This is a genomic window from Microbacterium sp. 10M-3C3, from assembly GCF_003931875.1.
GTDB lineage: Bacteria > Actinomycetota > Actinomycetes > Actinomycetales > Microbacteriaceae > Microbacterium.
On record NZ_CP034245.1, the window covers coordinates 1,989,960 to 2,043,859 of the forward strand.

Below are 53,900 nucleotides of genomic sequence, written 5' to 3' on the forward strand. Positions count from 1 at the left end.
CGACGATCATCGTGCTGACGTGCCTCATCCCCGGTCTGTCGGACAACGGGAACGCGTGGTGGATCGCGGCGATCTACTACCTCGTCTACATGCAGATCGAGGCGTACATCATCTCGCCGCGCATCATGAACCGCGCGGTGTCGATCCCCGGCGCGGTGGTGGTCATCGCCGCCCTCGCGGGCGGCTCCCTCCTGGGCCTGCTCGGCGCGCTCGTGGCGATCCCGGTGGCCGCGAGCATCCTCATCATCTACCGTCAGGTGCTGATCCCGCGGCAGAACGAACGCTGACGGCGGGGGCTAGGCGGCCGGGTCGCCGAGCGGCCCGTCCCACTCGGTGGGAAGCGGGAGCGCCCCCGGGTTCACGACCCGCACGATCTCCTCGAGCACGCGGCGGGTCTGCGTCTCCCCGACCCACAGGTGCTTGCCGCCGTCGACGGGGATGAGCGTCGCCTCGGGGACGGCGGCGAAGCGCTCCGCAGCTTCGGCGGGCCTCAGATAGTCGTCGAACTCGGGGACGAGCACGACCAACGGCCGCGGGTCGCCGGCCCATGCCGCGACCTCCGCGTCAGTCGCCCGGTGCAGCGGCGGGGAGAGCAGGATCGCACCGGCGATGTCGTGGTCACGGCCGTACTTCAGCGCCAGCTCCGTGCCGAACGACCAGCCCACGAGCCACGGCCGCGGCAGCGCCCGCTCGGTCACGAACCGCATCGCGGCGTCGACGTCGTGACGCTCCGCGACGCCCCCGTCGAAGGCGCCCTGGCTGGTCCCGCGCGGCGAGGTGGTGCCGCGCGTGTTGAAGCGCAGCACCGCGAGGTCGGCGAGCTGAGGCAGCCGTGCCGCCGCCTTGCGAAGGATGTGGGAGTCCATGAAGCCGCCGGCGGTGGGCAGCGGATGCAGCGTCACGAGTGTCGCGACCGGGTCGCCGTGCGGCGGCAGGGCGAGCTCGCCGACGAGGGTCAGCCCGTCGCTCGTGCGCAGCTCGATCTCCTCGCGCCGAGCGGGCAGGGCGAGCGGTCCGCGGATCTCCATCAGCCGATCCTCCAGCAGTGCGTGTGCCAATGTCTGCGCGCCGCGAGGTCCGCGGCATCTCCGAGCACGCCGTCGGCGCGCCACGTCACGACGTGCGCCGTACCCGGGTCGATGGCGAGCCCGCAGCCGGGGCAGACGTACGCCTTCTGCGCGGCTGCGGCCGACACGGGCTGCACGTACCACTCCCGGCCGCCGCGCATCTCGGTGCGCTTCCAGCCCGCGAGCAGCCGCTCGAGGCCGTCGTCGGGCGGCTCCGGCCGGCGCCGGTTCGCGCGCGGCACGGGATCAGTACCAGCCGCGCGACTGCGAGTGGCCCCACGCGCCGCACGGGTCGCCGTAGCGCCCGCTGATGTAGCCGAGCCCCCACGTGATCTGCGTCGCCGGGTTCGTCTCCCAGTCCGGTGCGACGCTGCCCATCTTGCTGCCGGGAAGGGCCTGCGGAATGCCGTACGCGCCGCTGGAGGCGTTGTACGCGTTCACGCGCCAGCCCGACTCCTTGTTCCACAGCGCCTGCAGGCACGCGAACTGGTCGTCTCCCCAGCCTCGGGCGCGCACCATGTCGTACGCGATGGCCTGCGCCGTGCCGGGGTCGGGCGAGACGAACGGCGGACGCCAGCCGCCTCCCGAGCCGTTGCCGGCGGCGGCCGTCTTGGCGACGGGCGTCGGGGTGGGTTTGGGGGTGACGTAGACCGAGTAGCCGCCGCGGTCGAGCGCGGGGGCGGGAACGCCCGGCTGCGTGACGAGCGCGTAGGTCTGGACGTCGGCGAGGGCGCTCTCGTACAGCGACACTTTCGCCGCATCCGCTTCGGCCAGCGCCGCCCCGGTCGGGCCCACGTAGGCGGCGACGAACCCGACCGCCGCGAAGGCCGCGAACACCGCGAGCACGCCGCGTCGACGCGACCAGCGCGCCGTTCGGCGGGGCGGGGCGGGGGGAACGACGTCCACCGCAGCGGCGCCCGTCCGGCGGACGACCCGTCGGGAGGCGGTTCGTGTCATCTCGGTGCCGGGAGTCACAATGCGCTCGATTCTAGCGGGGGCGTCCGGCGCCCACCAGCCGCGGCCGCGTCGTGTCCGTCCTCGTCGCGCGTGGTCATCCGACGGCGAGCATCACCTCGACGACGGCGTCGAGCACCGCGTCGACCTGCGTCTCGCGGTAGCCGCCGCGCTGCATCCGGAAGGCGACTCCGCGCACCTGCTCGACGCTGATCGGCTCGCCGTCGGCGAGGTAGCGGGCGATCTTGTCCGACACGAGGTCGACCTCGTCGACGCGATAGCCCCAGTGCAGCACCCCGACGCGGTCGAAGCGCCGCCCGCGGGGGCGCGCGAGCCGGTCGAGCACGACCTGCGCGGTCTCGCGAGACTCGGCCACCCACGCCCGCGCCCCGCGCCGGCTCATGGCCGCCTCGCGCTCGCGCGCGGCGAACGCGTCCTCGATGCGCCCGAGCGCCGCGTCCACGTCGGCGACGCTGTAGCCGTGACGCACGAGCGGGAAGGCGGCACGGCGCACCTCGGCGGAGCGCAGCGCCTCCGGGTCGTCGGACTCGAACGCCTCCCGCGCGCGGGCGAGGAACGCGTCGACGGCCCGCTTCTCATAGCCCTTCTGCCGGCGCGGCGCGTCGGGGAACGGCGCGGGCGCGCCGGCCTCCTGCACCGCGTGCGGCTCGCCCTTGTTCTCAGGGGGCAGGGCGTCGTCCGCCGACACGTCGGGATCGAGATGCGTGGTCATGTCGTCACCAGAGGGGTCAGGAGCCAGTACAGGGCGAGGGCGGCGGTGGCCGAGGGCAGGATCGAGTCGAGGCGGTCGAGCACACCGCCGTGACCGGGCAGCCACGAGCTCATGTCCTTGATGCCGAGGTCGCGCTTGATCATGGATTCGCCGAGGTCGCCCGCCGTCGCGGTGCCGAGCACGAGCGCGCCGAAGACGAGCCCCGCCCACCACGGCAGCTGCAGCATGAACACGGCGAGCACGACGCCGGCAGCCAGGGCGACGACGGTGGCGCCGGCGAAGCCCTCCCACGTCTTCTTGGGGCTGATGCGCGGCGCCATCGGGTGACGGCCGTTGCGCCCCAAGGTGAGACCCGACACGTACGCGCCGGTGTCGGCGACGACCGTCACGATGAGGAATGCGAGCACCCACCACTCGCCGCGCGGCGCCGCCAGCAGCACCATCGCGAGACTTCCGAGGAACGGCACGTACAGCTGCACGAACGCGGAGATGAGCACGTCGGACAGCACGGCGCCGTACGTGCGACCGTCGCGGGCGAACATCTGGCCGAGCAGGCGCCACACCACCACGACCGCGACGGCGACCAGCAGCGCGACCCAGTGCAGCCACAGCGGCGAGAAGTACCCCGACACCAGCAGCAGCGCACCGGCGCCCAGCTGGGGAGCGAGGTCGATGCGACGGCCCGCCGCCTGCAGCGCGCGGATGAACTCGAACGCCCCGAGCGAGCACGCCGCGAGGGCGAAGACCAGGAACAGCCACTTGAAGAACAGCAGCGACGCGAGCACGACCGCGCCGATCGCGAGCCCGATCAGGATCGCGAGGATCAGGTTCCGACCGGTGCGCTGCGCGATCCGGGCGTTCGCCTCCTCGAACTCCGCGCGGGCGTGCGCGACCTGGCTCTCGAACTCCACCCGGGCAGCGCGCATGTGCGTCTGGAAGGCGGCACCTGCGTCTGCCGCGCTCTGCGCCCGCCGCGCGCGCGATGCCTCACGCCGCGTCACGGGGGCGTCCGTGGGCGGCGGTCCGACGGGGTCGGCGGGGTCGGTCATCGACGATCAGACCTCGAGGAGCTCGGCCTCTTTGCGCTTGAGCGCCTCGTCGATGGCGTCGACGTGCGCCTTCGTGAGGGCGTCGAGCTCCTTCTCGGCGCGCACGAGGTCGTCCTCGCCCACGTCCGACTTCAGCGCGTCGAGCTCGTCCTTGGACTTGCGCCGGATGCCGCGGACGTGCACCTTCGCATCCTCGCCCTTCGAGCGCACGAGCTTGACGAACTCCTTGCGGCGATCGGCGGTGAGCTCGGGCATCGTGACGCGCACGATGTTGCCGTCGTTCGTGGGGTTGGCGCCGAGGTTCGGCATGTCGCGGATCGCCTGCTCGATGGCCTTGAGCGCCGACTTGTCGTAGGGCGTGACGATGAGCGTGCGCGCCTCGGGGTTGTTGAGGGAGGCCAGCTGGTTCAGCGGCGTGGGCGAGCCGTAGTAGTCGACGAGCAGCTTCTGGAAGAGCTGCGGGTTCGCGCGACCGGTGCGGACGGTGGCGAAGTCGTCCTTCGCCGCCTCCACCGCGCGATCCATGCGGGCTTCGGCGTCGGTGAGAACATCTTCGATCACGGGTACTCCATTCGTCAGGCTCGACGTCCCAGTCTAGACATCCGGGCGCTCGGGCACCGGGCGCGCCGTGCCGTCACACCGTGACGAGCGTGCCGATCGACTCGCCCAGGAGCGCCTGCGTGACGTTGCCCGCGGGCTCCATGCCGAACACGCGCATGTCCATGCCGTTGTCCATGCACAGGCTGAACGCGGTCGAGTCGACCACCTTCAGACCGCGCTGCAGCGCGTCCATGTAGGTGATGCGGTCGATGCGCGTCGCATCCGGATCCTTGCGCGGATCGGCCGTGTAGACGCCGTCCACGCCGTTCTTGGCGACCAGCACCTCGGTCGCGCCGATCTCCAGCGCGCGCTGGGCGGCCACGGTGTCGGTGGAGAAGTACGGCAGGCCGGCGCCGGCGCCGAAGATCACGACACGGCCCTTCTCCATGTGCCGGACAGCACGCCGCGGAATGTAGGGCTCGGCCACCTGCGTCATCGAGATGGCGGACTGCACGCGCGTGGCCGCGCCCGCCTGCTCGAGGAAGTCCTGCAGGGCGAGGGCGTTCATGACGGTGCCGAGCATGCCCATGTAGTCGGCGCGCCCACGGTCCATACCGCGCTGGCTGAGCTCGGCGCCGCGGAAGAAGTTGCCGCCGCCGACGACCACGGCGATCTCGACGCGGTCGACCGCCGCGGCGATCTCGCGCGCCATCTGGCTGACGACATCGGGGTTCACCCCCAGCTGACCACCGCCGAATGCTTCACCGGAGAGCTTCAGGAGGACGCGGCGGCGTCTGGTCGCTTCATCGATCACGTGGGGTTCCCTCTCGTCGCATCTCAACCTATCGCCCTGCCGGGCAGGCGAAAGGCCCGGGATGCGACGCACCCCGGGCCTTCCGGCACGCTGACCCGTGGGGTCAGGCGCCGACCTTGAACCGCGCGAAGTCGGTGATCGTGATGCCGGCGTCCTTGGCGACCTGCGCGACGGACAGCTTGTTGTCCTTCGCGTAGTCCTGGTCCAGCAGCGCGACCTGCTTGAAGAACGCGTTCACGCGTCCCTCGACGATCTTCGGCAGCGCCGCCTCGGGCTTGCCCTCGTTGCGGGAGATCTCGGTGACGATCTCGCGCTCCTTCTCGACGTCGGCCTCGGGCACGTCGTCACGGGAGAGGTAGCTGGGGTTCGCGAACGAGATGTGCTGCGCGATGCTGCGCGCCGTCTCCGCGTCGTCGCCCGAGTAGGCCACGACGACGCCGATCTGCGGCGGCAGGTCCTTGCTCGTCTTGTGCAGGTAGATCTCGAAGTGATCGCCGGAGAGGGTGCGCACGCGGCGGAGCTCCACCTTCTCGCCGATGATGGCGGCCTCGTCGGAGATCAGCTGCTCGACGGTCTGGTCGCCGGCGGGCGCCGCGAGGGCGGCCTCGACCGAGTCGGCCGCGACGGCCGCGGCGGCGTCGACGACCTTGTCCGCGAGGGCGATGAAGCGCTCGTTCTTGGCGACGAAGTCGGTCTCGCACGCCAGCTCGAGCAGCGTGACCTTGCCGCCCTGCTCGCGCGCGACGACCAGGCCCTCGCTCGTCGAGCGGTCGGCGCGCTTGGCGTTGCCCTTCGCACCCTTCAGGCGCAAAATCTCGACGGCCTTCTCGACGTCGCCGTCGGCCTCCTCGAGCGCCTTCTTGGTGTCGACCATGCCGGTGCCCAGCTGCTCGCGCAGAGCCTTGATGTCGGCGATCGTGAAGTTTGCCATGGGTACTGGCTCCTTGTCGTAGGGGGTTCTCGTGCTGCGTCGGCGAGGCCGTCCGGAGACGACCCCGCCGACGTTAGGTGTTGCGGGTGGCGCGCGGGTTACGCGACGCGGGACTTACTTGGCGTCGGCGGCCTCGGCGGCGGCGACCTCGTCGGCCGTCTCGCCGGAGGCGGCGGCCACGGCCTCGTCGTGCGCGGCGGCGCCGGCCTCATCGGCGGCGGAGGCGGTGGCCGCCTCGCCCTCGATGGCCTGCTCGTCGGCGACGATCTCGGACGCCTCGGCACGGGCCTCGGCCTCGTCGGCGACCTTCGCGGTCTCGGCGGAGCCCTGCGTCGGCGAGCTCTGCTCGAGCAGCTCGCGCTCCCACTCGGCCAGCGGCTCGGCGGCCTCGGCCTCACCGGCGGGCTGGTGGCGCTGGATGAGACCCTCGGCGGCGGCGTCGGCGATGATGCGCGTGAGCAGGCTCACCGAGCGGATCGCGTCGTCGTTGCCGGGGATCGGGTACTGGAACTCGTCGGGGTCGGCGTTGGTGTCGAGGATGCCGATCACGGGGATGCCGAGCTTCTTCGCCTCGTCGACGGCGAGGTGCTCGCGCTTGGCGTCGACGACCCAGATCGCCGACGGCGTCTTCTGCAGGTTGCGGATGCCGCCGAGCGACTTGTGCAGCTTGTCGAGCTCGCGCTTCTTGAGCAGGAGCTCCTTCTTGGTGAAGCCGCTGTCGGCGGGGTTGTCGTAGTCGAGCTCCTCGAGCTCCTTCATGCGGGCGAGGCGCTTGGACACCGTCTGGAAGTTGGTCAGCAGACCGCCGAGCCAGCGCTGGTTGACGTACGGCTGGCCGACGCGGGTCGCCTGCTCGGCGAGAACCTCCTGGGCCTGCTTCTTGGTGCCGACGAAGAGGATCGTGCCGCCGTGGGCGACGGTCTCCTTGACGAACTCGTACGCCTTGTCGATGTACGACAGCGACTGCTGCAGGTCGATGATGTGGATGCCGCTGCGCTCCGTGAGGATGAAGCGCTTGACCTTCGGGTTCCACCGACGGGTCTGGTGTCCGAAGTGGACGCCGCTGTCGAGCAGCTGGCGGATGGTGACGACGGCCATGGCCGTTCTCCTGTTCTGGGCGCGCGGGCGCCGGTTGCGGTTTTCTTACGCCGGCCTCGATGACCGGCGAGCCTGGTGCCCGGCGCGCACCCGCCCTCGCTGTCGAGGGACCGGTGGGTGCGGATGCCGCGCGTGGCTCCGGAGAGCACGCGCTGTGGGCACGCGGAGTCACCCCGATGAACGGGATGCCCCACCAGCATATCAGCCGCTCCTCCCCATCGGGCGCGGGGCGAACACCCTCCACGGCCCGGTCGGCGCACCCGCCCTCGCGCCCGGGAGCGCGGCACGCTGACCGTGTGCGCCTCCTCGCCCTGGTGTCCCTCAACATCGTGTCTCTCAACGTCGTGTCCCTCGGCCTCGGCCCGGCCGCCGCATCCGCGCCGCCGTGGACGTGGCCCGTCGATCCCGTCCAGGTCGTCGTGCCCTACGTCGCCCCCGCCCACGCGTACGGCGCCGGGCATCGCGGGATCGACGTCGCGGCCGACGGCGACGTGCACGCCCCAGCCGACGGGGTGGTCGCGTTCAGCGGCCGCGTGGTCGACCGCGACGTGCTCACGATCGACGTGGGCGACGGTGTCGTGGTGACGTTCGAGCCCGTGACGTCGGCGCTTCCCGCTGGCACGCCCGTCCGCGCGGGCGATCTCGTGGCCGGCGTCGGCTCGGGCGGACACAGCGCGCCGGGGACGCTGCACATCGGGGTCCGGGAGTCGGGCGCCTACGTCAATCCGCTGCGGTACCTCGACGGCGTGCCGCGCGCGATCCTGCTGCCGTGCTGCTGACCTGCTGCCGTGCTGCTGATCAGCCGACGGTATTGCGCGCGCCGCCGTCGTCGACGCGGTCCACCTGCGCGCGCACGGTGTTGTCGTTGCCGCGCAGCGTCACCGCATCGATACCGCCGGTCGCCGTGACCGTGTTGCGATCGCCCTCGACGGCCACCGATGACAGGGAGCGCGCGTCGACGCGGACGTCGTTGCCCTGCACGGTCAGCTCCGACACGCTCTCGGCGGTCAGGGTGACGCGGTCGCCCCGCACGGCGACGCGCACGAGCGACGCGCGCGTCGCGTCGACGGCGAGCGCGCTTCCCTGGATCGTCACGTCGGGGCAGTCGCCCACGAGCTGCGTCCCCGTGGATGTGACGCTGATCGCGACGCCGCCGCAGTCGACCTCGCCCGAGGCCGGCGGGGCGGAGGGCGCGGGGCTCGCCGCGGGCGCCGCGGACGTGGTCGGCCCCGGCGCGGGCGCCTGGCTCGACGCGCCGCCGGCCGGGCCGTCCGTGGGCAGGCGTGTGATCCGCGGCTGCGCGAATCCCGCGCAGCCCGCGAGCGAGAGCACCGCGAGCACGGTCACCGCGGACGCCGCGACGCGCGAGCGAGAGGTCATGCGCTCACGCTAGCGGGCTCACGCGCGGGGATGCGCGAGACGGTAGGCCTCCCGCATCCGCTCGCTCGATACGTGCGTGTAGATCTGCGTCGTGCCGAGGCTCGCGTGACCGAGCATCTCCTGCACGGCGCGGAGGTCGGCGCCGCCGTCCAGCAGGTGCGTCGCGGCCGAGTGCCGCAGGCTGTGGGGACCCACCGCCGCCGACCCGACCGCCGGCCCCACCGCGCGCGCGACGAGGTCGTAGACGGAGCGGGCGCCGAGGCGGCGGCCGCGCGCGCCGACGAACAGCGCTGCGCCGGCACCGTCGCCGCGCGACGCGAGCGCGGGCCGCGCGCGCACGAGGTACGTCTCGAGCGCCCGCGCGGCGGCGCCGCCGTACGGCACCACGCGCTCCTTCGCCCCCTTCCCGAGGACCCGCACGGTGCGGCGGTCGCGATCGAGGTCGTCGACGTCGAGCCCGCACAGCTCCGACACGCGCAGGGCGGCGCCGTAGAGCAGCTCGAGAACGGCCGCGTCGCGCGCGTCGTCCGGCCCGCCGGTCTCGGCACGCGCCACGTACCCCTCGAGCACATCGCGCAGCGCCGGTGCTGAGGCGACGCGCGGCAAGGTGCGCCCGCGCTTGGGGGTCACGAGCCGCAGCGACGGATCGGCGTCGACGAGTCCTTCCTCACTCGCCCAGCGGAAGAAACCGCGGACGGCCGCCGTACGCCGCGCGAGCGTGCTGCGGGCAAGGCCCGCCTGGGCGCCCGCCCACGCCCATTCGCGCAGGTGCTCGACGTCCACGTCGGTGAGCGGCCGATCTCCGACGGTGGCCACGAGGTCTCGCAGATCGGACGCGTAGCCGCGCACCGTCGCCGGCGAGAGCCGCCGCACGTCGGCGGCGTGACGCACGTACACGTCGATCGCGGCGCTGAGCATGCCCCCAGGATGCCGCGCTCCGCTCCAGGAGAGCGGCGCGCTCCCGGCGCGTCACGGGGTCGGAGCGACCCCCGGTTCTCGCTCGAGCTCGTGCGCGGCGCGGACGGCGACCCGGCGCAGCCAGCGGTGCCCGGCATCGCGTTCGTGGATGGGATGCCACCACAGCGCCTCGACCAGCATGCCGAGCGCGAAGGGGGGATCGATCACGGACACCTCCCCGGAGCGCGCCGCGAGAGCGGCGACCCGGGCGGGCACGAGACCGATGCGGTCACTCCCCGCCACCAGGTGCGGCACAGCGAGGAAGTTCTCGGTGCTGACGGTAGCTCGCGGGTCGACGCCCCCCTGCCGCAGGCGATGCAGCGCCGAGAGCACCGGCATGCGTGCGTGATACGGCATGACCCATGGTCGCTCCACGGCCTCCTCGAGCGTCAGCGGCCCGACGGGCCGGGACGCGTCGACGAGGCAGACCCAGCGGTCGCGATAGAGATCGAGGCTCGGCGCGTCGGCGATGAGGCCTTGCGGAAGCCCGACCAGGTCGACACCGCGCAGCCAATCGATCCCGGGCTGCACGAGTCGCGCCGTGCTGTGCTCGAAACGCAGCCTCACGCCCGGTGCCTCCGCGGCGATGATCCGCAGCATCGCCGCGCCGAGCACCGGGAGCTGGGAATCCGAGGCCACCATCACGAATTCGCGCTGGACGTGACCCGGGTCGAACACAGAGTGGGTGTCGAACACCCGCTCGGTCCATGACAGTGCCTGCCGCGTGGATTCGAGGAGCTCCTCGCCCAACGGCGAGAGACGATACGTCCTGCCGTCCCGGACGAGCAGCGCATCGGCGTAGTGTGCGCGAAGCCGATTGAGCGCGGTACTCAGCGTCGGCTGGCTGAGCCCCAGTCGCTGGGCGGCGCGCGTGACGCTGCGCTCCTCGAGAAGCGCGTTGAGCGAGACCAGCAGGTTCAGGTCCACGCGCACGCAACACTCCCGGTCTTCCTCGCATCATTGGCGATTCCGATACTCACCATAGTCAGGTTCGACTTCCACGATATTCGCGGGCACGAGACGATCGGTGCGCCGGCGGTACGTCCGGCACGGTGGAGACCTCGAAGGAGTCGACGATGTCGTCGATGCGTGTACTGGTCGCCGGTGGCGGCATCGGAGGACTGTGCGTCGCGCAGGGATTGAAGAAGGCCGGCATCGACTGCGAGGTGTACGAAGCCGCTCCGGGACTCGTCCAGGGCGGCTACCGCCTTCACATGAACGTCCTCGGCGGCGACGCGCTGCGCGACTGTCTGCCCGACGGGCTCTACGAGCTGTACCTGCAGACCTCCCGCCGGACTCCTCGCCGCGAGGTGTCGGTGATGGTCGACGCGCAGGCGAACGAGATCTGGGCGCGCCCGCACGTCGGACCGCCGAATGACTCGCCGCGCCCGCACACGGCCGTCAATCGGCGCACGCTCCGCCAGATCCTCGCCACCGGGCTCGACGATCAGCTGCACTTCGGCCGGTCCGCCGTGGGCTTCGAGACGGATGACGACGGCGTCACACTGCTCCTGGACGACGGCTCACGCGTCCGCGGCGACGTCGTGATCGGTGCGGATGGCATCCACTCGCGCATCCGGCGGCAACTCCTCCCGGATGTCCGCGAGGTCGACACCGGTATGCGCGGGATGTGGTCGATCGCTCCCCTCACCGATGAACTCGCCGCGCAGCTGCCCGACGTGTTCTACGACGGGTTCGTGATCGTGAACCTCGGGGACGGCACGATCCTCGCCCTCGGCGTCTACGACCCGCGTCGGCCCGTCGCCGAGGCTGTGGCGGAGCTTGCTCCGGGCGCGCACATCGACGATGTCGCGCCGTACGTGATGGTCACCTACGGCAATGACATGGGTGCGGCGCCCGGGGACGACCTGCCCGATTTCGCGCACGACTCTCCCGCGGTCCTGCACGATGCCCTGCGTCGCGCGGCTCGTGGGGGTCACCCCGGACTCGTCGCGCTCGTGGACGGCGTCGACGAGTCCACCATCGCCCCGAGCGCTGTGCGTCACCTCGAGGTCGCCGACCCGTGGGCGCCGTCTCGCGTGACGCTGCTCGGGGATGCGATCCATGCCATGCCACCCACCTTCGGCGCCGGCGCCAACTCCGCGCTGCGCGACGCCGCCGCGCTCACGAAGGCGCTGCAGGACGTCGTGTCGGACGGGCGCGACCTGCTCGAGGCCATCGGCGACTACGAGCGGCAGATGCGCGAGGAGGTCTTCCCGATCATGCGCGCCTCGGCCGACCCCGACGCCGTCCACGCCGACACTCTCCCGGAAGAGGCTCGCCGATGACCACGCAACCGCGGGCCGCCCACGCCGCCGCACGTACCGAAGACGTCGAGTTCGCCGCCGGAGGAGTCCTCCTTCGCGGGAAGCTCTTCCTGCCGGCCGGCACCGTCGAGCCGCCTCCCGTCGTCATCGTGCAGGGCGGACTGGGCGGACCGGCCGAATCCAACTGGCCGATGGCCCCCGCCTTCACCGCGCACGGCCTCGCGATCCTCGCGTACGACCACCGCTCGACGGGGTACAGCGACGGCGAACCCCGCCAGGAGTTCGACCCGTGGCAGCAGTGCCGCGACCTGCGCGACGTCATCACGCACCTCACCCTGCGGGACGATGTCGACGCGACGCGTCTGGGGCTGTGGGGGGTGAGCATCGGGGGCGCCAATTCGATGTTCACGGCGGCGATGGATCGCCGCGTCGGCGCCGTGGTGAGCATCATCCCGCCGGTGAGTGGCTGGAGCGCGCGCCGCCTGCAACCGCCGGAGACCCTGACCGCCCTGGAAGCGCTGATCCCCGTCGACCGCCAGAACCGCCTGCGGGGCGAGCCGGCCGCGACGATCCGTCTGCACGGACGGCCCGAGCCGGGGCGCCCGGTGATGTTCAGCGACGCGGAAGGGCTCGAGTTCGTCGAGAAGGCCATCCACGGTCTGCCCAGTTTCCGCAACGAGATCACCGTGTCGACGCTCGATCGCATCTTCGAGATGGAGGTGACCGCCTATGCCGAGCGCATCCACGCACCGCTTCTCATGGTGCTCGCCTCGCACGACACGGTCGCGCCGGTGGAGGAAGCCCGCGAGATGTTCGCCCGCATCCCTGAGCCCAAACAGCTCATCGAGTATGCCGGGCAGCACTACGAGATCCTCTCGCAGCACCTCCCCGACATCATCGAGCGCACCTCACGGTGGCTCTCCGTGACTCTTGCCCGCTGAGCGGAGCACGTCCCCCGGGCGTGCGGCCGGCGCGCTGCGCCCGCGACAGCTCGTCGTCCTGGCATTGCTGGCAGCGCTGTCGCCGCTGGCCACCGTCATGTACCTGCCGGCACTCCCGTGGATGGCACATGACCTCGGCGCCGACCCGCACGGCGTGCAGCTCACCGCCACGACGTTCCTCGTAGGCCTGCGATCGGCCAGCTCATCTTCGGGCCGCTGTCCGATCGGATCGGTCGCCGAACGATCCTCATCGCGTCGACCGCCGTGTGCGCGGTCGCATCCGCGGCGTGCGTCGTGGCACCCGATCTGCCGGTTCTCGTCGGTGGGCGACTCGTGCAGGGGTTCGCCGGCGCCGGCGGCATCGTCCTCGGACGAGCCATCATCGCCGATACGTCGGACGAGCGCACGGCGGCACGGGCGTTCTCCGTGCTCATGACGGTGGGGGCCCTCGCGCCGGTGCTCGCGCCCGTGCTCGGCGGCGTCGTCGCGGTCGCCGGCGGGTGGCGGGGCGTCTTCGCGGTCCTCACGGTCGTCGCCGTCGCGATGTGCGTCGGGGCCGTCGTCCTCCTCCCGGAGAGCCTGCCGCCGGCTCGACGTGACAGCGCGGCATGGTCCACGACGCTGCGCAGGGCGGGGCGCGCCCTGAGCAGACGCCGCTTCATCGGCTCCACCGCGGTCGTGGTCTTCTCGTACGGGGCGCTCATCGCCGACGTCTCCGGATCCTCGTTCGTGCTTCAGGAGCAGTACGCGCTCACGCCGGCGGGCTACGCACTCGCCTTCGCTGCGAACGCGGCGGGCCTCACCCTCGCATCGGTCGCCAACGCGCGGCTGCTCCGGCGCGCCGAGCCGCGGCGCCTCCTGGTTCTGGGGCTCGGCGTGCAGACCGTCGCCGCCGCCGTCCTCGTCGGGTGCGCGCTCGTCGGCGTGCTCTCGACACCGCTTCTCCTCCTGCTGCTGTGGGTCGGCGTGACCGCTGTCGGGTTCGTCGTGGGAAACGCGACCGCGGCCGCCCTCGCCGAGGCGCCGCGAGAACGCGGCACGGCCTCCGCGGTCGTCGGTGCCGCGCAGTTCGCGCTGGCTGCCGCGATCGCGCCGATCGCCGGCACCGGCAGCGCCGTCGCGATGACGTCGACCATGACGGTCTGCGCGGCCGTCGCCGTACTCACCCTCGCGCTCACCGTGCGCGCCGGCCGTGTCGCCCCGGAGCCGTCGCTCACGAGCGACACGTGAGAGGGATCTGTGCGGGTCACGATCTCGAGCGGGGGCGCGAGGCCGCGCGGCGCCATCCGCCATCGGCCGGGAGAAGGTGACCGGCGAGCACCGCGAGCCCGATCCGCGCCTCCGCCTCTCGCACCGAGAGGCCGCTCAGCCGCGCGAGCTCGGCCGCGTCGCGTGAGGTCCGCGCGCTGGCCGCGTCCAGCAACCGCGACAGGTCGCGGTCGGGGACCGGCTCCCGACTCGGGTCCCGCGCCTCGAACCCCAAGAGCTCGAGGGCGTCGTGCACGCGCGTGATGCACGTCGCATCGAACTCGCGCAGGAGCCGGTGGCACCCGGCGGAAGCGGCGGAGGTGACCGGTCCGGGCACCGCGCCGAGGGGACGCCCGAGCGTCGCGGCGTGGGCCGCGGTGTTGAGGGAGCCGCTGCGCATGCCCGCCTCCACCACCACGGTCGCATCCGACAGCGCGGCGATCAGGCGGTTGCGCGCGAGGAAGCGCCACTTGCTCGGCGCCGTGCCGCACGGCGTCTCCGCCACCACGGCGCCCTGCGCGGTGATGCGGCGGAGCAGGTCGGTGTGCCCCGCCGGATACGGCCGGTCGACGCCGCCGGCCAGGAGCGCGACCGTGACGCCGCCGCTCGCGAGCGCACCCCGATGCGCGGCGCCGTCGATGCCGTAGGCCGCCCCCGAGACGATGACCACGCCGGCGGCGGCGGCCCCGGCGGCCAGCTCGGTCGCCACGTGCTCGCCGTACCCGGTCGACGCACGGGCTCCGACGACCGCAAGCGCGGGTGCGGGGTCGGCGATGCCGCGCTCCCCCACGACCCACAGCGCGTGGGGCGCGTGCTCGCCCAGGTCGGCGAGCCGGCGCGGCCACGCCGCGTCCTCGGGCACGAGGAGGCGTGCGCGCACCCGCCGCGCGCGGTCGAGCGCGTCCTCGAGCGCGCGATCCAGCGTCGCGAGCCGCGGCGCCCAGCGCTCGCGTCCCGCGTCGAGCCCGTCGAACTCGGCCCTCCGCGCCACGCCGGGTCCTTCCGTGGCCACCGCGAGCGCCGCGCCGGCGCCCATCGCCGCGACGAGGCGTCCGGCGACCGCGTCGCCCGGCTCGGTGATGATGCTCCAGGCTGCGCGTGCGAGCGCGTCCTGGTCGCCGTCGGCGCGGAGGCCCCGCAGCATCCGGCGAGGGTCGGCCGCGCCCAGCGGTGACGCGCTCATGCCGTCACTCCACGCTTGAGGAACAGCGCGCGTCCGATGTCGTCGACCTCCAGCGCGGCGCGGCCCGCGAGATCGGCCAGGGTCCACGCCACGCGCAGCACACGGTCATAGCCGCGCAGCGTGAGCGCGCCGCGCTGCAGCGCGGCATCCAACGGCCGGCGCAGCGCCGGCGGCGGGACGGCGGGGCCCTGACGCAGCCACGTGCCGGGTACGTCGGCGTTGCGCCGCCAGGGCGTATCGCGCAGCCGGTGCATCGTCCGCTCTCGCGCTGCTCGCACGCGCTCGCGCGCCGCCGCCGAGTCGACCACGCCCTCCTCGACGCTCGTGCGGTGGGCGATCGACACGCGGCGCAGCGACAGCTCGATGTCGATGCGGTCCAGGAGCGGCCCGGACAGCCGCGAGAGGTAGCGCCGGATCGCGACCGGCGCGCACGTGCAGTCGCCGCCGGGCACGCCGTACTGCCCGCACGGGCACGGGTTCGTGGCGAGCACGAGCTGGAACCGCGCGGGATAGCGGGCATGCGCCCCGGCGCGGTGGATCGCGATGCTGCCGCTCTCGAGCGGCTGGCGAAGCGCGTCGAGGGCGGATGCGGCGAATTCGCCCGCCTCGTCGAGGAACAGCACACCGCCGCTGGCCCGCGCGATCGCGCCGGGGCGCACGATACGCGATCCGCCGCCGACGAGCGCGCCCATGCTCGCGCTGTGATGCGGCGCCTCCCACGGCGGACGGCGGTCGAGGTCGTGCACGGGGATCCCGGCGAGCGAGCGGATGCTCGCCGCCGTGAGCGCCGCGTCGTCGTCGAGCGGTGGGAGGATCCCCGGCAGCCGCCGGGCGAGCATCGTCTTGCCCGCACCCGGCGGCCCGCTCATGAGCACGTGGTGACCGCCGGCCGCAGCCACGACGAGCGCCTCCACCGCCTCGGGCTGGCCGATCACGTCGGCGAGGTCGAGACGATCGGCGCCGCCCGGGCGTTCGGCCGTGTCGTCGGGCAGGGGGACGGGTGCGAGCTCCGCGGCCTCCACCCGGCCGCCGTGGAGGCGGAGCACATCGGCGAGGCAGACCGCGGGATGCACGTGCACGCCGGAGACGAGCTCGGCCTCGGGCGCGCACGCGGCCGGCACGACGACGTGGCGCACGCCGGCGCGCCGGGCCGCCAGCACCGCGGGCAGCACGCCCGGCAGCGGGCGGAGGCGCCCGTCCAGTCCGAGCTCGCCGATGTGCACCGTGCGGGCAAGGGAGGCGTGATCGAGATCGAGATCGGTCGCCACCGCGGCGACGGCGATCGCCACGTCGAAGCCCGAGCCGTGCTTGGGCAGCGACGCGGGCGAGAGATTCACGGTCAGACGGCGGCGCGGCAGCTCGGCGCCGCGGTTCGCGCACGCGTTCGCGACGCGCTGCGCCGCCTCGCCGATCGCCTTGTCGGGCAGCCCGATGATCCGGAAGCCGGGCGTCGAATTGGTGAGGTCGGCCTCGACGTCGACGACCGCCCCGTCCAGGCCCGCGAGGGCGACCGCGAGCGTGCGCGCCGTGGTCATGGGACGACCTCGACGTGCTCGAGCGCACCCATGGCGGGATCGTCGCCCACGATCGCGATGGCGTCCAGGCGCAGCATCCGGCCCCGCGCCTGTTCGGGGTGGGCGCGGATCCACGCCATCGCGAGCCGCCACAGCCGCTGCGCCTTGCGGCGGTCGACCGCCTCCAGCGGATGCCCGAACCGGTCGCTGCGCCGCGTCTTCACCTCGGCGACGACCAGGCGCCGCCCGTCGACCGCGACGATGTCGATCTCGCCCTGCGGACACCGCCAGTTGCGGTCGAGGATCTCGTAGCCGCGGCCGCTGAGATAGCGCGCCGCGCGTTCCTCGCCCGCTCGGCCGAGGTCGTCTTTCGCTGCCATGCCGACAGCCTCGGCGCGCGCCCACCCCGCGCGCGTCGCGGCCGTCCGATCCGTGCAGTCCTGCACGCGCGCCGGCCCTGGGGAGGACGGCTCAGCCGTCGAGCGAGAGCTCCTCGGGGAGCTGGAAGTCGCGCCGCGACAGCTCCTCCACGTTGACGTCCTTGAACGTCAGCACCCGCACGGACTTCACGAACCGGTCGGCGCGGTAGATGTCCCACACCCACACGTCGGTCATCGAGATCTCGAAGTAGAAGTCGTGCTCGGTGTCCCGGCGCACGACGTTGACCTCGTTGGCGAGGTAGAAGCGCCGCTCCGTCTCGATCACGTACTGGAACTGGGAGACGACGTCGCGGTACTCGCGGTACAGCGCGAGCTCCAGTTCGCGGTCGTAATCCTCGAAGACATCGTCATCCATGGTGTCTCCCATCCTAGGCCGACCGGCACCGGCGGGCCGCGGCGTCCGAAGCGTCAGAACAGCGTGGGCGCGTCGGCGATCGACCACGACCGCCGGTGGTGGTCGCTCATGCCCTGAGACCGGATCGCCTCGCGGTGCTCGGGGCTCGCGTAGCCCTTGTTGCGCGCCCACTGGTAGGCGGGCAGCTCGTCGTGCAGTCCGGTCATGAGCGTGTCGCGGGCGACCTTGGCGATCACGGAGGCCGCCGCCGCGCTCGCGCAATCGCGATCGGCCTTGATCACGGGCTGCACGCGCAGCCCGATCGCTCCCGCGGGGGTGATGTAGTCGTAGTTGCCGTCCAGGATCACGATGGCCGACTCGGGTGCGACGCCGTGCACGCGCAGGTCGGCGAGCGCCCGGATGGCGGCGAGCCCGAGCGCGCGCATGATGCCGACCTCGTCGATCTCCGCCGAGCTCGCCCAGCCGACCGCGCTCGCGGCGACCCAGGACGCCGCGCGCGCGGCCACCTCGGGGCGTCGCGGCTCGGGCACGAGCTTGGAGTCGCGCAGTCCGGTGGGCACGCGCTTGCGCGAGCGCTCGGGGTCGATCACGGCCGCGCCCACGGCGACGGGGCCGGCGAGCGCGCCGCGTCCCACCTCGTCGCACGCGATGACGATCGGATGCTCCTTCAGGAGTCGACGCTCAAGGGTCAGCCGCGGCTCGACCACCGTCACGGCGCGTCTCCCGCCGCGGGCACCCCCGCGAACACGTCGTGATGGAAATCGATCGGCCCGAAGCGGTTGAGCGGCCAGGTCACGACGAACGCCCGGCCGACGACGTTCTCGAGCGGCACGAAGCCGCCGCCGGGCTGGTCCTGGTTGTATCGGGAGTCGCGCGAGCTGTCGCGGTTGTCGCCGAGCACCCACAGCGAGCCGTCGGGCACCGTGACGTCGTACGGCACCGGCTCGGGCGCCGTGCGGCCGGGAGGCAGGTTCAGGTACGGCGTCTCGTCGAGCGGGACGTCGTTGACGGTCGTCTGTCCGAGCGCGTTGCAGCACACCACGTGGTCACCGGGAAGGCCGATCACGCGCTTGATCAGGTGGTCGTCGCTGTCGGGAGCCGACAGGCCGACGAGCGAGAGCACCCAGTCGATCGCCTCGACGACCGGCGGCCGTGCGGGCTCGGTCGAGGGCGGCAGCCACCCGCCGGGATCGCGGAAGACGACGACGTCGCCGCGCTCGTACGCGCCGAAGCGCGGAGTGATCTCATCGACCAGGATGCGGTCGTCGACCATGAGGGTCTGCGCCATCGACGCGGACGGGATGTAGAACGAGCGGACGAGGAAGGTCTTGACGAGGAACGAGACCAGCAGCGCCACCACGACGATGATGAGCACGTCGCGGAGGAAGACGAGCCACCCGCGGCGGCGGCCCTCGCGGCCCCGCGGGCGCGCGGCGTCCGCGACGGGCACGGCCTGTTCACTGCTCATGGAGATCCTTCACCGGGCCCGACTGCGCGAACCGCGCTACCAGGGTCGCATATCCCGGCCCGGCTGTCGGACACGGACGCGGATGAGACGACGAACGCCCCGGCCGCAGCCGGGGCGTTCGTCGATCGGATCAGCGGTCGCGCTTCTCCTTGATCTTGGCCTTCTTGCCGCGCAGCGCGCGCAGGTAGTACAGCTTGGCGCGGCGCACGTCGCCGCGCGTGACGACCTCGATGTGGTCGATGACGGGGCTGTGCACCGGGAAAGTGCGCTCGACGCCCACCTGGAAGCTGATCTTGCGGACCGTGAAGGTCTCGCGCACACCGTCGCCGGAGCGGCCGAGGACGACGCCCTGGAACACCTGGATGCGCGAGCGGTTGCCCTCGGTGATGTTGACGTGGACCTTCACCGTGTCGCCGGGGGCGAACTCGGGGATGTCGGAGCGGAGCGATGCCGCGTCGACGGCGTCGAGGATCTGCATGATCTTCTCTTCCTGCGGCCGCCACAGGTCGACCGCACGATGAATGGAATGGTTTTCGGTGTGCCCGAGCCGCGCGGACGCGGCGGACTCCCCTGAGGCAGAGCCGGGTCAGGGCACAAACATCCATTCTGCCACGGATGTCCGCGGCTCCCAAACCGCAGCGGCCGGGCGCGACGCCGCGGGCCCGGTGCTCAGGGCGCGGGCGGGCGCTCCTGCACGACCACGATCTCCGGCACCGCAGCGGCGGGCGCCGGGCGCGTGGGCGGGATGTAGCCGGTGCCGTCGGCGGCGCGCAGGTAGACGCGGGCGCGAGCGCGCCCCTCGTCCCACAGCTGCCACAGCGACAGCCACACGAGCGCCACGAACGAGGCGATCGCGAGCACGAGGACGGGCGCGAACCACGCGGACGCGAAGAAGCCGGTGGCCACGATCGACGCGTGCCACGTGGTGAAGCCCACCACGTCCCACCATGACACGGCGCGCTCGGCGCGCACCGTGCCGCGCGCGCGCACGAGCAGCGTCAGGATCAGCTGGCCGAAGAACACCGACGGCATCGCGAGGAACAGCACCCACACCAGCGCCCAGCCGCCGGCGTCGAAGGCGATCCAGCCCGCGAACAGCCACAGCGGCAGCACGAAGGCGGACGGGATGAGCCAGCCGAAGAACGCGCGCCGAAGCCACATGGGTTCAGGGTACGCGCGGCGGCAGGCCGCCGTCCCGGCCGCGGGGCGTTCGCACGGCAACCTCACGGCCGCTGCATCCGGGATGATGGTGGGGACGGAGGGATTCCCATGATCGAGTTGCGCACGCCGGCCGAGATCGAGGCCATGCGCCCCGCGGGGCGATTCGTGGCGGAGGTGCTGGCGACGCTGCGCGCGGAGACGAAGGTCGGCACCAACCTGCTCACGATCGACCGTCGCGCGCACGACATGATCCGCGCGGCGGGCGCGGTCTCGTGCTACATCGACTACCACCCGTCCTTCGGGGCGAGCCCCTTCGGAAAGGTCATCTGCACGTCGATCAACGACGCGGTGCTGCACGGTCTCCCCCACGACTACACGCTGCGCGACGGCGACCTGGTGTCGCTCGATTTCGCCGCGTCCGTCGACGGCTGGGTCGCCGACTCGGCGGTGTCGTTCGTCGTGGGCACGCCGCGCGACGAGGATCTCGCCCTCATCGACACGACGCGTCGCGCCCTGGATGCGGCGATCGACGCCGCCGTCGTCGGCCACCGCATCGGCGACATCTCCGCCGCGATCGCGGCCGTCGCCCAGGCCGACGGCTACCGCATCAACACCGACTTCGGCGGTCACGGTGTCGGCCACGAGATGCACGGCGACCCGCACGTGCCCAACGACGGCAAGGCGGGTCGCGGCTATCCGCTGCGCGACGGGCTCGTGCTTGCGCTCGAGCCGTGGTTCCTGGCCTCGACCGACCGCCTCGTGACGGATGCCGACGGCTGGACGCTGCGCAGCGCCGACGGGTCGCGCGGCGCGCACTCCGAGCACACCGTCGCGATCACCGCGGACGGCCCGGTCGTCCTCACCGACCGATCGTTCCTGGGCGTCGACTGACGCCGACTCTCACTCGCCGCGCTCGGCGGGCGGGAGCAGGTCGGGCCGACGGCTGCGCGTGCGCTCGAGCTGCTGGGCGCGGCGCCACTGCGCGACGGCGCCGTGGTTGCCGCTCAGGAGGACGGGCGGCACGGCGCGCCCGCGCCACTCCGACGGCTTGGTGTACGACGGATACTCCAGAAGGCCGTCCTCGTGCGACTCCTCCACGAGGCTCTCCGGGTTGCCCACGACGCCCGGCACGAGTCGCCCGATCGCCTCGATCATCGCCATGGCGGCGACCTCGCCGCCGTTGAGCACGTAGTCGCCGAGGCTCACGAGGCGCACGGTGCCGCGCTCGGCGGCGTACTCGAACACGCGCTCGTCGATGCCCTCGTAGCGGCCGCAGCCGAAGACCAGGTGCGGCTCGAGCGCCAGCTCGCGCGCCGTGCTCTGGCGGAAGACCTCGCCGGCGGGCGAGGGGAAGACGAAGACGGGGGGACGCGCGGCCTCCGCCGCGATCGCGTCGAGGGCCTCGCCCCAGGGCTCGGGCTTCATGACCATGCCGGCGCCGCCGCCGTACGGGGTGTCGTCGACGGTGCGGTGGCGGTCGTGCGTCCACTCGCGCAGGTCGTGCACGCGGATGTCGAGGATCCCCGATCCGCGCGCCCGACCGAGCAGCGATACCTCGAGGGCGTCGAAGAACGCCGGGAAGATCGAGACGACGTCGATGCGCACGTCAGTCCTCGCGGTCGCCCGCCTCGGGCGCGCCGGCGTGCTCGTCCTCCGCGCCGTCGTCGGGCGCGCCGGGCTCGGGCTCGGCGTCCTCGCCCGGGAGGTCCTCGAACAGACCGGCAGGCGGGGTCACCACGACACGGCCGGCGGCGACATCCACTTCGGGGACGATCGCCTTCACGAACGGCACGAGCACTTCGCGCTCGCCGTCGCCGGCCGGGTTCACGATGAGCAGGTCCTGCGCGGGCAGGTGGTCCACGCGCACGACGCGGCCGATGACGTCACCGTCCCGCACGACGTCGAGGCCCACGAGCTGGTGGTCGTACCACGCGTCGTCCTCCGCGGGCGCGGCCGCCGCATCCTCGTCGATCCACAGGATCGCGCGGACGAGCTCCTCCGCGGCAGTGCGGTCGTCGACGCCCTCGAAGAACGCGACGGGGTGGCTGTTCATCCACTTGAACTCGCGCACCGTGAGCGGCTTGCCGTGCCACGGCGACGACGTGGGGACCTGCAGTGTGAAGGTCGCGCCGGGCGTGAAGCGCCCTTCGGGGTCGTCGGTGTACAGCTCGAGCTTGAGGGCGCCCTTGAGCCCGTGTGCCTTGACCAGCCGGCCGACGCGCAGCTGCGTGCGCGCAGGCTTGGGCGGGCGGGATTGCGCTGCGGCCGCCATCAGTCGTCGGCGACGTCGACGCGCACGCGCTGGCCGTCGGCCAGAGCGCCCACGACGGTGCGCAGGGCCTTGGCCGTGCGTCCGCCGCGCCCGATCACGCGACCCCGGTCGTCGGGGTGCACGCGCACCTCCAGCACGTCGCCGCGCGGCGACGTGCGGGTACGGATGGTGACGTCGTCGGGGTGATCCACGATCCCCTTGACGACGTGCTCGAGCGCGGCGGCCAGCACCGGGTTACTCGGCGTCGGCGGCCGCGTCGGCCGGCGCCTCGGCGGCGGGCGCCTCGGCGGCGGGCGCCTCGGCCTTCTTCTCGGCCTTGGGCTTGATGACCGACTTCTTGGCCGCGTCGACCTCGAAGGCGGCCTTCGGCTCGGCGGTCTTCACGGTCGAGACCGCGTTCTTGTCGCCCGTGAAGGTGCCCCAGTCGCCCGTGAGCTTGAGGATCGCGAGGACCTGCGGCGAGGGCTGCGCGCCGACGCCGAGCCAGTACTGCGCGCGGGCCGAGTCGACCTCGATGAACGAGGGCTCCTCGGTCGGGTGGTACTTGCCGATCTCTTCGATGACGCGACCGTCGCGCTTGGTGCGCGAGTCGGCCACGACGATGCGGTAGTAGGGCGCCCGGATCTTTCCGAGGCGCTTGAGGCGGATCTTGACAGCCACGATTCTCCTGATGGATGGAAGGTAACGAACCGAACGCCTGGAGCGTGGGGTGCACACCCGGCGGAAGCTCTGAGGAGGTCCGGCGCTGGATAGAGGGTCGAGCAGCCGTTCCGACCCTCCATTCTGCCAGAGAACCCGACATGCTGCGAAACGCACCGGAGGCGGCGGGCCGCAGGGCGCCCGCGCCTGACAGACTGACGGCATGACGGAGCCGTTCGCCCCCTCCGCGCGCTCGAGCGTGGGCATCGAGTGGGAGCTCATGCTCGCCGACCGGGAGACGGGAGACCTCACCGGTCGCGCCCCGGAGATCATCGACGCGCTCGAGGAGGAGACGCGGCTCGAGCGGTTCACGGTCACCCAGGAGCTGCTGACCAACACGATCGAGCTGACCAGCGGCATCGGCGACACCGTGGCGGCCGCCGTCGACGACATCGCCGACGCGATCGCGGCGGTGCGCACGCAGACCGAGCCGCGCGAGGTCGAGCTCCTGTGCGCGGGATCGCACCCGTTCGCGCAGTGGTACGACCAGCAGGTGACCGACAAGACCCGCTATCACAAGCTCATCGAGCGGACGCAGTGGTGGGGTCGGAACATGATGATCTGGGGCATCCACGTGCACGTGGGCGTGGAGGACGTCACAAAGGTCTTCCCGCTCATCGACGCGCTGTCGGTGTACCTGCCGCACCTGCAGGCGCTGTCGGCGTCGAGCCCGTTCTGGGCCGGCGAGCGCACCGGCTACGCCTCGAACCGCGCGCTGGTCTTCCAGCAGCTGCCGACGGCGGGGCTGCCGTGGCAGCTGGAGAACTGGGCGCAGTTCGAGGCGTACCTGGACGGCATGATCTCCACCGGCGTGATCGCCGACGCCACCGAGGTGCGCTGGGACATCCGCCCCGCGCCGCGCTGGGGCACGATCGAGATCCGCGCGTGCGACGGCATGTCCACGCTCCCCGAGCTCGCGGCGGTCGCCGCGCTCGTGCAGACCCTCGTGGAGAAGTTCTCGCGCGATCTCGACGAGGGGCGGCCGACGCCGCGCATCCCGCCGTGGTTCGTTCGCGAGAACAAGTGGCGCGCGGCGCGGTACGGGCTCGACGCCCGCATCATCGTCGACGCGGACGGCCGTCAGGCGCCCGTGACCGAGCATCTGCGGGAGACGTGCGACGAACTCGTCGACATCGCCGCGGAGCTCAAGTGCGCGCGCGAGTTCTCGGGCCTGGAGACGATCCTCGCCACCGGCGGCAGCTCGGCGCGACAGATCGCGGTGGCCGAGGCGGCCGACGGCGATCTGCGCGAGGTCGTCCGCCACCTCATCCGCGAGTTCCGGGGCGGGCCGACCCTGCGCGAGCACCTGGCGTCGCTGCGGCCCTTAACCGCGCGACATCGGCGACGCGCGAACCGCGCGGTCGCGCGATTCATAAGGTCGCGCTCTATCGTGCCCGGGTGACCGTGGTCCGACGCCTGCTCGCGCTCGGCATCGCCGCCGTGGTGCTGGCCGTCGCGACCGCGTGCGCGCCGGTGGCGCACGCCGCCCCGGCCGCGACCTCCCCCCGCCCCTCGGCCGCCCTTTCCGCCGCGCCGGCGGCATCGCACGACGCGCACGCGGTCGTGACGATCGGCGACTCGATCATGGCCGGCTACGGTCTCGAGCCCGGCGAGGCGTGGCCCGAGCTGCTCGCGCGGCGCACCGGCGTGCCGCTGGTGAATCTCGCGTGCAGCGGCGCCGGCTTCGTCGCCGTCGGCGACTGCGGCACCGACTTCTCGACGCTCGTCGACGAGGCGATCGCGTTCGATCCCGCCGTCGTCATCGTCCAGGCCTCCGACAACGACCTCGAGGAGGACCCGCACGACATCGACGCCGCGGCCGCCGCGGCCGTGCGGGAGCTGCGCCGCGCCCTTCCCGGCGCGCAGCTCGTCGGGATCGGCGCGCTGTGGAACGTGCCGGGCGACACACCCGCGGCGATCACGGGGAGCACGGACGCGCTGCGCGCGGCCATGCATGCCGCGGGCGGCGTGTTCGTGTCGCTCGGCCAGCCCCTGCAGGACGATCAGGACCTGCTGCAGGCGGACGGCGAGCACCCGACGCCCGAGGGGCAGCGCGTGCTGGCCGAGCGCGTGCGCGCGGCGCTCGACGACGCCGGCGTCACGCTGTGAGTGCGCGGCCGCTCAGCCGCGACCGAGCATCTTCTGCAGCTCCGCGAGGTCGGCCTCGCTGGGCTGCGCGGCACCGGGTCGGCCGAGCCCGAAGCCCGAGCCCGTGGGCGCGGCCGGTGCGGCCGCGGCGATGCCCGCGTTCTCAGCGGCGCGCTTGGCGGGGTTGCCCGAGCGCGAGCCCTTCTGCTTCTGCTGCTTGCCGCGCTTGGCCGAGGCACCGGGGCGGCCGGCGCCGGGGACCGGACCGACGCCCGGGATGTTGGGCACACCGCCGCGGGCGACGGTCTTCATCATCTTCGCGGCCTGCTCGAAGCGCTGCACGAGCTGGTTGACGTCGGTGACGGTCATGCCCGAACCGCGGGCGATGCGCAGGCGGCGTGAGCCGTTGAGCACCTTGGGGTTGCGGCGCTCCCCCGGCGTCATGGACCGGATGATCGCCTCGGTGCGGTCGATCTCGCGCTCGTCGAAGTTCTCCAGCTGCTGCTTCATGGAGCCCATGCCCGGGAGCATCCCGAGCATCTTCTTCATGGAGCCCATCTTCTTCATCTGCTGCATCTGCTCGAGGAAGTCCTCGAGCGTGAAGGTCTCGGTCGCGAGCTTCTCGGCGACCTTGAGCGCCTCGGCCTCGTCGAACGCCTGCTGCGCCTGCTCGATGAGCGTGAGGATGTCGCCGAGGTCGAGGATGCGGGAGGCCATCCGGTCGGGGTGGAACGCCTCGAGGTCGTCGAGTCCCTCGCCCGTCGACGCGTAGATGATGGGGCGACCGGTGACCGACGCGACCGACAGGGCCGCGCCGCCGCGGGCGTCTCCGTCGAGCTTGGACAGGACGACACCCGTGAAGTCCACCCCCTCCTGGAACGCCTTGGCGGTGTTGACGGCGTCCTGACCGATCATGGCGTCGATGACGAACAGCACCTCGTCGGGATCGGTGGCCCGGCGGATGTCGGCGGCCTGCTTCATCAGCTCGGCGTCGACGCCCAGCCGACCGGCGGTGTCGATGATGACCGTGTCGTGCTGCTGGCGGCGGGCGTACTCGACGCCGTCGCGCGCGACGCGTACGGGGTCGCCGACGCCGTTGCCCGGCTCGGGCGCGAAGATCGCGGCACCGGCGCGCTCGGCGACCACCTGGAGCTGGTTGACGGCGTTCGGGCGCTGCAGGTCGGCCGCGATGAGCAGGGGCGTGTGCCCCTCCTTCTCGAGCTGGCGCGCGAGCTTGCCCGCGAACGTCGTCTTGCCCGAGCCCTGCAGGCCCGCCAGCATGATGACCGTCGGCGGGTTCTTCGCGAACTGCAGGCGCCGCTGCTGGCCGCCGAGGATCGCCACGAGCTCCTCGTTCACGATCTGCACGACCTGCTGGGCGGGGTTCAGCGCGCGGTTGACCTCGTCGCCGAGGGCGCGCTCGCGCACCTTGGCGGTGAAATCCTTCACGACCGGCAGCGCGACGTCGGCGTCCAGGAGCGCGCGGCGGATCTCGCGGACCGTCCCGTCGACGTCGGCGGGCGTGAGCTTGCCCTTCGTGCGCAGGTTGCGGAAGGTCTCGGTGAGCCGGTCGGAGAGCGTGCCGAAGGTAGCCATGATCCCCCGAGTTTACGCGGCGGCGCGGCCGTCCGGCGTCGGCTCCGCGCCCGGTCGCGCCCGGATCAGCCCGCGCCCTCCTCGAAGAGGGTCAGCTGCAGGTCGTCGGGCCCGCGGAGACGGCTGTTGCGGGAGCCCCACGGCGTCACGCGGGGGGCGGCCTCCAGCCGCGCCCCGGCCGCGGTGAGCCGCTCGGTGACGGCCGTCGCATCCGCCACCTCGAGGGCGACGCGGATGCGGTCGCTCGGCGTGCGCCCGTCGGTCTCGACGGCGTCGATGAAATCCACCTGCGCGGGGTTCGCGAGTTCGAGGGTCGCCTGTCCCGCGTCGAGGATCACGACGCGCGCGTCGCCGTCGCCGGAGAAGGCGGCGCGCTCGGCCATGCCGGCGGTGTCGCGGTACAGGGCGAGCGCGGCGTCGAGGTCGGAGGTGCGGACGACGACCCGCAGCTGGCGGACCCCGGCGGGAGCCGCGGCGCCCGGCACCGCCACGAGCGCGGCGTCGAGAACGTCGGAGAGGGGCACACGGCCCGCCCCGGCGAGCGCCCACTGCGCGATCGCCGCGAGCACCGCGCCGCCGTAGGCGGCACCCACGACCTCGGCGCGCAGCGCATCGACGCCGCCTCGGCGCAGCCGCTCTGCGACGGCCTGCGCGACGCGGGCGCGGCGGACGCCCGCCTCGCGCACGAACTCGTCGCCGAGGCCCATGGCGTCGGCCTGCGCCCATGCGAGGGCGAGGGCGTCGGGCGCGAAGCCGTCGAGCAGCGTGCGCACCGCGGCGCGCACCGCGACGTCGAGCTCGGGTGCCGTGTCGGCGCGCAGCGCGTGGGCGAAGCGCGCGAGACGGTCGTCGAGAGCGCCCCAGAGGACGTCGGACTTCGACGAGAAGTAGTTGAAGAAGCTCGAGCGGCTCACGCCCGCGCGTCGCGTGATGTCCGACACCGACGTCGCGTCGTAGCCCCGCTCGAGGAACAGCTCGCACGCGGCCTCGGCGAGCACGTCGCGCGAGGACGCGCGGGGTCGTCCGCTGCGCGCATCGGTCATGTCCTCAGCGTAGGCCTGCGCAGGACGGTCGGTTCGAGGCTATTGTTGGACGCGATCCAACAAAGGAGGCGGGATGCTGGACATCCGCATGGTGGGCCTCTCGCCGGCATACGTCCCATACGCCCGCGGGTGGGAGCTCCAGCGCCGCACGCACGCCGACGTCGTCTCCGGCCGCGCGCCCGACACCCTGCTCCTGCTCGAGCACGAGGCGGTGTACACGGCCGGCAAGCGCACGCAGCCCGAGGACCGGCCCGTCGACGGCACGCCGGTCGTCGACGTCGACCGCGGCGGCCGCATCACGTGGCACGGCCCCGGGCAGCTCGTGGGGTATCCGATCGTGCGCCTGCCCGAGCCGATGGACGTCGTCGCGCACGTCCGCCGCATCGAGCGCCTCCTCATCGCGGTGCTGCGCACCCACGGCGTCGACGGCTACCAGGTGGACGGGCGCAGCGGCGTGTGGGTGCGCCGGCCGCTGTCGGAGGACAAGGTCGCGGCCATCGGGGTCCGCGTCGAGAAGGGCGTCACGATGCACGGCTTCGCGATCAACTGCGACAACTCGCTCGCCCCCTTCCGGCGCATCGTGCCGTGCGGCATCGCGGATGCCGGCGTCACGACGGTGAGCGAGGTCGCGGGCGCCATCGTCTCCCCCGCCGACGTGGCCGGCACGGTGGCCGCCGTGTTCGCCGACGAGTTCGCGGCGGTGGCCGCGTGAGCGCGCCGGAGGGACGCAAGCTCCTGCGCCTGGAGGTCCGCAACGCGCAGACGCCGATCGAGCGCAAGCCCGAGTGGATCAAGACGCGCGCGAAGACCGGCCCCGAGTACACCGAGCTGCGCGACCTCGTGAAGACCGAGGACCTGCACACGGTGTGCCAGGAGGCCGGCTGCCCCAACATCTACGAGTGCTGGGAGGACCGCGAGGCGACCTTCCTCATCGGCGGCTCGCAGTGCACGCGGCGCTGCGACTTCTGCCAGATCGACACCGGCAAGCCCGCGGAGTACGACACCGACGAGCCGCGCCGGGTCGCCGAGAGCGTCCGGCGCATGCGTCTGCGCTACGCCACCGTCACGGGCGTCGCGCGCGACGACCTCCCCGACGAGGGCGCGTGGCTGCACGCCGAGACGGTGCGCCGCATCCACGCCGAGAACCCCGGCACCGGCGTCGAGATCCTCGCGACGGACTTCTCCGGCGACCCCGCCCTGCTCGACGAGGTCTTCTCGAGCCGCCCCGAGGTGTTCGCGCACAACGTCGAGACCGTGCCGCGCATCTTCAAGCGCATCCGCCCGGCGTTCCGCTACGACCGGTCGCTGGGCGTCCTCTCGCGGGCGCGGGAGGCGGGCCTCATCACGAAGTCCAACCTCATCCTCGGCATGGGCGAGGAGCCCGAGGAGGTCGTGCAGGCGCTGCAGGACCTCCGGGATGCGGGCACCGACATCATCACGATCACGCAGTACCTGCGTCCCACCCCCCGCCACCTGCCCGTCGCACGGTGGATCAAGCCGGACGAGTTCGTCGCGTTCAAGGAGGAGGCGGAGCGGATCGGTTTCCTGGGCGTGCTGGCCGGACCGCTCGTGCGCTCCTCCTACCGCGCCGGCCGGCTGTGGGCGCAGTCGATGCTGTCGTACGGGCGCGAGATCCCCGCGGACCTGGCCCATCTGGCCGCCGACATCGCGGCGGACGAGCGCGGCTTCGCGCAGGCGGTCTGACTACGGCGCCGGCCAGATGTAGGGCAGGTCATCGGGCACGTCGTCGCCGAAGCGCGGCCGGTAGAACGCGGCGTCCTTGCGGATGAGGTTCGAGCGGTGCGCGCGGTGGAATGCCTCGTCGCCGATCCAGCGCGGCAGATCCAGGGCGTGCTGGTCGACGCCGTCGACCTCGGGCGCGTACGCGAGCAGCTTCTCGCGCACCGTGTCGGCGTGTCCCCGCTGGATCCACTCGTCGGTCATCGCGAGCCCGTACGCGACCAGGGCGGGCACATGCCCCGCCCACATCTTCGCCGCCGGATGGTGTCGCCAGCCGTGGCCGGGCACCGTCTGGGCGCGGATCAGCTGCAGCGTCTCCACGCGCTGCTTGCCGAGCCGCGGCGCGTCGAGTGCACGCGCGGACGCGGCGAAGGACGGGTACGGCAGGAAGGTCTGCACGCGTCGATCCTGCCGGAGCCGGCACGGACGGGCGCCGGGGCTTGACCGCGCGTCAGTCGGCGCTCGTGACCGACTGCACCTGGCCGTCGGAGGCGAGGTTCACGAGCAGCACGTCGTCCGTCGCATCCGGGTCGAGTGCGTACTCGAGCACCGCGAACGGCTCGCTGCCGCCGTGCTCGTCGGCGAGGATCGTCATGCTCATGAGCTGGAGGGAGCGGATGACGTCGATGTGCACGTCGCCCGAGATGTCGACGAGGAGGTCCTCGAGGTCGTCGCCCAGGGTGTCCTGCTGCTGCAGGATGTACTCCGTCACCTCGCTCGTGCGGTCGTCGAGCTCGTTCACCATCGCGTTGCGGGCGGTGCGGTCGATGGCCTCGAGCGAGGACACCATCGCCGCCGCGACGTCGAGCGCCGCCTGCGACACGTCGTCCTGGTCGGGCGCGGTCAGGTCGACCGTCACCGTCTGGTCGCCGAACTCGACGTTCTCCGACCAGAAGATCGCCCCGTCGGGCCCTGACTCCAGGAGTCCGAAGAAGTCGTGCTCGATCGCCATGTCCCTATGAAATCAGGTCGGCCGGGTCGCGGGTAGTCGTGGCTCAGTCCACGAGCGACGCGGCGAACACGTGCGGCGTGAAACCGGTGAGGTCGCCGATGCCCTCGCCCTGGCCGAGGAGCTTCACGGGGATGCCCGTGCGCTCCTGCACGGCGAGCACGAATCCGCCCTTGGCCGACCCGTCGAGCTTCGTGAGCACGAGGCCCGTGACGTCGGCGTGCTCGAGGAAGGCCTGTGCCTGCAGCACGCCGTTCTGGCCCGTCGTGGCGTCGAGGACGAGGAGGACCTCGCTGATCGGCGCCTGCTTCTCGACGACGCGCTTGATCTTGCCGAGCTCGTCCATCAGGCCGCCCTTGGTGTGCAGCCGTCCGGCTGTGTCGATGAGGACGATCTCGGTGCCGGTCTCCTTCGCGTGCGCGATGGTCTGGAAGGCGACGGACGCGGGATCCTGACCCTCGTGCTGCGGCCGCACGATGCTCGCGCCGCCGCGCTCGGCCCACGTCGCGAGCTGGTCGACGGCGGCCGCCCGGAACGTGTCGGCGGCCCCGACGACCACCGAGCGCCCGTAGCGCTGCAGGAACTTGGCGAACTTGCCGATCGTCGTGGTCTTGCCGACGCCGTTGACCCCGACGACGAGGACCACGGCGGGGCGCTCGGTCAGGCGCAGCGTCGTGTCGAACTTCGCGAAGTGCTCCTCGAGCGTCTCGCGCAGCATCCGCTGCAGGTCGCGCGGATCGGTCGTGCGAAAGCGGTCGACCTTCTCGTGCAGCTCCTCGACGATGCGCTCGGTGACATCCGGGCCGAAGTCGGCCGTGAGCAGCGCGGTCTCGAGGTCCTCCCACGTCGTCTCGTCGATCGTGGGCTTGACGAACAGGCCGCGCAGCGCGCGCCCGAGCGACCAGGAGTTCTCCGCCATACGCCCAGCCTAGAGCGGCGCGCTCAGACGGCAGCGCGTTCGGCGGCGCGGTCGCCGACGCGCTGACCGACGACGGCCGAGACGCCGTCCTGCCGCATCGACACCCCGTAGAGCGCGTCGGCGATCTCCATGGTGCGCTTCTGATGCGTGATGACGATGAGCTGACTGCTCGCGCGGAGTCGCTCGAACACGGCGAGCAGACGCCCCAGGTTCGCGTCGTCGAGGGCGGCCTCGACCTCGTCGAGGATGTAGAAGGGGCTCGGCCGGGCGGTGAAGATCGCCACCAGGAAAGCGACCGCCGCGAGAGAGCGCTCGCCGCCGGACAGAAGTGAGAGCCGCTCGATCTTCTTGCCCGCCGGGCGCACCGACACCTCGATGCCGGTCGTCAGGGGCGAATCGGGGTCGGTGAGCGAGATGCTCCCCGTGCCGCCGGGGAAGAGGATGGGGAAGATCTCGCCGAAGGCCGCGCGAGTGTCCTCGAACGCCGCGACGAAGATCGACTGCATCCGCTCGTCGAGCTCGTCGATGATCGTCAGCAGGTCGGCGCGCGTCCTCTCCAGGTCGGCGAGCTGCTCCGTGAGGAACGCGTGGCGCTGCTCCAGCGCGGCGAACTCCTCCAGTGCGAGCGGGTTCACGCGGCCCAGCTGGGCGAGCTTCCGCTCGGCCTCCTGCAGGCGGCGGCGCTGGTCCGCGCGGTCGAACGGCGTGCCCTCCGCCTCGTCGCCGTCCGCCGCGTCCGTCGACGGCACGGGCTGGTCCGGGCCGTATTCCGCGAGGAGAATATTCTGGTCGAGGCCGAGCTCCGACTGGACCCGCTCGACCAGCGAGGTCGCGTGCAGGCGCTTCTCGTGGATCTGCAGCTCGAGCCCGTGCACGCTCTCGGTGAGCGCGGAGAGGCGCTCACGAACGCCCGCCTCCTGCGCGCGGGCGGCGGCGAGCTCTGCGGTGACGGCGGTGCGAGCCGATTCCGCGGCGGCGAGCTCGACCCGCGCCCGGCTCACCGAGCGGTCGACCGAGTCGAGGAGTGCGGGGAGGCGACCGCTCACCTCGGCAGCGACATCCCGCTGGGCGCGGCGGATCACGGCGCGGCGGGCCGCCTCCTCGGCCGCCGCCCGCTCGCGCTCCCGCTGACGCTCGAGCTGCACGACGCGGGCCTCGCCGGCGCGAACCCGCTCGCGGAGGGTCTCGACGTCCAGCCGAGCGCGCATCTCGGCGTCGCGCGCCTCCTCGACCGCGGCGAGAAGGCCGTCGCGCGCCGATGCGTCGAGGATCGGGCGCGGGGCCTCGAGCGCGCGGGCGAGCTGCTCGTCGGCGACCCGCGCGGAGTCCTCCGCCTCGGCGGCCTGGGCCTGCGCCTGCGCGAGTCCCGCCGCGAGGCGCTCGCACTCGGCGATCGCCGCCTCGTGCCGCACCGTCACGCGGTTGACGCGCTCCGCGTGGGCGGCCAGCGCCGCGTCCTGCGCGCGGAGGGCGGCGAGGGTCTCCTTGGCGCGCGTGCGCGCCTCCGCGAGCGCCGCGCTCGCGTCGGCGACCGCGGCGCGGAGCGAATCGGCGACGACGACGATCTCGGCCAGGCGCTCGGATGCGGCGTCGCGCTCGGCGGCGAGCTCGAGACGCGAGCGGCCGGCGCCCGAGCCTGCTCGCAGCGTGTACGCGCCGACGATCTCGCCCGCACGCGTGACGATGGTGACGTCCGCAGCGTCGGTGTCGAGAGTGTCCAGGACGCGGCGGGCGGCGTCGAGATCATCGGCCACGAGCACGCGCGCCAGGAGACCGCGCACGCCGTCCGGCGCGTTCACGACATCCGCGGCGCGCACGGCGCCGTCGACCGCACGCGCCTCCCCCGCGGCCGCATCCGCGTCCGCCGTGACGATGTCCACGACGCCGAGGTCGGCCTCGCGGGCGAGGCGTGCCGTCGCGAAGGCGTCGTCGCGCGAATCGACGAGCAGTCCCTCCGCGAGCGGGCCGAGAGCGGCGGCGATCGCGGCCTCGTACCCCGGGTCGACCTTCACGGCGTCCGCCGTGAGCCCGCGGATGCCGGCGCCGCCGCCCGCCGCGAGGGCGGCAGCCGCGTTGCGCACATCCAGCGCGCGGCCGAGGGCCTTGGTCTGCGCGGTGAGCGCTTCGACCTCGCGCTCGGTCGCGTGGAGGCGCTCACGCAGCTCGCCGACGGCGGTCTCAGCCTCGGCGGCCTCGCGCTGCGCGCGCTCATACGCGGCCGCGTGCTCGGCGGCCGACTCCTCGGGAGCGGCCTGGGGCTCGAGCGCGGCGCGCTCGGCCTCCGCCTGGGCGCGCCGCTCGAGGGCGGCGTCGAGGGCGCGCTGCTGCCGCTCCACCGCCGAGCGCACGGCGGCCAGGGCGGATGCGGCGGCCTCCGCCGTGCCGCGGAGGGCGGTCAGGCGCATGTCGTGCTCCGACACGAGGGCGCTCTGCGCGGCGATGTCGACGTCGAGCGCGTCGAGCTCGGCACGGGCGCGGGTCACGGCGCGCGCGGCCTCCGCCGCGGCATCCTGCGCGTCGCCGAGGCCCGCGCCGATGTCGTCGATCTCGGCGCGCGCATCGTCGATCATGCCGGTCGTTACGGTGCTGATCTGCGCGGCACCGGCATCGTCGTCGGCCGACAGCAGCGCGAGCCGCTGCCCGGCGAGGCTGTAGAGTCCGCGCAGCCGCTCCTGCACCTGCTCGAGCGAGAAGGCGACGGCCCGCGCTCGATCGACGGCCTCGGAGCGCTGATCGTGCTCGAGCCGCTCGACCCGCGCACGCAGCTGCTCGGCCTGATCCTGCAGGACGAGCCGCTCGGCATGGCGCTCGTGCTCGGCGCGCGCGTGGTCGGCGAGCTGAGCGCGCAGTGTCGTCAGCTCGTCGGCGAACAGTCGCGCCTTCGCGTCGCGCACGATCGCCGCGATCGTCGCGGCCTCGCGGGCGATCTCCGCCTGGCGTCCGAGCGGCTTCAGCTGTCGGCGCAGCTCCCCCGCCAGGTCGCTCACGCGCGTGAGGTTCGCCTGCATCGCCTCGAGCTTGCGGAGCGTCTTCTCCTTGCGGCGCCGGTGCTTGAGGATGCCGGCGGCCTCCTCGATGAACCCGCGGCGGTCCTCGGGCGTGGCCTGCAGCACGTTGTCGAGGCGCCCCTGCCCGACGATCACGTGCATCTCGCGGCCGAGACCGGAGTCGCTCAGCAGCTCCTGCACGTCGAGCAGGCGGCACGACTCGCCGTTGATGGCGTATTCGCTCGCGCCGGTGCGGAACAGGGTCCGGCTGATCGTCACCTCGGAGTACTCGATCGGCAGCGCGCCGTCGGCGTTGTCGATCGTGAGCTGCACTTCCGCGCGGCCCAACGGCCCACGCGTCGCGGTGCCGGCGAAGATGACGTCCTCCATCTTGCCGCCGCGGAGGGTCTTGGCCCCCTGCTCGCCCATGACCCACGCGAGCGCGTCGACGACGTTGGACTTGCCCGAACCGTTCGGACCGACGATGCACGTGACGCCCGGCTCGAAGGCGAAGGTCGTCGGCTGCGCGAACGACTTGAAGCCTTTGAGCGTGATGCTCTTCACGTGCATGACGACGCCCTCCGGCCCGGCGATTCCACCGCCTCACGGTACCGGACCGCCGCGCCCGGGCCCGCGCGGCCCGCCGCAGCGCACGGCGACACGCCCGGATGTCGGGCATTTCTGCGAATCAGCTTGACGTCTCCTGGACTCGTCCGCTAGCGTCACAGATCGCGTCCGAAGTCGAGAGGAGGTCACCATGATGATTCAGCGCAACGTTTCCGGCACCACGCCATTCGGCATGCCGTCTCGCGCCGCGGTGACCCGCTCCTTCGGGGCTTTCGCCCGCACGGCCGGCTGACCCGCTCACGGGAGGACTCCGTCTGCACGACGGAGCACGCGCCCGCTCGATGCCTCCGCATCGCGGCGCTCCTTCACGCCTGAGCCCTTCGACGTCGCCCCGCGCGACCCTGCCCGCTTCCGGGCGCCCTCCCATCCATCCCACTCGAAAGAGACCACGATGAACACCACCCTTTCGCGCGCGCGGTCTCTCGACCAGCTCGCGCAACCCGTCCACGACGAGATCCACTCGTCCATGCCGCGCATCTCGCCGATCGATCGGCTGTCGCTGCGGCTCGGCCTGTGGCTGCTGCTGCGCAGCACGCGCAGCATCCGCCGCATCCGCCCCCACGACGAGCACGCCCACGCGCGCCGTCTCGAGCTCGAGCGCCAGTCGCGCGACCTCGAGGCCCAGCGCACGCGTCTGCTCGCCAGCGCCCTGACCTGAATCGAGCGGCCGGGGATCGCCACCGCGATCCCCGGCCCTCCCTGACGAGAGAACCCACCATGAGCACGTCACCCGCCGGTCTCGAACTCCGGCCCCTGCACATCCCCGCGTCGATCGACGATCCCGACGCCGCCGACTTCCGCGAGATGGTGCGCGTACGCAACATCGTCTACGCCCAGATCTCCGGCAACGACGACGACAGCATGACCGCGGCGGAGATCCTGCCGGCCTACGCGCCCACCCCCACCGAGCGCCGACTGGTCTGGATCGCCGTCCTGGACGGCGCCGTGGTCGGACGCGCGGGCCTCGACGTGCCGCTCGAGGAGGGCTCGCGCGTGGCGTTCTTCCTCATCGAGCTCCTGAGCGAGGTGCGGGGACGCGGCATCGGCTCCGCGGCCTACGCGCTGGTCGAGCGCACCGCACGCGAGAACGGCCGGTCCGTCCTGCAGTCGTGGGCGGAGCATCCGGCGGCCGACGGCCCGCGGCTGGAGCCGCCCACGGGCTTCGGCAGCATCCCCGAGGATCACGCCGCGCGGTTCTACCTGCGGCACGGGTACGCGCTCGAGCAGGTGGAGCGCCACAGCGTGCTCGACGTCGCTGCCGGAGGCGCTCCCGCACGTATCGACGCGCTGCTCGAGGAGGCCGTGGCGGCCTCCTCGGGGTACCGCGTCGTGCAGTGGCAGCTGCCCACGCCGCCGGAGTTCGTCGACGGCTACGCGTGGATGAAGTCGCGCATGGTCACCGACGCACCCGCGGCGGCGCTCGAGTTCGACGAGGAGACGTGGGACGAGGCCCGCCTTCGCCGTCACGAGAAGGTCTATCTCGACGCGGGCCGCACGATGCTGGTCACGGCTGCGCAGCACGTGGACTCCGGTGAGCTGGTGGCCTTCAACGAGCTCGTGATCGGGCGCGACCGCACCGAGGCCACCCACCAGGAGGACACGCTCGTGCTCAAGGAGCACCGCGGACACCGGCTGGGCATGCTCGTGAAGTGCGCGGGCCTCGTGGCGTGGCGCGACATCGCACCGGCGTCGGCGCGCGTGCACACCTACAACGCGGAGGAGAACCGTCCGATGCTCGACATCAACGAGACGATCGGGTTCGCCCCCGTCGCCTACAACGGCGCATGGAAGAAGGTGCTCGATGTCCGATGACACGCTGAGACTCGAACCGCTCGTGGTGCCGGCGTCACTCGATGACGCCGGCGCCGGCCCTTTCCTCGAGTATGTCCGCCTGGACAACGCCGTCTGCCGCGACGACACCGGGCACGACGGACTCGAGAAGGACGCCGCCGAGGTGTGGGGGTTCTGGCGCGCGCGCGAGGACTGGGAGCACATCGGCGTGCGCGCCGTCCGTGACGGCCGCACGCTCGGCGTGTGCGCCATGACGGTCTCGACCGCACCCGGCACGGCGACCATGGAGTACGACCTCGTCGTGGACCCGGGCGCATGGGGAGACGGCGTCGAGGAGGCCCTCGCCCAGGCGGCCGAGGACGAGGCGCGCTCGCGCGGCCTGCGGTCGCTGCACACCTGGACGCTGCACCGCCCCGACGCCCCCGGCCCGGCCGTCGTGCCGAGCACCGGTTTCGGGACGGCCCCGGTCGAGCACCGGCACGTGCGGCTCCTCACCGGGCGCGGGTACAGCCTCGAGCAGGTCGAGCGCACGAGCGCCTTCGACCTGCACGGGTCCTTCGAGGCGGTCGAGCGGCTGCTCGCCGAGGCGCTGCCCCACGTGGGCCCGGACTACCGCCGGGAGCAGTGGGGCGCGCGCACCCCCGATGCGTACGTCGACGCGTTCGCGCACGCGATCTCCCGGATGTCGACGGATGCGCCGCAGGGCGGGCTCGACATCGAGGAGCAGCACTGGGACGCCGAGCGCGTGCGGCGGCGCGAGAAGCGCCTGGCCGATCAGGGCCTGACGACCTCGGTGGCCGCCGTGATCCACGAGCCCACCGGCGCGGTCGCCGCCTACAACGAGCTCGCGATCGGTGGGGACGGCAGCGGCGTCACGCAGCAGTACGGCACGCTCGTGCTGCGTGAGCACCGCGGGCGCCGGCTCGGCACGATCGTGAAGGCGGACAATCTGCTGCGCTGGCGGACGATCGCGCCGCTCTCGCCGCGCGTGACGACGTTCAACGCCGAGGAGAACCGCCCGATGCTCTCGATCAACGAGGCGCTCGGGTTCGTCCCGGTGTCCTACGCGGGCGCGTGGAAGCTGACGCTGGCGTAGCGTCGCCGGATCGCGCGGCCGCCGGGCGCGGCGGCCGCTGGCACCGCGGGCAGAAGTGGCTCGACCGGTTCGTGAACGACACGCGCACGATGGGACGGCCGCATCGGGGACACGGCTCTCCGGTGCGGCCGTACGCGTTGAGGGAGTGCGCGAAGTACCCGGCCTGCCCGTTGACGTTCACATACTGGGCGTCGAAGCTCGTGCCGCCCTCCGCGAGGGCCCTGTCGAGCACCGCGCGCACCTCGGCGAGCAGGCGCCCGACGGCGCGGCCCGACAGCTCACGCGCCGGCGTCTCGGGATGGATGCGGGCGGCCCACAGCGACTCGTCGGCGTAGATGTTGCCGATGCCGCTGACGGTCGTCTGATCCAGGAGCACCCGTTTGACGGCCGACCCCTTGCGGGCGAGAGCCCGGCGGAAGGCCCGCTCGTCGAAGGCGCGGTCGAGTGGGTCGCGGGCGATGTGCGAGACCTGAGCGGGCACGAGCGGCAGGTCGCTCCCCCGGCCGCCGGGCGCCGCATCCGGCGTCGGGAGCAGCGGGTCGATCGCGAGCGAGCCGAAGGTGCGCTGGTCGGCGAAGACGAGCGCGACCTCGCCGTGGCGGGGATGCTCGAGGTGGATGCGCACACGTTCGTGGCGCTCCGTCGGCGATCCGGGCGCGCGCAGCAGCATCTGCCCGCTCATGCCGAGGTGCGCGAGCACCGCCCGGGGCTCGCCGTCCTCGACCGCGATCGGCAGCCACAGGAACTTGCCCCGGCGGACGGCCGCGTCCAGTCGTCGCCCGGTCAGGGCGGCCTCGAAGGCCGACCCCGGCTCGCCGTGCCGCGTCAGTGCGCGCTCGTCGAGCACCTCGACACCGGCGATGAGCGCACCCGCGACGGCGGGCTCGAGGCCGGCGCGGACGACCTCCACCTCGGGCAGTTCAGGCACGGGAGTTGAGGTCGCGCCACGCGGTGAGGGCGGCGGCCATCTCGGCCTGCTTCTTGCTCGAACCCTCGCCGGTGGCGGCGAGACCGTCGCCCACCCGGACGGTGGCGGTGAAGCGCCGGTCGTGATCCGGTCCGCGGGCCTCGACGTCGTACGCGGGCGCGGGCAGGCCGCGTCGGGCGGCGAGCTCCTGAAGGCTCGTCTTCGGGTCCATCGCGGCGCCGTAGCGATCCGGGTCGGCGAGCAAGGGCTCCACCAGGCGGAGCACCAGAGCGGTGGCCGCATCCGGTCCGGCCGACAGGTACGTCGCGCCGATGACGGCCTCCATCGTGTCGGCGAGGATCGAGTCCTTGTCGCGGCCGCCGGTGAGGTCTTCGCCGCGGCCGAGGAGCAGATGCGCGCCGAGGCCGATCGTGCGCGCGACCTCCGCGAGGGCGACGGTGGAGACGACGCTCGCGCGGCGCTTGGCGAGCTCTCCCTCGTCGAGGTCGGGATGCCGCGTGAACAGGCGCACCGTCACGGCCTGCCCGAGCACCGCGTCACCGAGGAACTCGAGGCGCTCGTTGTGGGCGATGCCGCCGTTCTCGTACGCGTACGAGCGATGCGTCAGGGCAAGCGAAAGCAGCTCGGGGTCGATGTCGACCCCGAGCTGATCGGTCAGAGACGGTCCGATCCGAGTGTCCGTCACGGCTTCAGCCGCCGACGTCAGACGTCGGCGACCTTGCGGCCCTTGTACTCGAGGAACAGCTCGGTGCCCTGCGAGTCGGTCACGACCTTCGCCTGGTGGGGACGGCTGTAGACGACCTTGCCGTTCTCGATCGTCTTGACGAGGGCGGGCGCCTCCGCCTTCCACTGCGCACGGCGCGAGCGGGTGTTCGAGCGGGAGACCTTCCGCTTCGGGGGGTTACCTGCCATGGCTGACTCTTCTCTATCTCTCGGCGTCGCGACGCGGTGCGTCGCCGTCGGGGTCTGGGGTGTACTGCCGCAGCGCGGCCCATCGGGGATCGACGGGTTCCTGCCGCCGCTCCGCGGTGCTCTCGGTCAGCCGCTCGCCCGTTTCCGGGTCGAGCCCGGGGCAATCCGGCTGACACACCGGTTGGAACGGAAGCGACAGGACGATCGCGTCTCGGACGACGATCTCCAGGTCCACATGGTCGTCGCGAACCTCGAAGTCCTCCGCTTCCTCCCCAGGATACGCGAAAAGCTCCTGAAACTCGACTTCGACGGGCTCGGCGATGTCGGTCAGGCACCGTCCGCACACGCCCGCCATCTCGGTGTCGGCCGTGCCGGAGACGAGGATGCCCTCGTGGACGGACTCGAGGCGCACCTCGATGTCGATCGGCTCGCCCTGCGGGACGGAGACGAGGCCCTCGCCCCATTTCTCGGGCGCGGGGATCTCGAGCGAGAACTCGCGCATCTCCCCCGGTCGCCGGACGATGTCGCGGACGGGCACGACGAACGGCCCCTTGCGTGTCTTCACCCTCCGATTTTACCGGCGCCCGCGCGTCCGCGGGCCGACGTCAGCGGCGCGCGCCGCCGTCGAGGAAACGGGCCACCGCCGGCGGCACGAAGGGCGAGACGTCGCCGCCGAGCGCGGCGACCTGACGGACGAGGCTGCTGGAGACGAGCGCGTGGGCCGGGTCGGGCAGGAGGAAGACCGTCTCGACGTGGGCGAGGTGCCGGTTCACGATCGCCATGGGCGTCTCGTAGGCCACGTCCACCTGGGAGCGGATGCCCTTCACGAGCACCCCGGCCCCCACCTCGGTGGCGTAGTCCACGAGGAGTCCGACGCTCCACGACGCCACGATGACCTCGGCGTCGCCCATGTCGTCCTCGGCGACCGACTGCTCGAGCAGGCTCAGCCGCTGCGCGATCGGGAGCATCGCCTCCTTGCCCGGGTTGTGCACCACGAGCACGTGGAGCTGGTCGTACAGCCGCGCGGCCCGGCGGATCACGTCGAGGTGGCCGAGGGTGGGGGGATCGAACGACCCCGGGACGACGGCGATCCGGCTGCTCATGCGCTCACCCTATCGAGCGCTGCTGTGGTCACCACGACGGCGCGTCACGCCTTGACGAGCGCCGCCCATTCCTCCGCGCTGACGCGCCGCTCGATGGCGCCGGCGAGCCCCGGATGCTGCGACAGCGTCGGGTCGTCGGCGATGACGGCCTCCGCCTCGGCCCGCGCGATCGCGATGAGGTCGGCGTCCATGACCACGCGCAGGAGCCGAAGCGACGAGCGCGCACCCGACTGCGCGGCGCCCAGGACGTCGCCCTCCCCGCGCAGCTCGAGATCCACCTCGGCGAGCTCGAAGCCGTCGAGCGTGCGCGCGACCGCCTCGACGCGCGAGCGCGACGACGTGCCGGGAGCCGCCTCCGTGACGAGCAGGCACAGCCCGGCGTGCTCGCCCCGGCCGACGCGGCCGCGCAGCTGGTGCAGCTGCGAGATCCCGAAGCGCTCGGCCTCCAGGATCACCATCGTCGAGGCGTTCGGGACGTCCACGCCGACCTCGATCACCGTGGTCGCCACGAGGACGTCGACGTCGCCGCGCGAGAACGCCTGCATGATGGCGTCCTTTTCGTCGGCGGGGAGCTTACCGTGGAGGACCGCGACCCGCAGGTCGGCGTAGCGCGGATGCCGCGCGAGGAGCCCTGCGACCTGCACGACGCCCCACCGGGTGCGCGCACCCTCCGCCGCGGGCGGGGGCGGCTCGTCGTCGGTGTCGTCGACGTCGCCCGCGTCCGCGTCGATCGCCGCGCACACGACGAACGCCTGCCGCCCGCGCTCGACCTCCTCCGCGACGCGGTCCCACACCCGCGCGAACCACGACGGCTTCTGGGCGATCGGCGCGACGAAGGTCTCGATGCCCGCGCGGCCCACCGGCATCGTGCGGATCGTCGACACGTCGAGGTCGCCGAAGACCGTCATCGCGACGGTGCGCGGGATGGGCGTGGCCGTGAGCACGAGCGTGTGCGGCGCCGTGCCCTTGGCCCGCAGCGCCTCGCGCTGGTCGACGCCGAACCGGTGCTGCTCGTCGACGACGACGAGCCCGAGGTCGGCGAACGTCGTCTTCGCGCTCAGGAGCGCGTGGGTGCCGACGACGATCCGGGCCTGTCCCGATGCGACGCGCAATGACGCCTTCCGGCGCTCGGCGGCGGTCATCTGGCCGGTGAGGAGCGTGGGCATGAGCTCGGGGGCCAGCTGCGGGCCCAGCATGCGCGTGATCGAGCGCAGATGCTGCGCGGCGAGCACTTCGGTCGGGGCGATCAGGGCGGCCTGTCCGCCGGACTCGGCGACCTGCAGCATCGCCCGCAGCGCGACGAGCGTCTTGCCGGAGCCGACCTCGCCCTGCACGAGGCGGTTCATGGGCCAGTCGCGCACGAGGTCGTCGGCGATGCGGGCGCCCACCTCGACCTGGTCGGGCGTGAGGGCGAACGGCAGCGCCGCGTCGAAGCGCTCGAGCAGGCCGCCGGGCGCCGCGGGACGCTGCGTCGCCGACATCGCGCGGACCGACTGCCGCTGCTGGAACAGCGCGGTCTGCAGGACGAGCGCCTCGTGCATGCGGAGCGTCGCGACGGCGCCGCCCACCTGGTCCTCGGTCTCGGGGCGGTGGATGCGCTCGAACGCGCTCCGCGCGTCGAGCAGGCCGTAGCGGCGTCGGAAGCCCTCGGGCAGCGGATCGTCGATCTCGGCGAGGGTGTCGAGCACCTGCGCGATCGTCTTCTGGATGAGTGTGCTGGCCAGCGTGCTCGTCGCCGGGTAGATCGGGATGGGCTTGTGCGCGTTGGCCTCGGCGGTCATGCGCGCCTCGGCGACGTCGTCGAAGAGCTGGTAGTCGGGGTTGGTGAGCTGCGTCTGGTGACGGTACTGACCGACCTTGCCGGAGAACAGGCCCCGGCGCCCGGGCGTCAGCTCGTTCTTGCGCCAGGCCTGGTTGAAGAACGTGAGGGTGAGCTGGCCGTCGCCGTCGCTGATCACGACCTCCAGCAGCGACCCGTTGCGGTTGCGCATGCGGCGGTCTTCGGCCGACACGACCTCCGCCACGATCGTGACCGGCTCGCCGAGGGGCAGCGACGCGATGGGGGTGAGCTCGCCGCGTCGCGCGTAGCGGCGCGGGTAGTGCGCGAGGAGCTGGCCGACCGACGTGATGGCGAAGGCCCGCTCGAACAGGCCCGCCGTCTTCGCCCCGACGGCGTCCGCCAGACGCGTGGACAGCGTGACGGCGGGCATGCCGTCGAGTCTAGGGCGGGGTGCGGACGCACCGGTTTGTAGGCTGGGCGGGTGACCCGCATCATCGCCGGCGGAGCCGGCGGCACCGTGATCGAGGTGCCCGCCAGCGGCACGCGACCCACGAGCGACCGGGTGCGCGAATCCCTGTTCGGCGCGCTGGACGCCGCCGAGGTGCTGGCCGGCGCCCGCGTGCTCGACCTGTACGCGGGGTCGGGCGCCCTGGGTCTCGAGGCGCTCAGCCGCGGCGCCGCATCCGCCGACCTCGTCGAGCACGCGGCGCGCGCGGCGCACATCGCGCAGCGCAACATCGAACGCGTGCGCCGCGCGGGTGTCGACGGCGTCGCGCGCGTGCACCGGGCGACGGTCGCGGCGTTCCTCGCCGCGGCGTCTGGGACGTGGGACCTCGCCTTCCTCGACCCGCCGTACGACCTGCCCGACCGCGACCTCACCGCCGCGCTCGTCGCCCTCGCGCCGCACCTCGGTGCCGATGCGACGGTCGTCGTCGAGCGCGCGCGCCGCTCCCCCGCCCCGGCATGGGAGGAAGCCGGCCTCGAGGCGTGGCGCGACCGCTCGTACGGCGACACGACGCTGTGGTGGGGTCAGCCGCGCGTCGCGTCCCAGTCGCGATAGGGATCCCAGCCGCCCCGACCGGTGTGGGGCGCGCCGTCGACGAGGAGCGCGTGCGGCCCGCGTTCGCGGACCACCCCGATCACCCGGCCCGGGCCCGCGTAGCCGGGCGGCGCGGTGAGCAGGAGGGCGTGGTCCTCGCCGCCGGCCAGCGCCCGCTCCGGCTCGTCGCCCAGCGCGGACCGCGACAGCTCGATCGTGACGCCGGAGGCGTCGGCCATGCGCCGCGCGTCGAGCGCGAGGCCGTCGGAGACGTCCATCATCGCGTGCGCGCCGGCCCGGGCCGCGGCCACTCCGGCGGCGACGGGCGGATGCGGCGCCAGCTGGCGCGCGAGGGCGTGCGCGTCGTCGTCGGACAGGGCGGCGAGCTCGGCGTCGGTCGCAGCGCGCGGCGAGCCGTCGGCGTCCGTGAAGCGCGTGAACAGCAGCTCCAGCCCGCGCGCGGCCACTCCCAGCTCACCGATGACGCGCACCTCGTCACCGGCGCGCGCGCCGGAGCGGAGGACGGGGGCGGCGCCGTCGAGCGATCCGAGCGCCGTGACGGCGACCGTCAGCGTGTCCGACGCGGTGAGGTCGCCGCCTTCGACCGCGCACCCGGGAGCGAGCTCGGCGCACGCGGCGGCGAGACCCTCGCCGAACCGCGTCACGAACGCGACGTCGGTGTCGTCGGGGAGCGCCACGGCGACCAGGAGCGCCGTCGGGCGCGCGCCCATCGCGGCGACGTCGGCGAGGTTCACCGCCGCGGACTTCCAGCCGAGCTCGAAGGGCCCGGTCCACGCCAGCCGGAAGTCGGGACCGTGCACGAGCGTGTCGGTCGTGGCCACGACGCGGCCGTCGGGCGCTGCGATGACGGCGGCGTCGTCGCCGGGCCCGACGAGCGCACGGGAGGGAGGCAGCGCCGCGAGGATGCGCCGCAGCACGTCGCCCTCGCCGAGCGCTCCCACAGTGCCGGGCAGGGTCTCGTCCACGGCGACCACGCTACCGGCCGCGGGTCCGCAGGCCCCGCGGCGCGGGGTTAGCCTGGAGGGGTGACCCGCCAGCGCCGACTGCTCGCCGCCGTCGCCGTCGCGGCCCTCTCCCTCGGCCTCGCCGCCTGCGCCGGCACCGTCTCGCTCCAGCCCGCTCCGGAGGCGAACGACCCCGCGTGCGCCGACGTCATGGTCCGCCTGCCGCAGACCGTCGCGGGCGAGGAGCGCCGATGGACGGACGCGCAGTCCACGGCGGCGTGGGGGTCGCCGACGGCGGTCATCATGACGTGCGGCGTCGAGGAGCCCGGTCCCACGACGCAGCCGTGCACCGACGTGCAGGGCGTGTTCTGGATCGTCGACGAGTCGGACGCCCCGAAGTACCGCTTCACGACGTTCGGACGCTCGCCCGCCGTCGAGGTGTACCTCGACTTCGACGTCGTCGGCAGCGCCGACACGCTGCGCGCCCTCTCCCCCGTGCTCGCGGCCCAGCTGGAGCAGACCGGCGCGACGTGCACGGAGCGTCCCGGATCGTGACGCGCGCGGGCCTCAGCGGGGGCCGCGCGCGAGCGCGTCGTCGATCAGCTCGGTGAGCAGTTCCGCGTAGGTCATGCCGCTCGCGATCCAGCAGCGCGGGAACATCGAGATCGGCGTGAAGCCGGGCATCGTGTTGACCTCGTTCACGAAGAACTCCGCACCCGTGTAGAAGAAGTCCACGCGCGCGAGGCCCTCGCCGCCCAGCGCCTCGAAGGCGCGGGCGGCGATCCGCTGCATCTCGGCGAGCTCGCCGTCGCGCAGGTCCGCCGGGCACACGAGGTCGACGCCCGGCGCGTCGAGGTACTTCGCCTCGAAGTCGTAGAACTCACGGCCCGTCACGACGATCTCCCCCGCGACGCTCACGCGCGGCGGCGCGCCGTCGCGGCCGGGGAGCACGCCGCATTCGATCTCGCGACCGACGACGGCCTGCTCGACGAGCGCGAGGGAGTCTTCCGCGAACGCGGTCTCCAGCGCCGCATCCAGCTCGTCGGCCGTCGACACCTTCGACACGCCGACGCTCGACCCGGCGCGGTTGGGCTTGACGAACACGGGCAGCCCGAGACCGGCGATGCGACGCTCCCACAGCGAGCGGTCGCGCTGCCAGTCCGCGCGGGTGACGGCGACCCACGGCACGACGGGCACACCCGCCGAGCGCAGGACGTTCTTCGCGACATTCTTGTCCATGCCCACGGCCGACATCAGCACGCCGCCGCCCGCGTAGGGCAGCCCGACGAGCTCGAGCAGGCCCTGGACCGTGCCGTCCTCGCCGTAGCGGCCGTGGAGGATCGGGAAGACGGCGTCGATCTCGCCGAGCGAGCGCTCCCCCGCCGCATGCGCGACACGCAGTTCGCGCGTGCGCGCGGATTCCGGCCACCGGATGCGCGTGCCGTTGTCGACGACCTCGGGGAGTCGGGCGGCGTCCAGCGCGAACTTGTCGGGGTCGTCGTCCTCGAGGACGAAGGCCCCGTCGCGCGTGATGCCGACCGGGATCACGCGGAAGCGCTCACGATCGATCGCCCGGAGCACGCCGCCCGCCGTCGCGGAGCTGATCGAGTGCTCGCTGGAGCGACCGCCAAAGAGCACCACGACCGCCGGCTTGTCCATTCTGCGTCCTCTCGCCCGTGGGCTTGTCGTCGTCCGTCGTGAGGTGGGGCGCGATGTCGCGCGGGGCCATCGTGCCGTCGAGCACCATCTTCACCTGCTCGACGATCGGCATCCGCACGCCGACCTTCTCCGCGAGCTGCAGGATCGGCGCGACGGATGCCAGCCCCTCGGCCGTCTGATCCATCTGCTTGACCACGTCCGGCAGGCTGAGCCCCTGGCCAAGCAGGCGGCCGGCGGTGTTGTTGCGGCTGAGCGGCGACTGGCACGTCGCGATGAGGTCGCCGAGGCCCGCGAGGCCCTGCAGGGTCTCGGGGTGCGCGCCCTGCGCGACGGCGAAGTCGGTCATCTCGACGAGCCCGCGCGTGATGATCGAGGCCTTCGTGTTCTCGCCGTAGCCGACGCCGTCGACGATGCCGATCGCGACGGCGATGAGGTTCTTCAGCACCCCGCCGAACTCGGTTCCGATGACGTCGGTGTTCACGAACGTGCGGAAGTAGCGGTTGCGTGCGCGCAGGGCGACCGCCTCGGCGGTCTCCTGGTCGATCGAGGAGATGACCGCGGCGGTCGGCTCCTCGCGGGCGATCTCCAGCGCGAGGTTCGGTCCGGAGGCCACGGCGATGCGCTCGGGATCGACGGCGAGCCCCTGCTCGATCACCTCGCTCATGCGCAGTCCCGTGCTCTTCTCGACGCCCTTCATGAGGGAGACGATCGGCGCGTCGGTGCGCGCGACGAGCGGACGGATCGCGGCGAGGTTCTCGCGCAGCGACTGACTCGGCACCGACAGGTACACCTGCTCGGCGCCGTCGAGCGCTTCCGCCAGGTGCGAGGTCGCCGTCATGTGCCGCGGCAGGTTGATGCCGGGCAGGTAGCGCGTGTTGCGGTGCGCGGTGCGGATCTCCTCGGCGAGCTCGGGGCGCCGGGCCCACATCGTCACGGCGGCGCCGCCGTCGGCGAGCACCTTGCCGAACGTCGTCCCCCAGTTGCCCGCGCCGATGACGGCGACCCGCGGCAGGGGCGCCTCCCTACGAGTCAAGGCGGCCCGTCTCGGTCTGCCCGTGCGCGGACGGGTTCCAGCGCTCCGTGGGGGCCGACAGGCCGCGGAGGTCGGCCACGAGGTCGGTCACCCGATCCATGACGACCTCGGTCGCGCGCGCGAGCACGGCCGGCTGCTGCTGGCCGCGGAACTCCGACAGGTCGACCGGAGCGCCGAACACCATGCGCACGCGCTTGCGCGGCGGCCACACCCGCAGCTTGCCGTAGCGCGGCAGGATCTCCTGCACGCCCCAGTGGGCGACGGGGATGACCGGGAGGTCGCCCGCGAGCGCCAGACGCACGGCGCCGGTCTTCCCCCGCATGGGCCACAGGTCGGGATCGCGCGTGAGCGAACCCTCGGGATAGACGATGACCCCGCGGCCGTGCTCGACGAGCGCCTCGGCGGTGCGGATCGTCTCGCGCGCGGCAGCACTCGTGGCCGCACGCGACACCGGCACCATGCCCGTGGCACGCAGGGCCCAGCCGAGCACCGGCACCCGGAAGAGACTCTCCTTCGCCATGAAGCGCGGTGCGCGGCCCAGGCGCCACACCGCTACGGCGACGACGAGCGGGTCGAACTCGGAGTTGTGGTTCGGGGCCAGGACGTACGGCCCCTCCTCGGGCAGGTTGTCGCCGCCGGAGATCTCGAGCTTGGCGAACCATCCCGTCAGCGGCACGACGATCGCGCCGAGCAGCCAGAACACGCTCGGGCGGGACTTCTCACGCGATGCGCGTCGCCGCGGGCTCATCGTCGTCATCCGATGACGTCGAAGTCGGCGCCGAGCGCCTCGAGCTTCGCGAGGAACTTCTCGTAGCCGCGGCGGATGATGCCGATGTTGCGCACGACCGACTCCCCCTCCGCCGTCAGCGCCGCGATCACGTAGCTGTAGCCGCCGCGGAGGTCGGGCACGACGACGTCGGCGCCATGCAGCGGCGTCGGGCCGTTGATGACCGCGGCCTGCTCGAGCGAGCGACGCGGCACGCGCCGGTCGGGGGTGTCGATGCCGTGGGGGTGCACGACGATGTCGGCGCCCATCTGGTTCAGCGCCTGCGTGAAGCCGAGCCGGTTCTCATACACGGTCTCGTGCACCGTGGAGGTGCCGTGCGCCTGGGTCAGCGCGACGATGAGCGGCTGCTGCCAGTCCGTCATGAAGCCGGGGTGCACGTCCGTCTCGACCATGACCGGCTTGATGTCGCCGCCGCGGCGGAAGCGGATGCCGTCCTCGCGGACGTCGAACCACCCGCCGGCCTTGCGGAACACGTTGAGGAACGTCAGCATGTCCTGCTGCTTCGCGCCCTGGACGAAGATGTTGCCGTCGGTGGCCAGTGCGGCGCACGCCCACGAGGCGGCCTCGTTGCGGTCGAAGATCGCGCGGTGGTCGTAGCCCTCGAGGCGGTCCACACCCTCGATGAGGATCACGCGGTTGGGCTCGTAGGAGATGATCGCGCCCATCTTCTGCAGGACGGCGATGAGATCCATGATCTCCGGCTCGATCGCGGCGCCGCGCAGCTCCGTGACGCCCTTCGCCTTCACCGCCGTCAGCAGCACCTGCTCGGTGGCGCCGACGCTCGGGTAGGGCAGCTCGATCTTTGCGCCGTGCAGGCCGTCGGGCGCCGTGATGCGGATGCCCTCGTAGCTCTTGTCGACCACGGCGCCGAAGGCGCGCAGCGCGTCCATGTGGAAGTTGATCGGACGGTCGCCGATGCGGCATCCGCCGAGGTCGGGGATGAGCGCCTGGCCCAGCAGGTGCAGCAGCGGTCCGCAGAACAGGATCGGGATGCGGGAGGCCCCCGCGTACGCGTCGATCTCCTCGAAGTGCGCCGCGACGGCACCGCTCGGGTCGAAGTGGAGCGTGCCCTCCTCGTCGCCGTCCCACACGCGCACGCCGTGCACCTCGAGGAGCGAGCGGACCACCTGGACGTCGCTGATGTCGGGCACGTCGCGCAGGGTGCTCGTCGTCTCGCCGAGGAGGGCGGCGACCATCGCCTTCGTGACGAGGTTCTTCGCCCCCTTCACCTCAACGCGGCCCGACAGCGGGCGTCCGCCGCGGATGGCGAGGACGTCACCGGTTTCCGCGGTCGGCTCGGTGGTGGCGCGACCGGCGTCGGGGACGACTGTGCTCATGGGGGAACCTCACTTGGTGTGGACGAGGGGCGGAACGGCGCCCGGATGGGGTGCCGTGGCTTACGGAACGGGGAGCGTCCGCGGCCGCCATGCCTCGCGACGAGCCTCGAACTGCGCGATCTTGTCTTCGTTGCGCAGGGTGAGCCCGATGTCGTCGAGCCCTTCGAGAAGCCGCCACCTAGTGTAATCATCGATGTCGAACGCGACCTGGAGGTCGCCGATCACGGCCTGCCGCGCCGCGAGGTCGACGGTCATCTCGACACCCGGCTGCGCGTCGATCGCCGCCCAGATGCGCTCGAGGTCGTCCTCCGTGATGATGCCCGTGAGCAGGCCCTGCTTGCCCGCGTTGCCGCGGAAGATGTCGGCGAACTTGGGACTCAGCACGACGCGGAAGCCGTAGTCGCGCAGCGCCCACACCGCGTGCTCGCGCGACGAGCCGGTGCCGAAGTCGGGGCCGGCGACGAGGATCGACGCCGAGCGGAACGCCGGCTGGTTCAGGATGAACTCGGGATCCTGCCGCCAGTTGGCGAACAGCGCGTCCTCGAACCCGGTCTTGGTGACCCGCTTGAGGTAGACGGCCGGGATGATCTGGTCGGTGTCGACGGCCGAGCGCTTGAGCGGCGCGGCGACTCCGGTGTGCGTCGTGAACGCGTCCATGTCAGGCCTCCACTCGGTTCGCGGCGAGATCGGCGGGGCTGGAGAGCGTGCCGCGGATCGCGGTGGCCGCCGCGACGAGCGGCGACACCAGGTGCGTGCGGCCGCCCTTGCCCTGGCGGCCTTCGAAGTTGCGGTTGGACGTCGACGCGCACCGCTCGCCCGGCGCGAGCTGATCCGGGTTCATGCCGAGGCACATCGAGCACCCCGCGAACCGCCACTCGGCGCCGAACTCCTCGAAGACCTTGTCCAGGCCCTCCGCCTCGGCCTCCAGGCGCACGCGGGCCGAGCCGGGCACGACCATGACGCGCACGCCGTCGGCTTTGCGCTGCCCGCGGATCACCGACGCGAACGCGCGGAGGTCTTCGATCCGGCTGTTGGTGCACGAGCCCATGAAGACCGCGTCCACGCGCACGTCCTTCAGCGGCGTGCCGGGCTGCAGGTCCATGTACTCCAGGGCGCGCTCGGCCGCCGCCCGCTCGGCGGGGTCGGTCATCGCGGCGGGGTCGGGCACGACGTCGCCGAGCGACACGCCCTGACCGGGGTTCGTGCCCCACGTGACGAACGGCTCGAGCTCCGCGGCATCCAGGAACACCTCGGCGTCGTAGACGGCGCCCTCGTCGCTCGGCAGGGTGCGCCAGTAGGCGACGGCGTCGTCCCAGTCCTGTCCCTGCGGGGCGTGCGGGCGGCCCTTGAGGTACGCGAACGTCGTCTCGTCGGGGGCGACCATGCCGGCGCGCGCGCCCGCCTCGATCGACATGTTGCACATCGTCATGCGCCCCTCCATGGAGAGGGAGCGGATCGCCGAGCCGCGGAACTCCAGCACGTACCCCTGGCCGCCGTTCGTGCCGATCTTCGCGATGACGGCGAGGATGATGTCCTTCGCCGTGACGCCGGGCTTCAGCTCGCCCTCGACCGTGATCGCCATCGTCTTGAACGGCTTCAGCGGCAGGGTCTGCGTCGCCAGGACGTGCTCGACCTCGCTGGTGCCGATGCCGAATGCCATGGCTCCGAAGGCGCCGTGGGTCGACGTGTGCGAGTCGCCGCACACGACGGTGATGCCGGGCATCGTGAGGCCAAGCTGCGGACCGACGACGTGGACGATGCCCTGCTCCTTGTCGCCGAGGGAGTGCAGGCGCACGCCGAACTCCTCGGCGTTGCGGCGCAGCGTCTCGATCTGCGTGCGGCTGGTGAGGTCGGCGATCGGCTTGTCGATGTCGAGCGTCGGGGTGTTGTGGTCCTCGGTGGCGATCGTGAGGTCGAGGCGGCGCACGGGCCGGCCCTCGGCGCGCAGGCCGTCGAAGGCCTGCGGGCTCGTCACCTCGTGCACGAGGTGCAGGTCGATGTAGATGAGGTCGGGCTGACCGTCCTCGCCCTTGACGACGAGGTGGTCGTCCCACACCTTCTCCGCCAGCGTGCGGGGACGGTCGGGAATCGTGGACGGGGACATGCTCATGGGGTTCTGCCGTTCTCCTCGGAGGATCAAGCCCGCGACGAACTCCGCGACGAGAGAGGCCTGGATTACGAGGTCTCGTCGCGGCCGCTAAGAAGAAGGCGAGCGATCCGCACGTCGCCACGATACCACCGGGTCGAACCGCGCCCGCCGTGCACGACGCGCCTCCCCCAGCGGCGCTCAGGCGTGCTCGCGCCGGGACGCGATGAGGCTCGCGCCGGTCGCGACGGCCATCGAGGCGACGATGACGCCGAGCGACATCCACGTCGAGATCTCCGGCGCCCACTCGATCGGCTCTCCGCCGTTGAGGAAGGGCAGCTCGTTGACGTGCAGGGCGTGGAGGATCAGCTTCACCCCGATGAAGGCCAGGATGAACGCGATGCCGTAGTGGAGGTAGCGCAGGCGGTCGAGCAGGTCTCCCAGCAGGAAGAACAGCTGCCGCAGGCCCATGAGGGCGAAGATGTTCGCCGTGAACACGATGAAGGCGCTCTCGGTGATGCCGAAGATGGCCGGGATCGAGTCGAACGCGAAGAGCAGGTCGGTCACGCCGATCGCGGCGAACACGATGATCATCGGCGTGAACATCCGCTTGCCGTCCACGGTGGTGCGCAGCTTCGCCCCGTCGTATTCGTCGCTGATGTCGATGCCGCGCCGCAGGAGACGCACGATGAAGTTCTCCCGCTGCGCGTCGTCATCGTGGTCGCCGGGGAACGCCTGCCGGATCGCGGTGTAGACGAGGAACGCGCCGAACAGGTAGAAGATCGGGCTGAAGTTCTCGATGACGGCGGCGCCGACGAGGATGAAGATGCCGCGGAGCACGAGCGCGACGATGATGCCCACCATCAGCACCTCCTGCTGATAGCGACGCGGCACCGAGAACTGCGACATGATGAGCACGAAGACGAACAGGTTGTCGATCGACAGGCTGTACTCCGTCAGCCAGCCCGCGACGAACTGCCCTGCGAACTCACCGCCCGCCACGAGCCACATGACACCCGCGAACAGCAGCGCCAGCACCACGTAGAACACCACCCACAGGGTCGACTCCCGCGTGGAGGGGATGTGCGGGCGCTTGAGGATGATGAGCAGGTCGGCGACGAGGATGAGCGTCAGGACGACGAGCGCGCCGATCTCGAACCACAGCGGCAGTTCCAGGTCCATGGGGCCTTCCGGGTTGGGGGGACCGCCCGATTCTAGTGGTGCCGCGATGCTCCGACCGGGGCGTGAGACGATCCGGCGGCGGCCGACACCTGTCAGTGAGAGACAATGAGGCGGCGACGCGGATCGCCGGTCGGAGGGGCGGCATGGCGCACGATCACAGCGGCGACGCGCAGCTGGTCGCGCGCGCGGCCGGCGGCTCGGAGTTCGCCTTCCGCGAGCTCTACCGCGCGTACGTGCGGCCGGTCTACTGGATCGCGCACCGCCTCCTGAGCGACGAGGCCGACGCCGAGGACGTGACGCAGGAGACGTTCGTCGTGGCCTGGCGGAAGATCGCGGGACTCGAGCTGCGCGGGGAGTCCGCGCTGCCGTGGCTCGCGACGATCTGCCGGCTGCAGGCGGCCAACCGGCTGCGCGCCCGCGCCAGGGACCGCGCCCGCACCACCGAGCTCGACGAGACGGTGCCCGCGGCCGTGGACGTCGAGAAACAGGTCGTGGATGCGGCGACCGCGGAGGCGATCCTCCGCGCCGTCGAGGGTGTCGGCGACCTGGACCGGGAGATCTTCCGGCTGTGCGCCGCCGAGGGCTATGCCTACGGCGAGGCGGCCGCGAGGCTCGGCGTCGCGCACGGCGTCGTCCGCAACCGTCTCTCCCGCATCCGCGCGCGCGTGCGCGGCGCCGTGACCGAGACGGAGACCCCATGAACACCGCTCCCCCGCTGCCCGAGCTCGACGACGTGCGGATCGCGCGGATCGAGCGCGACGTCTTCGCGCGCATCGCCTCCGATCGCCGGCGCACGCGCACACGGCGGACCCGGGCCTGGTCGCTCGTCGGTGCCGCGGCGGCGATCGTCGTCGTCGCGGCGGTGATCGCCCCGGGTGTGACGTCGTCCCTCGGCGGCGCGGGCGGGTCCTCCGCCGAATCGGCCGCGGCGCCCGACTTCGGCGCGCGCGACACCGCGGCCGGCGCCGCACCGGAGGGGTTCGTCGGCGGTGCCGACGCGACGAGCATGCAGGGTGACGCGGCCGCCGCACCGACCGACGGCCGCGAGATCGTCACGACGGGCTCCGCCGCGCTCACCGTCGACGACGTCGCGGCCGCTGCACGGCGGATCGCCGCGGATGCCGAGTCCCGCGGCGGCTACGTGGAGTCGCAGAGCATCGGGGGCGGCGACGTCGTGCCGTT

61 protein-coding genes (2 of these 61 cut by a window edge) are annotated in these 53,900 nt (G+C 72.5%); 17 read left to right on the forward strand and 44 right to left on the reverse strand.

Features of this window, described 5'->3' with window-relative positions; genetic code table 11:
- A protein-coding gene (locus EI169_RS09540) for an AI-2E family transporter (RefSeq protein WP_125132108.1) crosses the window boundary here: on the forward strand, window positions 1–287 show its final stretch. The gene continues 790 nt to the left of window position 1, outside the view; 287 of the gene's 1,077 nt are visible here — the last part of the coding sequence; the start codon falls outside the window, past its left edge; the stop codon is at window positions 285–287.
- Between the two features lie 9 nt (window positions 288–296).
- On the opposite strand, the gene EI169_RS09545 is transcribed toward EI169_RS09540, so the two are convergent.
- The 9 genes from EI169_RS09545 to rpsB form a co-directional block, all read right to left on the reverse strand.
- Window positions 297–1,028: an alpha/beta hydrolase gene (locus EI169_RS09545; protein ID WP_125132109.1), complete on the reverse strand. Its 732-nt coding sequence runs from the start codon at window positions 1,026–1,028 to the stop codon at window positions 297–299.
- A complete protein-coding gene (locus EI169_RS09550) occupies window positions 1,028–1,309 on the reverse strand; it encodes a hypothetical protein (protein ID WP_125132110.1) in 282 nt (93 codons plus the stop codon). Before EI169_RS09550 ends, EI169_RS09545 begins: the two co-directional genes overlap by 1 nt.
- 4 nt (window positions 1,310–1,313) lie before the next feature.
- On the reverse strand, window positions 1,314–1,973 hold the full coding sequence (locus tag EI169_RS09555) for a lytic transglycosylase domain-containing protein (protein ID WP_240640394.1): 660 nt from the start codon (window positions 1,971–1,973) through the stop codon (window positions 1,314–1,316).
- Between the two features lie 145 nt (window positions 1,974–2,118).
- Complete coding sequence (locus tag EI169_RS09560) at window positions 2,119–2,754, reverse strand: DivIVA domain-containing protein (protein ID WP_125132111.1); 636 nt, start codon at window positions 2,752–2,754, stop codon at window positions 2,119–2,121.
- A complete protein-coding gene (locus EI169_RS09565) occupies window positions 2,751–3,803 on the reverse strand; it encodes a phosphatidate cytidylyltransferase (protein ID WP_125132112.1) in 1,053 nt (350 codons plus the stop codon). Before EI169_RS09565 ends, EI169_RS09560 begins: the two co-directional genes overlap by 4 nt.
- 6 nt (window positions 3,804–3,809) lie before the next feature.
- Window positions 3,810–4,364: a ribosome recycling factor gene (gene frr / locus EI169_RS09570; RefSeq protein WP_125132113.1), complete on the reverse strand. Its 555-nt coding sequence runs from the start codon at window positions 4,362–4,364 to the stop codon at window positions 3,810–3,812.
- Window positions 4,365–4,437: 73 nt separating this feature from the next.
- Window positions 4,438–5,157, reverse strand: a complete 720-nt coding sequence (pyrH, locus tag EI169_RS09575; RefSeq protein WP_125132114.1) for a UMP kinase — start codon at window positions 5,155–5,157, stop codon at window positions 4,438–4,440.
- A gap of 103 nt (window positions 5,158–5,260) precedes the next feature.
- Entirely contained in the window at window positions 5,261–6,088 is an 828-nt protein-coding gene (gene tsf / locus EI169_RS09580; protein ID WP_125132115.1) for a translation elongation factor Ts, read from the reverse strand.
- Between the two features lie 114 nt (window positions 6,089–6,202).
- Window positions 6,203–7,186: a 30S ribosomal protein S2 gene (gene rpsB / locus EI169_RS09585; protein WP_125132116.1), complete on the reverse strand. Its 984-nt coding sequence runs from the start codon at window positions 7,184–7,186 to the stop codon at window positions 6,203–6,205.
- A 296-nt stretch (window positions 7,187–7,482) separates the two neighbouring features.
- On the opposite strand from rpsB, the gene EI169_RS09590 reads away from it, so the two are divergent.
- A complete protein-coding gene (locus tag EI169_RS09590) occupies window positions 7,483–7,965 on the forward strand; it encodes a M23 family metallopeptidase (RefSeq protein ID WP_240640395.1) in 483 nt (160 codons plus the stop codon).
- 19 nt (window positions 7,966–7,984) lie between these two features.
- On the opposite strand, the gene EI169_RS09595 is transcribed toward EI169_RS09590, so the two are convergent.
- Genes EI169_RS09595 through EI169_RS09605 form a run of 3 tightly spaced genes read right to left on the reverse strand, consistent with a single transcriptional unit; the run spans window position 7,985 to window position 10,456 of the window.
- Window positions 7,985–8,566, reverse strand: a complete 582-nt coding sequence (locus tag EI169_RS09595) for a DUF3060 domain-containing protein (RefSeq protein ID WP_125132118.1) — start codon at window positions 8,564–8,566, stop codon at window positions 7,985–7,987.
- Window positions 8,567–8,584: 18 nt separating this feature from the next.
- Entirely contained in the window at window positions 8,585–9,484 is a 900-nt protein-coding gene (locus EI169_RS09600; RefSeq protein WP_125132119.1) for a tyrosine recombinase XerC, read from the reverse strand.
- A 51-nt stretch (window positions 9,485–9,535) separates the two neighbouring features.
- Window positions 9,536–10,456, reverse strand: a complete 921-nt coding sequence (locus EI169_RS09605) for a LysR family transcriptional regulator (RefSeq protein ID WP_125132120.1) — start codon at window positions 10,454–10,456, stop codon at window positions 9,536–9,538.
- Between the two features lie 143 nt (window positions 10,457–10,599).
- Here EI169_RS09605 and EI169_RS09610 point away from each other — a divergent pair, with 143 nt between their 5' ends.
- From EI169_RS09610 to EI169_RS09620, 3 genes are all read left to right on the forward strand, one after another.
- Window positions 10,600–11,811: an FAD-dependent monooxygenase gene (locus tag EI169_RS09610; RefSeq protein WP_125132121.1), complete on the forward strand. Its 1,212-nt coding sequence runs from the start codon at window positions 10,600–10,602 to the stop codon at window positions 11,809–11,811.
- On the forward strand, window positions 11,808–12,731 hold the full coding sequence (locus EI169_RS09615) for an alpha/beta fold hydrolase (RefSeq protein WP_125132122.1): 924 nt from the start codon (window positions 11,808–11,810) through the stop codon (window positions 12,729–12,731). Before EI169_RS09610 ends, EI169_RS09615 begins: the two co-directional genes overlap by 4 nt.
- A gap of 192 nt (window positions 12,732–12,923) precedes the next feature.
- Window positions 12,924–13,961, forward strand: coding sequence for an MFS transporter (locus EI169_RS09620; protein WP_125132123.1), 1,038 nt, complete (start codon window positions 12,924–12,926; stop codon window positions 13,959–13,961).
- Window positions 13,962–13,977: 16 nt separating this feature from the next.
- Here EI169_RS09620 and dprA read toward each other — a convergent pair whose 3' ends face one another.
- From dprA to EI169_RS09660, 8 genes are all read right to left on the reverse strand, one after another.
- A complete protein-coding gene (dprA, locus tag EI169_RS09625; protein ID WP_125132124.1) occupies window positions 13,978–15,162 on the reverse strand; it encodes a DNA-processing protein DprA in 1,185 nt (394 codons plus the stop codon).
- Window positions 15,159–16,697 carry a YifB family Mg chelatase-like AAA ATPase gene (locus tag EI169_RS09630; RefSeq protein ID WP_125132125.1) on the reverse strand — a complete coding sequence of 513 codons (1,539 nt, stop codon included), beginning with the start codon at window positions 16,695–16,697 and terminating at the stop codon, window positions 15,159–15,161. The genes dprA and EI169_RS09630 overlap by 4 nt, the downstream gene beginning before the upstream one ends.
- Complete coding sequence (locus EI169_RS09635) at window positions 16,694–17,056, reverse strand: YraN family protein (RefSeq protein WP_125132126.1); 363 nt, start codon at window positions 17,054–17,056, stop codon at window positions 16,694–16,696. Before EI169_RS09635 ends, EI169_RS09630 begins: the two co-directional genes overlap by 4 nt.
- 91 nt (window positions 17,057–17,147) lie before the next feature.
- Window positions 17,148–17,471: a DUF2469 family protein gene (locus EI169_RS09640; RefSeq protein ID WP_125132127.1), complete on the reverse strand. Its 324-nt coding sequence runs from the start codon at window positions 17,469–17,471 to the stop codon at window positions 17,148–17,150.
- Window positions 17,472–17,524: 53 nt separating this feature from the next.
- Complete coding sequence (locus EI169_RS09645) at window positions 17,525–18,184, reverse strand: ribonuclease HII (protein WP_125132128.1); 660 nt, start codon at window positions 18,182–18,184, stop codon at window positions 17,525–17,527.
- A complete protein-coding gene (gene lepB / locus EI169_RS09650) occupies window positions 18,181–18,939 on the reverse strand; it encodes a signal peptidase I (RefSeq protein WP_125132129.1) in 759 nt (252 codons plus the stop codon). The genes EI169_RS09645 and lepB overlap by 4 nt, the downstream gene beginning before the upstream one ends.
- A gap of 130 nt (window positions 18,940–19,069) precedes the next feature.
- Window positions 19,070–19,417 carry a 50S ribosomal protein L19 gene (rplS, locus tag EI169_RS09655; RefSeq protein WP_125132130.1) on the reverse strand — a complete coding sequence of 116 codons (348 nt, stop codon included), beginning with the start codon at window positions 19,415–19,417 and terminating at the stop codon, window positions 19,070–19,072.
- Window positions 19,418–19,608: 191 nt separating this feature from the next.
- The gene (locus tag EI169_RS09660) at window positions 19,609–20,100 is read right to left on the reverse strand and encodes an MFS transporter permease (protein WP_125132131.1); all 492 of its coding nucleotides are present in this window, start codon (window positions 20,098–20,100) and stop codon (window positions 19,609–19,611) included.
- A gap of 108 nt (window positions 20,101–20,208) precedes the next feature.
- Between EI169_RS09660 and map the strand changes: the two genes are divergently transcribed.
- The gene (gene map / locus EI169_RS09665) at window positions 20,209–20,991 is read left to right on the forward strand and encodes a type I methionyl aminopeptidase (RefSeq protein WP_125132132.1); all 783 of its coding nucleotides are present in this window, start codon (window positions 20,209–20,211) and stop codon (window positions 20,989–20,991) included.
- 9 nt (window positions 20,992–21,000) lie between these two features.
- On the opposite strand, the gene trmD is transcribed toward map, so the two are convergent.
- From trmD to rpsP, 4 genes are read right to left on the reverse strand one after another with little or no spacing between them, the layout of a single operon-like run.
- Window positions 21,001–21,705 carry a tRNA (guanosine(37)-N1)-methyltransferase TrmD gene (gene trmD, locus EI169_RS09670; protein ID WP_125132133.1) on the reverse strand — a complete coding sequence of 235 codons (705 nt, stop codon included), beginning with the start codon at window positions 21,703–21,705 and terminating at the stop codon, window positions 21,001–21,003.
- Between the two features lies 1 nt (window position 21,706).
- Window positions 21,707–22,372 carry a ribosome maturation factor RimM gene (gene rimM / locus EI169_RS09675; RefSeq protein ID WP_125132134.1) on the reverse strand — a complete coding sequence of 222 codons (666 nt, stop codon included), beginning with the start codon at window positions 22,370–22,372 and terminating at the stop codon, window positions 21,707–21,709.
- Window positions 22,372–22,602 (reverse strand): RNA-binding protein, encoded by a 231-nt coding sequence (locus EI169_RS09680; protein ID WP_125132135.1) that lies wholly within the window; start codon window positions 22,600–22,602, stop codon window positions 22,372–22,374. The genes rimM and EI169_RS09680 overlap by 1 nt, the downstream gene beginning before the upstream one ends.
- A 4-nt stretch (window positions 22,603–22,606) precedes the next feature.
- On the reverse strand, window positions 22,607–23,032 hold the full coding sequence (gene rpsP, locus EI169_RS09685; RefSeq protein ID WP_125132136.1) for a 30S ribosomal protein S16: 426 nt from the start codon (window positions 23,030–23,032) through the stop codon (window positions 22,607–22,609).
- A gap of 202 nt (window positions 23,033–23,234) precedes the next feature.
- Here rpsP and EI169_RS09690 point away from each other — a divergent pair, with 202 nt between their 5' ends.
- On the forward strand, window positions 23,235–24,473 hold the full coding sequence (locus EI169_RS09690; RefSeq protein WP_125132137.1) for a glutamate--cysteine ligase: 1,239 nt from the start codon (window positions 23,235–23,237) through the stop codon (window positions 24,471–24,473).
- On the forward strand, window positions 24,470–25,180 hold the full coding sequence (locus EI169_RS09695) for an SGNH/GDSL hydrolase family protein (RefSeq protein ID WP_125132138.1): 711 nt from the start codon (window positions 24,470–24,472) through the stop codon (window positions 25,178–25,180). Before EI169_RS09690 ends, EI169_RS09695 begins: the two co-directional genes overlap by 4 nt.
- Window positions 25,181–25,192: 12 nt before the next feature.
- On the opposite strand, the gene ffh is transcribed toward EI169_RS09695, so the two are convergent.
- Both ffh and EI169_RS09705 read right to left on the reverse strand, forming a co-directional pair.
- A complete protein-coding gene (gene ffh, locus EI169_RS09700) occupies window positions 25,193–26,755 on the reverse strand; it encodes a signal recognition particle protein (protein WP_125132139.1) in 1,563 nt (520 codons plus the stop codon).
- Window positions 26,756–26,820: 65 nt separating this feature from the next.
- A complete protein-coding gene (locus EI169_RS09705; RefSeq protein ID WP_125132140.1) occupies window positions 26,821–27,798 on the reverse strand; it encodes a TetR family transcriptional regulator in 978 nt (325 codons plus the stop codon).
- A 73-nt stretch (window positions 27,799–27,871) separates the two neighbouring features.
- On the opposite strand from EI169_RS09705, the gene lipB reads away from it, so the two are divergent.
- Together lipB and lipA are read left to right on the forward strand one after the other, a co-directional pair.
- On the forward strand, window positions 27,872–28,510 hold the full coding sequence (lipB, locus tag EI169_RS09710; RefSeq protein ID WP_125132141.1) for a lipoyl(octanoyl) transferase LipB: 639 nt from the start codon (window positions 27,872–27,874) through the stop codon (window positions 28,508–28,510).
- Window positions 28,507–29,502: a lipoyl synthase gene (gene lipA / locus EI169_RS09715; protein WP_125132142.1), complete on the forward strand. Its 996-nt coding sequence runs from the start codon at window positions 28,507–28,509 to the stop codon at window positions 29,500–29,502. The genes lipB and lipA overlap by 4 nt, the downstream gene beginning before the upstream one ends.
- Here the strand turns inward: lipA and EI169_RS09720 are convergent, their stop codons facing one another.
- The 4 genes from EI169_RS09720 to smc are packed head-to-tail and all read right to left on the reverse strand — an operon-like array spanning window position 29,503 to window position 34,963.
- Window positions 29,503–29,937, reverse strand: coding sequence for an MSMEG_6728 family protein (locus EI169_RS09720; protein ID WP_125132143.1), 435 nt, complete (start codon window positions 29,935–29,937; stop codon window positions 29,503–29,505). It lies immediately after the preceding gene.
- 52 nt (window positions 29,938–29,989) lie between these two features.
- The gene (locus tag EI169_RS09725) at window positions 29,990–30,490 is read right to left on the reverse strand and encodes a DUF2004 domain-containing protein (protein WP_125132144.1); all 501 of its coding nucleotides are present in this window, start codon (window positions 30,488–30,490) and stop codon (window positions 29,990–29,992) included.
- Between the two features lie 43 nt (window positions 30,491–30,533).
- Window positions 30,534–31,406: a signal recognition particle-docking protein FtsY gene (ftsY, locus tag EI169_RS09730; protein ID WP_125132145.1), complete on the reverse strand. Its 873-nt coding sequence runs from the start codon at window positions 31,404–31,406 to the stop codon at window positions 30,534–30,536.
- 23 nt (window positions 31,407–31,429) lie between these two features.
- Complete coding sequence (gene smc / locus EI169_RS09735) at window positions 31,430–34,963, reverse strand: chromosome segregation protein SMC (RefSeq protein WP_125132146.1); 3,534 nt, start codon at window positions 34,961–34,963, stop codon at window positions 31,430–31,432.
- 448 nt (window positions 34,964–35,411) lie between these two features.
- Here smc and EI169_RS09740 point away from each other — a divergent pair, with 448 nt between their 5' ends.
- From EI169_RS09740 to EI169_RS09750, 3 genes are read left to right on the forward strand one after another with little or no spacing between them, the layout of a single operon-like run.
- Complete coding sequence (locus tag EI169_RS09740) at window positions 35,412–35,678, forward strand: hypothetical protein (RefSeq protein ID WP_125132147.1); 267 nt, start codon at window positions 35,412–35,414, stop codon at window positions 35,676–35,678.
- Window positions 35,679–35,737: 59 nt separating this feature from the next.
- Window positions 35,738–36,832, forward strand: a complete 1,095-nt coding sequence (locus EI169_RS09745; RefSeq protein ID WP_125132148.1) for a GNAT family N-acetyltransferase — start codon at window positions 35,738–35,740, stop codon at window positions 36,830–36,832.
- Entirely contained in the window at window positions 36,822–37,907 is a 1,086-nt protein-coding gene (locus EI169_RS09750) for a GNAT family N-acetyltransferase (protein ID WP_125132149.1), read from the forward strand. Before EI169_RS09745 ends, EI169_RS09750 begins: the two co-directional genes overlap by 11 nt.
- Here EI169_RS09750 and mutM read toward each other — a convergent pair.
- From mutM to EI169_RS09780, 6 genes are all read right to left on the reverse strand, one after another.
- Window positions 37,843–38,835, reverse strand: coding sequence for a bifunctional DNA-formamidopyrimidine glycosylase/DNA-(apurinic or apyrimidinic site) lyase (mutM, locus tag EI169_RS09755; RefSeq protein ID WP_125132150.1), 993 nt, complete (start codon window positions 38,833–38,835; stop codon window positions 37,843–37,845). The two genes, EI169_RS09750 and mutM, sit on opposite strands and share 65 nt — an antisense overlap.
- On the reverse strand, window positions 38,828–39,520 hold the full coding sequence (rnc, locus tag EI169_RS09760) for a ribonuclease III (protein ID WP_125132151.1): 693 nt from the start codon (window positions 39,518–39,520) through the stop codon (window positions 38,828–38,830). The genes mutM and rnc overlap by 8 nt, the downstream gene beginning before the upstream one ends.
- A gap of 17 nt (window positions 39,521–39,537) precedes the next feature.
- Complete coding sequence (rpmF, locus tag EI169_RS09765; RefSeq protein WP_013586329.1) at window positions 39,538–39,747, reverse strand: 50S ribosomal protein L32; 210 nt, start codon at window positions 39,745–39,747, stop codon at window positions 39,538–39,540.
- 13 nt (window positions 39,748–39,760) lie between these two features.
- The gene (locus EI169_RS09770; protein WP_125133416.1) at window positions 39,761–40,249 is read right to left on the reverse strand and encodes a YceD family protein; all 489 of its coding nucleotides are present in this window, start codon (window positions 40,247–40,249) and stop codon (window positions 39,761–39,763) included.
- 103 nt (window positions 40,250–40,352) lie between these two features.
- Window positions 40,353–40,850 (reverse strand): pantetheine-phosphate adenylyltransferase, encoded by a 498-nt coding sequence (gene coaD, locus EI169_RS09775; RefSeq protein ID WP_125132152.1) that lies wholly within the window; start codon window positions 40,848–40,850, stop codon window positions 40,353–40,355.
- Window positions 40,851–40,894: 44 nt separating this feature from the next.
- A complete protein-coding gene (locus EI169_RS09780) occupies window positions 40,895–43,060 on the reverse strand; it encodes an ATP-dependent DNA helicase RecG (RefSeq protein WP_125132153.1) in 2,166 nt (721 codons plus the stop codon).
- 51 nt (window positions 43,061–43,111) lie between these two features.
- Here EI169_RS09780 and rsmD point away from each other — a divergent pair, with 51 nt between their 5' ends.
- Window positions 43,112–43,690, forward strand: a complete 579-nt coding sequence (gene rsmD / locus EI169_RS09785; protein ID WP_125132154.1) for a 16S rRNA (guanine(966)-N(2))-methyltransferase RsmD — start codon at window positions 43,112–43,114, stop codon at window positions 43,688–43,690.
- Here rsmD and thiL read toward each other — a convergent pair.
- Window positions 43,660–44,655 carry a thiamine-phosphate kinase gene (gene thiL / locus EI169_RS09790; RefSeq protein ID WP_125132155.1) on the reverse strand — a complete coding sequence of 332 codons (996 nt, stop codon included), beginning with the start codon at window positions 44,653–44,655 and terminating at the stop codon, window positions 43,660–43,662. The genes rsmD and thiL overlap by 31 nt on opposite strands.
- Window positions 44,656–44,715: 60 nt before the next feature.
- Here thiL and EI169_RS09795 point away from each other — a divergent pair, with 60 nt between their 5' ends.
- Window positions 44,716–45,189, forward strand: a complete 474-nt coding sequence (locus EI169_RS09795) for a DUF3515 family protein (protein WP_125132156.1) — start codon at window positions 44,716–44,718, stop codon at window positions 45,187–45,189.
- Between the two features lie 12 nt (window positions 45,190–45,201).
- Here the strand turns inward: EI169_RS09795 and EI169_RS09800 are convergent, their stop codons facing one another.
- The 7 genes from EI169_RS09800 to EI169_RS09830 form a co-directional block, all read right to left on the reverse strand.
- Complete coding sequence (locus EI169_RS09800; RefSeq protein ID WP_125132157.1) at window positions 45,202–46,293, reverse strand: D-alanine--D-alanine ligase family protein; 1,092 nt, start codon at window positions 46,291–46,293, stop codon at window positions 45,202–45,204.
- Window positions 46,193–47,326 carry an NAD(P)H-dependent glycerol-3-phosphate dehydrogenase gene (locus tag EI169_RS09805; RefSeq protein ID WP_125132158.1) on the reverse strand — a complete coding sequence of 378 codons (1,134 nt, stop codon included), beginning with the start codon at window positions 47,324–47,326 and terminating at the stop codon, window positions 46,193–46,195. Before EI169_RS09805 ends, EI169_RS09800 begins: the two co-directional genes overlap by 101 nt.
- Window positions 47,316–48,083: a lysophospholipid acyltransferase family protein gene (locus tag EI169_RS09810; RefSeq protein WP_125132159.1), complete on the reverse strand. Its 768-nt coding sequence runs from the start codon at window positions 48,081–48,083 to the stop codon at window positions 47,316–47,318. The genes EI169_RS09805 and EI169_RS09810 overlap by 11 nt, the downstream gene beginning before the upstream one ends.
- On the reverse strand, window positions 48,080–49,450 hold the full coding sequence (murA, locus tag EI169_RS09815; RefSeq protein ID WP_125132160.1) for a UDP-N-acetylglucosamine 1-carboxyvinyltransferase: 1,371 nt from the start codon (window positions 49,448–49,450) through the stop codon (window positions 48,080–48,082). The genes EI169_RS09810 and murA overlap by 4 nt, the downstream gene beginning before the upstream one ends.
- 60 nt (window positions 49,451–49,510) lie before the next feature.
- The gene (gene leuD / locus EI169_RS09820; protein WP_125132161.1) at window positions 49,511–50,107 is read right to left on the reverse strand and encodes a 3-isopropylmalate dehydratase small subunit; all 597 of its coding nucleotides are present in this window, start codon (window positions 50,105–50,107) and stop codon (window positions 49,511–49,513) included.
- 1 nt (window position 50,108) lies between these two features.
- A complete protein-coding gene (gene leuC, locus EI169_RS09825; protein ID WP_125133417.1) occupies window positions 50,109–51,554 on the reverse strand; it encodes a 3-isopropylmalate dehydratase large subunit in 1,446 nt (481 codons plus the stop codon).
- Between the two features lie 183 nt (window positions 51,555–51,737).
- Window positions 51,738–52,718 carry a TerC family protein gene (locus EI169_RS09830; protein WP_205783774.1) on the reverse strand — a complete coding sequence of 327 codons (981 nt, stop codon included), beginning with the start codon at window positions 52,716–52,718 and terminating at the stop codon, window positions 51,738–51,740.
- A gap of 143 nt (window positions 52,719–52,861) precedes the next feature.
- Here EI169_RS09830 and EI169_RS09835 point away from each other — a divergent pair, with 143 nt between their 5' ends.
- Both EI169_RS09835 and EI169_RS09840 read left to right on the forward strand, forming a co-directional pair.
- The gene (locus EI169_RS09835; RefSeq protein WP_125132162.1) at window positions 52,862–53,419 is read left to right on the forward strand and encodes an RNA polymerase sigma factor; all 558 of its coding nucleotides are present in this window, start codon (window positions 52,862–52,864) and stop codon (window positions 53,417–53,419) included.
- Window positions 53,416–53,900: the 5' portion of a DUF4349 domain-containing protein gene (locus EI169_RS09840; protein WP_125132163.1), read on the forward strand. Its footprint extends 586 nt past the window's final position; only the first 485 of its 1,071 coding nucleotides appear in the window; the start codon lies at window positions 53,416–53,418; its stop codon lies beyond the right edge, outside the window. The genes EI169_RS09835 and EI169_RS09840 overlap by 4 nt, the downstream gene beginning before the upstream one ends.

Excerpts from the sequence above, each read along its gene's own strand:
- EI169_RS09545 (WP_125132109.1), bottom strand. The coding sequence starts at position 1,028 with ATGGAGATCCGCGGACCGCTCGCCCTGCCCGCTCGGCGCGAGGAGATC.
- EI169_RS09560 (WP_125132111.1), bottom strand. The coding sequence starts at position 2,754 with ATGACCACGCATCTCGATCCCGACGTGTCGGCGGACGACGCCCTGCCC.
- EI169_RS09565 (WP_125132112.1), bottom strand. The coding sequence starts at position 3,803 with ATGACCGACCCCGCCGACCCCGTCGGACCGCCGCCCACGGACGCCCCC.
- tsf (WP_125132115.1), bottom strand. The coding sequence starts at position 6,088 with ATGGCAAACTTCACGATCGCCGACATCAAGGCTCTGCGCGAGCAGCTG.
- rpsB (WP_125132116.1), bottom strand. The coding sequence starts at position 7,186 with ATGGCCGTCGTCACCATCCGCCAGCTGCTCGACAGCGGCGTCCACTTC.
- EI169_RS09595 (WP_125132118.1), bottom strand. The coding sequence starts at position 8,566 with ATGACCTCTCGCTCGCGCGTCGCGGCGTCCGCGGTGACCGTGCTCGCG.
- EI169_RS09600 (WP_125132119.1), bottom strand. The coding sequence starts at position 9,484 with ATGCTCAGCGCCGCGATCGACGTGTACGTGCGTCACGCCGCCGACGTG.
- EI169_RS09610 (WP_125132121.1), top strand. The coding sequence starts at position 10,600 with ATGTCGTCGATGCGTGTACTGGTCGCCGGTGGCGGCATCGGAGGACTG.
- EI169_RS09615 (WP_125132122.1), top strand. The coding sequence starts at position 11,808 with ATGACCACGCAACCGCGGGCCGCCCACGCCGCCGCACGTACCGAAGAC.
- dprA (WP_125132124.1), bottom strand. The coding sequence starts at position 15,162 with ATGAGCGCGTCACCGCTGGGCGCGGCCGACCCTCGCCGGATGCTGCGG.
- EI169_RS09630 (WP_125132125.1), bottom strand. The coding sequence starts at position 16,697 with ATGACCACGGCGCGCACGCTCGCGGTCGCCCTCGCGGGCCTGGACGGG.
- EI169_RS09635 (WP_125132126.1), bottom strand. The coding sequence starts at position 17,056 with ATGGCAGCGAAAGACGACCTCGGCCGAGCGGGCGAGGAACGCGCGGCG.
- EI169_RS09640 (WP_125132127.1), bottom strand. The coding sequence starts at position 17,471 with ATGGATGACGATGTCTTCGAGGATTACGACCGCGAACTGGAGCTCGCG.
- lepB (WP_125132129.1), bottom strand. The coding sequence starts at position 18,939 with ATGAGCAGTGAACAGGCCGTGCCCGTCGCGGACGCCGCGCGCCCGCGG.
- rplS (WP_125132130.1), bottom strand. The coding sequence starts at position 19,417 with ATGCAGATCCTCGACGCCGTCGACGCGGCATCGCTCCGCTCCGACATC.
- EI169_RS09660 (WP_125132131.1), bottom strand. The coding sequence starts at position 20,100 with ATGTGGCTTCGGCGCGCGTTCTTCGGCTGGCTCATCCCGTCCGCCTTC.
- map (WP_125132132.1), top strand. The coding sequence starts at position 20,209 with ATGATCGAGTTGCGCACGCCGGCCGAGATCGAGGCCATGCGCCCCGCG.
- rimM (WP_125132134.1), bottom strand. The coding sequence starts at position 22,372 with ATGGCGGCCGCAGCGCAATCCCGCCCGCCCAAGCCTGCGCGCACGCAG.
- EI169_RS09690 (WP_125132137.1), top strand. The coding sequence starts at position 23,235 with ATGACGGAGCCGTTCGCCCCCTCCGCGCGCTCGAGCGTGGGCATCGAG.
- ffh (WP_125132139.1), bottom strand. The coding sequence starts at position 26,755 with ATGGCTACCTTCGGCACGCTCTCCGACCGGCTCACCGAGACCTTCCGC.
- EI169_RS09705 (WP_125132140.1), bottom strand. The coding sequence starts at position 27,798 with ATGACCGATGCGCGCAGCGGACGACCCCGCGCGTCCTCGCGCGACGTG.
- lipB (WP_125132141.1), top strand. The coding sequence starts at position 27,872 with ATGCTGGACATCCGCATGGTGGGCCTCTCGCCGGCATACGTCCCATAC.
- EI169_RS09725 (WP_125132144.1), bottom strand. The coding sequence starts at position 30,490 with ATGGCGATCGAGCACGACTTCTTCGGACTCCTGGAGTCAGGGCCCGAC.
- ftsY (WP_125132145.1), bottom strand. The coding sequence starts at position 31,406 with ATGGCGGAGAACTCCTGGTCGCTCGGGCGCGCGCTGCGCGGCCTGTTC.
- smc (WP_125132146.1), bottom strand. The coding sequence starts at position 34,963 with ATGCACGTGAAGAGCATCACGCTCAAAGGCTTCAAGTCGTTCGCGCAG.
- EI169_RS09740 (WP_125132147.1), top strand. The coding sequence starts at position 35,412 with ATGAACACCACCCTTTCGCGCGCGCGGTCTCTCGACCAGCTCGCGCAA.
- EI169_RS09745 (WP_125132148.1), top strand. The coding sequence starts at position 35,738 with ATGAGCACGTCACCCGCCGGTCTCGAACTCCGGCCCCTGCACATCCCC.
- EI169_RS09750 (WP_125132149.1), top strand. The coding sequence starts at position 36,822 with ATGTCCGATGACACGCTGAGACTCGAACCGCTCGTGGTGCCGGCGTCA.
- rpmF (WP_013586329.1), bottom strand. The coding sequence starts at position 39,747 with ATGGCAGGTAACCCCCCGAAGCGGAAGGTCTCCCGCTCGAACACCCGC.
- EI169_RS09770 (WP_125133416.1), bottom strand. The coding sequence starts at position 40,249 with ATGCGCGAGTTCTCGCTCGAGATCCCCGCGCCCGAGAAATGGGGCGAG.
- coaD (WP_125132152.1), bottom strand. The coding sequence starts at position 40,850 with ATGAGCAGCCGGATCGCCGTCGTCCCGGGGTCGTTCGATCCCCCCACC.
- EI169_RS09780 (WP_125132153.1), bottom strand. The coding sequence starts at position 43,060 with ATGCCCGCCGTCACGCTGTCCACGCGTCTGGCGGACGCCGTCGGGGCG.
- EI169_RS09800 (WP_125132157.1), bottom strand. The coding sequence starts at position 46,293 with ATGGACAAGCCGGCGGTCGTGGTGCTCTTTGGCGGTCGCTCCAGCGAG.
- EI169_RS09810 (WP_125132159.1), bottom strand. The coding sequence starts at position 48,083 with ATGACGACGATGAGCCCGCGGCGACGCGCATCGCGTGAGAAGTCCCGC.
- murA (WP_125132160.1), bottom strand. The coding sequence starts at position 49,450 with ATGAGCACAGTCGTCCCCGACGCCGGTCGCGCCACCACCGAGCCGACC.
- leuD (WP_125132161.1), bottom strand. The coding sequence starts at position 50,107 with ATGGACGCGTTCACGACGCACACCGGAGTCGCCGCGCCGCTCAAGCGC.
- leuC (WP_125133417.1), bottom strand. The coding sequence starts at position 51,554 with ATGTCCCCGTCCACGATTCCCGACCGTCCCCGCACGCTGGCGGAGAAG.
- EI169_RS09830 (WP_205783774.1), bottom strand. The coding sequence starts at position 52,718 with ATGGACCTGGAACTGCCGCTGTGGTTCGAGATCGGCGCGCTCGTCGTC.
- EI169_RS09835 (WP_125132162.1), top strand. The coding sequence starts at position 52,862 with ATGGCGCACGATCACAGCGGCGACGCGCAGCTGGTCGCGCGCGCGGCC.